Origin of the sequence: Bacteroides sp. OF03-11BH, from assembly GCF_003604005.1 — a bacterium.
Classification (GTDB): Bacteria; Bacteroidota; Bacteroidia; order Bacteroidales; family Bacteroidaceae; genus Bacteroides; species Bacteroides ovatus.
Map to the genome: position 1 here is coordinate 1 of NZ_QTMW01000043.1, position 50,236 is coordinate 50,236.

General features: G+C 43.0%; 38 protein-coding genes, 1 tRNA gene, 1 pseudogene and 1 riboswitch. Of the genes and pseudogenes, 29 read left to right on the plus strand and 11 right to left on the minus strand.

All coding sequences use genetic code 11. The features are described from left to right. The 3 genes from DXA54_RS22090 to DXA54_RS22100 all read left to right on the plus strand — a co-directional run. Positions 1–870, plus strand: an 870-nt coding sequence (locus DXA54_RS22090; protein WP_243647673.1) for a hypothetical protein, incomplete at its 5' end; no start/stop codon positions are given. 337 nt (positions 871–1,207) lie between these two features. Further along, complete coding sequence (locus tag DXA54_RS22095) at positions 1,208–2,176, plus strand: M23 family metallopeptidase (protein ID WP_004305395.1); 969 nt, start codon at positions 1,208–1,210, stop codon at positions 2,174–2,176. Positions 2,177–2,196: 20 nt separating this feature from the next. Next, on the plus strand, positions 2,197–2,541 hold the full coding sequence (locus tag DXA54_RS22100) for a MerR family transcriptional regulator (protein ID WP_004301384.1): 345 nt from the start codon (positions 2,197–2,199) through the stop codon (positions 2,539–2,541). A 123-nt stretch (positions 2,542–2,664) separates the two neighbouring features. On the opposite strand, the gene DXA54_RS22105 is transcribed toward DXA54_RS22100, so the two are convergent. The 5 genes from DXA54_RS22105 to DXA54_RS22125 all read right to left on the minus strand — a co-directional run bounded on the left by DXA54_RS22105 (position 2,665) and on the right by DXA54_RS22125 (position 8,866). Next, positions 2,665–4,905 carry a RelA/SpoT family protein gene (locus DXA54_RS22105; RefSeq protein ID WP_008776780.1) on the minus strand — a complete coding sequence of 747 codons (2,241 nt, stop codon included), beginning with the start codon at positions 4,903–4,905 and terminating at the stop codon, positions 2,665–2,667. Positions 4,906–4,977: 72 nt separating this feature from the next. Continuing rightward, positions 4,978–6,273 (minus strand): lytic transglycosylase domain-containing protein, encoded by a 1,296-nt coding sequence (locus DXA54_RS22110; RefSeq protein WP_004301388.1) that lies wholly within the window; start codon positions 6,271–6,273, stop codon positions 4,978–4,980. A 34-nt stretch (positions 6,274–6,307) separates the two neighbouring features. Next, positions 6,308–7,195, minus strand: a complete 888-nt coding sequence (locus tag DXA54_RS22115) for a DUF5683 domain-containing protein (protein WP_004301390.1) — start codon at positions 7,193–7,195, stop codon at positions 6,308–6,310. Beyond that, complete coding sequence (locus DXA54_RS22120) at positions 7,196–8,086, minus strand: ParB/RepB/Spo0J family partition protein (protein ID WP_004301392.1); 891 nt, start codon at positions 8,084–8,086, stop codon at positions 7,196–7,198. It abuts the gene before it with no gap. Between the two features lie 15 nt (positions 8,087–8,101). Further along, a complete protein-coding gene (locus DXA54_RS22125; RefSeq protein WP_004301394.1) occupies positions 8,102–8,866 on the minus strand; it encodes a ParA family protein in 765 nt (254 codons plus the stop codon). Positions 8,867–9,222: 356 nt separating this feature from the next. On the opposite strand from DXA54_RS22125, the gene surE reads away from it, so the two are divergent. From surE to DXA54_RS22140, 3 genes are all read left to right on the plus strand, one after another. Continuing rightward, entirely contained in the window at positions 9,223–9,990 is a 768-nt protein-coding gene (gene surE, locus DXA54_RS22130) for a 5'/3'-nucleotidase SurE (RefSeq protein ID WP_004305393.1), read from the plus strand. A 12-nt stretch (positions 9,991–10,002) separates the two neighbouring features. Next, complete coding sequence (gene lpxB / locus DXA54_RS22135; RefSeq protein WP_120080684.1) at positions 10,003–11,139, plus strand: lipid-A-disaccharide synthase; 1,137 nt, start codon at positions 10,003–10,005, stop codon at positions 11,137–11,139. 93 nt (positions 11,140–11,232) lie between these two features. Continuing rightward, complete coding sequence (locus DXA54_RS22140) at positions 11,233–12,015, plus strand: NigD-like protein (RefSeq protein ID WP_120080686.1); 783 nt, start codon at positions 11,233–11,235, stop codon at positions 12,013–12,015. A gap of 102 nt (positions 12,016–12,117) precedes the next feature. Here DXA54_RS22140 and DXA54_RS22145 read toward each other — a convergent pair whose 3' ends face one another. The 3 genes from DXA54_RS22145 to rsfS are packed head-to-tail and all read right to left on the minus strand — an operon-like array spanning position 12,118 to position 15,496. Beyond that, a complete protein-coding gene (locus tag DXA54_RS22145) occupies positions 12,118–12,966 on the minus strand; it encodes a phosphatidate cytidylyltransferase (protein WP_008650610.1) in 849 nt (282 codons plus the stop codon). A gap of 16 nt (positions 12,967–12,982) precedes the next feature. After that, positions 12,983–15,127, minus strand: a complete 2,145-nt coding sequence (gene ftsH, locus DXA54_RS22150) for an ATP-dependent zinc metalloprotease FtsH (protein ID WP_008650613.1) — start codon at positions 15,125–15,127, stop codon at positions 12,983–12,985. A gap of 9 nt (positions 15,128–15,136) precedes the next feature. Then, on the minus strand, positions 15,137–15,496 hold the full coding sequence (gene rsfS / locus DXA54_RS22155; protein ID WP_008650615.1) for a ribosome silencing factor: 360 nt from the start codon (positions 15,494–15,496) through the stop codon (positions 15,137–15,139). Between the two features lie 264 nt (positions 15,497–15,760). Between rsfS and DXA54_RS22160 the strand changes: the two genes are divergently transcribed. From DXA54_RS22160 to DXA54_RS22225, 13 genes are all read left to right on the plus strand, one after another. After that, a tRNA-Gln gene (locus DXA54_RS22160) sits at positions 15,761–15,831 on the plus strand. A gap of 174 nt (positions 15,832–16,005) precedes the next feature. Continuing rightward, entirely contained in the window at positions 16,006–17,082 is a 1,077-nt protein-coding gene (locus DXA54_RS22165; RefSeq protein WP_120080688.1) for a site-specific integrase, read from the plus strand. 429 nt (positions 17,083–17,511) lie between these two features. Next, positions 17,512–18,405 carry a phage integrase SAM-like domain-containing protein gene (locus tag DXA54_RS22175; RefSeq protein WP_004289225.1) on the plus strand — a complete coding sequence of 298 codons (894 nt, stop codon included), beginning with the start codon at positions 17,512–17,514 and terminating at the stop codon, positions 18,403–18,405. 46 nt (positions 18,406–18,451) lie between these two features. Beyond that, entirely contained in the window at positions 18,452–18,781 is a 330-nt protein-coding gene (locus DXA54_RS28615; RefSeq protein ID WP_004289226.1) for a hypothetical protein, read from the plus strand. A gap of 386 nt (positions 18,782–19,167) precedes the next feature. Beyond that, positions 19,168–19,360: riboswitch (cobalamin riboswitch) on the plus strand. A gap of 154 nt (positions 19,361–19,514) precedes the next feature. Further along, positions 19,515–20,432 carry a DUF4465 domain-containing protein gene (locus tag DXA54_RS22185; RefSeq protein ID WP_004289228.1) on the plus strand — a complete coding sequence of 306 codons (918 nt, stop codon included), beginning with the start codon at positions 19,515–19,517 and terminating at the stop codon, positions 20,430–20,432. Positions 20,433–20,496: 64 nt separating this feature from the next. After that, positions 20,497–22,278, plus strand: coding sequence for a PKD-like domain-containing protein (locus DXA54_RS22190; protein ID WP_004293827.1), 1,782 nt, complete (start codon positions 20,497–20,499; stop codon positions 22,276–22,278). A 14-nt stretch (positions 22,279–22,292) separates the two neighbouring features. Continuing rightward, complete coding sequence (locus tag DXA54_RS22195; protein WP_004311297.1) at positions 22,293–24,383, plus strand: lipoprotein; 2,091 nt, start codon at positions 22,293–22,295, stop codon at positions 24,381–24,383. 28 nt (positions 24,384–24,411) lie between these two features. Further along, positions 24,412–25,512, plus strand: coding sequence for a YncE family protein (locus tag DXA54_RS22200; protein ID WP_004293828.1), 1,101 nt, complete (start codon positions 24,412–24,414; stop codon positions 25,510–25,512). An 18-nt stretch (positions 25,513–25,530) separates the two neighbouring features. Then, positions 25,531–27,609 carry a TonB-dependent receptor plug domain-containing protein gene (locus DXA54_RS22205; RefSeq protein WP_004311295.1) on the plus strand — a complete coding sequence of 693 codons (2,079 nt, stop codon included), beginning with the start codon at positions 25,531–25,533 and terminating at the stop codon, positions 27,607–27,609. An 11-nt stretch (positions 27,610–27,620) separates the two neighbouring features. After that, complete coding sequence (locus DXA54_RS22210) at positions 27,621–28,760, plus strand: ABC transporter substrate-binding protein (RefSeq protein WP_004289233.1); 1,140 nt, start codon at positions 27,621–27,623, stop codon at positions 28,758–28,760. Next, positions 28,761–29,741: a FecCD family ABC transporter permease gene (locus DXA54_RS22215; RefSeq protein ID WP_004311292.1), complete on the plus strand. Its 981-nt coding sequence runs from the start codon at positions 28,761–28,763 to the stop codon at positions 29,739–29,741. Beyond that, positions 29,738–30,496, plus strand: a complete 759-nt coding sequence (locus DXA54_RS22220) for an ABC transporter ATP-binding protein (RefSeq protein ID WP_007748724.1) — start codon at positions 29,738–29,740, stop codon at positions 30,494–30,496. The genes DXA54_RS22215 and DXA54_RS22220 overlap by 4 nt, the downstream gene beginning before the upstream one ends. After that, complete coding sequence (locus DXA54_RS22225) at positions 30,493–31,059, plus strand: DUF2284 domain-containing protein (RefSeq protein ID WP_004289236.1); 567 nt, start codon at positions 30,493–30,495, stop codon at positions 31,057–31,059. The genes DXA54_RS22220 and DXA54_RS22225 overlap by 4 nt, the downstream gene beginning before the upstream one ends. Positions 31,060–31,642: 583 nt before the next feature. Here the strand turns inward: DXA54_RS22225 and DXA54_RS22235 are convergent. Further along, complete coding sequence (locus tag DXA54_RS22235) at positions 31,643–31,852, minus strand: hypothetical protein (RefSeq protein ID WP_005829337.1); 210 nt, start codon at positions 31,850–31,852, stop codon at positions 31,643–31,645. A 121-nt stretch (positions 31,853–31,973) separates the two neighbouring features. Between DXA54_RS22235 and DXA54_RS22240 the strand changes: the two genes are divergently transcribed. From DXA54_RS22240 to DXA54_RS22250, 3 genes are all read left to right on the plus strand, one after another. After that, entirely contained in the window at positions 31,974–32,228 is a 255-nt protein-coding gene (locus DXA54_RS22240) for a hypothetical protein (RefSeq protein WP_120080690.1), read from the plus strand. 29 nt (positions 32,229–32,257) lie between these two features. Continuing rightward, positions 32,258–32,662: a DUF3408 domain-containing protein gene (locus DXA54_RS22245; protein WP_004315818.1), complete on the plus strand. Its 405-nt coding sequence runs from the start codon at positions 32,258–32,260 to the stop codon at positions 32,660–32,662. A gap of 75 nt (positions 32,663–32,737) precedes the next feature. Beyond that, positions 32,738–33,526: a ParA family protein gene (locus DXA54_RS22250; RefSeq protein ID WP_004311277.1), complete on the plus strand. Its 789-nt coding sequence runs from the start codon at positions 32,738–32,740 to the stop codon at positions 33,524–33,526. 108 nt (positions 33,527–33,634) lie between these two features. On the opposite strand, the gene DXA54_RS28270 is transcribed toward DXA54_RS22250, so the two are convergent. Beyond that, positions 33,635–33,796: a hypothetical protein gene (locus tag DXA54_RS28270; protein WP_153862836.1), complete on the minus strand. Its 162-nt coding sequence runs from the start codon at positions 33,794–33,796 to the stop codon at positions 33,635–33,637. 987 nt (positions 33,797–34,783) lie between these two features. On the opposite strand from DXA54_RS28270, the gene DXA54_RS22255 reads away from it, so the two are divergent. The 7 genes from DXA54_RS22255 (at position 34,784) to DXA54_RS22290 (ending at position 49,924) form a co-directional block, all read left to right on the plus strand. Then, a complete protein-coding gene (locus tag DXA54_RS22255) occupies positions 34,784–36,664 on the plus strand; it encodes a carboxypeptidase-like regulatory domain-containing protein (protein ID WP_004327093.1) in 1,881 nt (626 codons plus the stop codon). A gap of 910 nt (positions 36,665–37,574) precedes the next feature. Next, positions 37,575–40,445, plus strand: coding sequence for a TonB-dependent receptor (locus DXA54_RS22265; RefSeq protein ID WP_004311273.1), 2,871 nt, complete (start codon positions 37,575–37,577; stop codon positions 40,443–40,445). A gap of 13 nt (positions 40,446–40,458) precedes the next feature. After that, entirely contained in the window at positions 40,459–41,730 is a 1,272-nt protein-coding gene (locus DXA54_RS22270) for a DUF4876 domain-containing protein (RefSeq protein ID WP_004312956.1), read from the plus strand. 23 nt (positions 41,731–41,753) lie between these two features. Beyond that, positions 41,754–43,316: a DUF6850 family outer membrane beta-barrel protein gene (locus DXA54_RS22275; RefSeq protein WP_008768947.1), complete on the plus strand. Its 1,563-nt coding sequence runs from the start codon at positions 41,754–41,756 to the stop codon at positions 43,314–43,316. 30 nt (positions 43,317–43,346) lie between these two features. Next, the gene (locus DXA54_RS22280) at positions 43,347–45,521 is read left to right on the plus strand and encodes a HEAT repeat domain-containing protein (protein WP_005651733.1); all 2,175 of its coding nucleotides are present in this window, start codon (positions 43,347–43,349) and stop codon (positions 45,519–45,521) included. Positions 45,522–45,527: 6 nt separating this feature from the next. Continuing rightward, positions 45,528–47,729 (plus strand): HEAT repeat domain-containing protein, encoded by a 2,202-nt coding sequence (locus DXA54_RS22285; RefSeq protein WP_004311266.1) that lies wholly within the window; start codon positions 45,528–45,530, stop codon positions 47,727–47,729. A gap of 2 nt (positions 47,730–47,731) precedes the next feature. Then, entirely contained in the window at positions 47,732–49,924 is a 2,193-nt protein-coding gene (locus DXA54_RS22290; protein ID WP_004311265.1) for a hypothetical protein, read from the plus strand. Between the two features lie 3 nt (positions 49,925–49,927). On the opposite strand, the pseudogene DXA54_RS22295 reads toward DXA54_RS22290, so the two are convergent. Continuing rightward, positions 49,928–50,101 (minus strand): annotated as a pseudogene (locus tag DXA54_RS22295) (transposase); the annotation flags it as partial. Between the last annotated feature and the right edge of the window lie 135 nt (positions 50,102–50,236).

Consider the following 50,236-nt stretch of genomic DNA (forward strand, 5'->3'; position numbering starts at 1 on the left):
GAAACCTACCATAGAAATATGATAAGGCGCTGGGTGCTTAGCCTACAGATAATGAATAAAAATATTATTTCAGTAAAAGACCTCTATATTGGAGGCAAAATGATTGCTTTTATTAAAGGCAATCGTAGTGTTAATTCAAAGAACATTTCAAGAAAGAAAAAGTCCTTTGAGAAATTTGGAATGAATCTTGTCCCTTTAATGTATGTAGACGGACAAAAAGCGGTAAATGACGGCTGTACTTTGGTGCATCCTATTACGAAAGAGGATATACCGGATGAAGAAGCAAGTAAGTATGTTGCCATTGTTGAGGGACAACATAGATATACGGCAGCCGAAGAAACAGGTTTAGATGAAGAAAAGCTGTTCTTGTATGAATGTTACAGCAATGAGAACACTAAAGAGATTCTCTCTGAAACAAACACAATTACTGACCCGTGGAGTGGTGCAGATTATGCTAATGGCGCGGCACTATTTAATCCCCAAAATGAGTTGGCAAAATTTACAAAAGAACTTGCCGATTTAGGTTATCCAACCACTACGATAGGTTATATTGCTTGTTTTGCTCCTGGTAAGTTGGGAAAGACAGCATACTGTAATTTGATTGCAGGTAAAGAAATAAAAACAGATTATAATCTGGAGCGTGCTAAATACTTTTTGGATGCAGCACGAACTAAATTTGACAATTCCTTTATCGCTAAAAGATACTTGATTACTGTAGTTGCCGACCTGTCTACAGAACATGGGTATAAACTTGTTTGTGACGCTTTAAAACAAATGCCAGATGCTATAGTAAAAAGAGTCCTAGAAGCTAAAAGTGAAGAGAAACAAAGTATATTGAAAATGACCTTAGAAAGTCTACTCAATAAATAATTAGAATATAGCCAGTTGTCAGTGATGATAGCTGGCTTTTTTATCTCTATTACAAGTGATGCCAAGAAATTATAATAGTGAATTACCTAGTCACTGTTGTGTTGGAAAAATGTCGTATAGAATATTCTGATAGGATAAATGTTTTATTTTAATTGCTTTCTTTTCTTAAATAATTGGTTGTTATGGCTAGAAGATGTATTTTTGTAGTGGTTGAAATGAGATGTTGTCACAGAATTTAATAACCGATTATGTAATTGCTTGATAATCAATATAGGTAATAAAGATAGCTTGTTTTTATTACTTTTGCCGTATTAACAAGCGAAATATTTCCAAAAAGATGCGCAAAGTATACTACATCTATAATCCACAGACCCAGACTTATGATCGAATTTACCCTACCGTACGGCAGCGTGCGCTTAGTATCCTGCGTCGGCTTTTCTATGGAATGGGGTTGGGAGCAGGTTGCTTTATTGTATTGCTTTTGATTTTTGGTTCTCCGTCGGAGAAGGAATTAAGAATTGAAAACAGCCGTCTTTTGGCGCAGTACAATGTGCTTTCCCGGCGTTTGGACGACGCTATGGGGGTGCTTCAGGATATTCAGCAACGTGACGATAATCTGTATCGAGTGATTTTACAGGCAGATCCTGTTTCTCCGGCTATTCGTCAGGCAGGTTATGGCGGGACGAACCGTTACGAAGAACTGATGGATTTGGCGAATGCCAAGCTGGTGGTGAACACGACTCAAAAATTGGACGTGCTTTCCAAAAGGCTTTATATCCAGTCGAAATCTTTCGATGATGTGATTGATATGTGTAAGAACCATGATGAGATGCTGAAATGTATTCCGGCCATACAGCCTATTTCGAATAAGGATCTTCGTCAGACAGCATCCGGTTATGGTACACGTATCGATCCTATTTATGGTACGACAAAGTTCCATGCAGGCATGGACTTCTCTGCTCATCCGGGAACGGATGTATATGCTACCGGAAACGGAACAGTGGTGAAAGTGGGATGGGAAACCGGATATGGTAATACCATTGAGATAGATCATGGCTTCGGGTATCTCACTCGGTATGCTCACTTGCAGGGATTTAATACGAAAGTCGGAAAGAAAGTGGTACGTGGTGAGATTATCGGAAAAGTGGGTAGTACAGGAAAAAGTACCGGTCCGCATCTGCATTATGAAGTGCACGTGAAAGGGCAGGTAGTGAATCCGGTCAATTATTATTTCATGGATTTGAGTGCCGAAGATTATGAAAAGATGATTCAGTTGGCAGCCAATCATGGTAAAGTATTCGATTAAAATCTTAAAACAGGAGTGTTATGCTTAATACAGACAAAGAATTGAAGCTATATTATTCAATAGGGGAGGTTGCCGACATGTTCGGAGTCAATCCGTCATTGCTCCGTTTTTGGGAAAAGGAATTTCCGCAAATCTCTCCTAAGACAGCGGGAAGAGGAATACGTCAGTACCGCAAAGAAGACGTAGAAACGATCGGTCTTATCTATCATTTGGTAAAAGAAAAGGGCATGACACTTCCCGGTGCCCGGCAACGTTTGAAGGATAATAAAGAAGCTACGGTTCGTAATTATGAGATTGTAAATAAGCTGAAAGCGATAAAAGAAGAGCTTTTGGCTATTAAACGCGAATTGGATGGACGGGAATAAATAAATGCTAATCGATCATGGATTCGATAGGCAAGAAACCTCATAACAAAATGAACGGTGAACAATTTGCATGATACTGCAACTTATTCACCGTTCATCGTTTTCTTATTTACCGTTTGAAAGCTATTCTTCTACACGGCTCACCTGTTTGATATTCTGTATTTTCTTCAGATTGTTGCAGATGGTTTTTACATCATCCACATCATGTACCCATAACTGAATTTTTCCTTCAAAGATACCATCTTCGGTTTCGATGGTTAGCTTACGGATATTTACATTGAGCTGCCTGGAGATAACCTGGGTGACTTCATTCAAAAGTCCCATATTGTCTATACCTTTTATATATATATATACCAGGAAAGATAATTCTTTGTGTGTATCCCATTCTGTTGCTAATATACGGTTGCCATAACTGCTCTTCAGTTTGGCGGCAACAGGGCATTGGCGTTTGTGGATAATGATCCGGTCGTTTTCATCCACATATCCCAATACATCATCACCGGGAATAGGATGGCAACATTCGGCCATGATATATTTCTTCTGCAAACTTTCTTCCGTCAGTTTGAGCACCTCTTTCGGGTTGATTTTTTCTTTTTCCTGCGGTTCTTTCTCTTCCTGCTTCTCTTTGCTATTGCCGAAAGAGAAAGTCAGATATTTCTTCCAGTTACTGGTTTGCTTTTCTTTCAGTTCATTCTTGTCCGCTTCTCCCAAAACGATTGCTTTACTGCCAATGGCAGCCAGCAGTTCTTCCTCATTCTTGGCATTATGCAGTTTGCGTAGCTTTTCGATAACAGCTTCTTCCGGACGGACTTCCTCCTTTTTCAGAAACTCACTAAGGATTTCTTCTCCTATCTTCTGGTTTGCTTTACGCTCTTTGCGGAGAATGGCTGCTATCTTGGCGCGGGCACGGGCAGTGGTTGCAAAAACTTCCCATTGCGGTTGTACGCGTTGCGATTTTGAAGTAAGGATTTCAACTTGGTCACCACTTTGCAATTTGTGGCTCAACGGCACTAATTTATGATTGACTTTGGCGCCAATACAATGGCTACCAATATCCGTGTGCAGGGAAAATGCAAAGTCGAGAGCCGTAGAGTTCTGCGGCATAGTCTTCAGTTCGCCTTTAGGAGTGAACACGAATATTTCAGAAGCAAATAAATTTAGCTTAATGGTATCCAGAAAGTCAATGGCATCCGGTTGCGGATCATCTAATATCTCCTTAATCGTTCTTAACCATTTTTCCAATTCACCTTCATCCTCGCTGCCTCCTCCTTCTTTGTATTTCCAGTGGGCTGCGAAACCTTGTTCGGCAACGTCATTCATCCGTTCACTACGAATCTGGACTTCAATCCATTGTCCGTTGTTACCCATCAGAGTGACGTGCAATGCCTGATAACCATTAGCTTTAGGATGGCTAACCCAATCGCGCAAACGGTCCGGGTGGGGTTTGTATATCTTGGAGATAGAAACGTAGATATCGAAACAGTCATTGAGCTCTTCTTCTTCATTACGTGGTTCGAAGATGATTCGAACAGCCAGTAAATCGTATATTTCTTCGAAAGGAACATGTTTGGTCTGCATCTTGTTCCAGATGGAATAGATTGATTTTACACGGGCAAGTATCCGGTATTTCAATCCCATCTTATCCAGTTGGGTACGAATCGGGGCCGTGAAGTCGTTGAAAACCTTGTCACGTTCAGCGGCAGTAGCATTCAACTTCTCCTCTATTTCCGCATATTCTTCGGGATGTTCATATTTGAAGCTTAGATTCTCAAGCTCCGTTTTTATCTTATAAAGCCCCAAGCGGTTGGCAAGTGGAGCATAGATGTAAAGCGTTTCGCCTGCAATCTTATATTGCTTGTTGGGTAACATGGAACCAAGGGTACGCATGTTGTGCAAGCGGTCTGCTATCTTGATAAGAATGACCCGGATGTCGTTCGACATGGTGAGCAGCAACTTCTTGAAGTTCTCTGCCTGTGCCGAAGCGCGGTCACCGAAGATTCCACCGGATATTTTAGTCAGTCCGTCCACAATCTGGGCGATCTTCGGACCAAAGATATTCTCGATGTCTTCCACTGTGTAATCAGTGTCCTCTACCACATCATGCAGCAAGGCTGCACATATAGAAGTGGAACCGAGACCTATTTCATTGCATACAATGCTGGCAACGGCAATCGGGTGCATAATATAAGGTTCGCCCGAACGGCGTTTGATACCTTTATGCGCCTGATTGGCAAAGTTGAAAGCCTTCGTAATGATTTCAACTTTTTTGCGATGCTTAGTATTGAGATAATCATTCAGTAGTTCGTGGAACGCCTGATTAATCATCTCTTCGTCAGCTATTTCTTTGGGGGCCAGATTATCCATAATTGTTATCCTTTCACTTGCTTAGTTCTGCAAAAATAAGCAAATTTCCGAACGATGCAAGCAGGAAGTTATTTATTTGTATATTTTCAATCGTTTTCCTGCTGCAATTTTAGTGCTAGACATTCCATTCCACCTTTGTATATCCTTAATTGTGACACCATACTTTCTGGCAATAGTGGATAAAGTGTCTCCACTTTTTATTGTATAATAGGTCAGATTTCCCTTACCGGCAACTGCTGATGTCGTTTTGCGGGTTGCAGGTGTAATATCCTTTACAGCAACAGTTTTCCGGTTGCGGAACAACTCATCGGCACGATGCGTATAAATCGTATCTTGCTTATCGATAAAAGTACTGATCGCGTCAATAGGCAGTCTTAACGTATAAGGTTTGCTGTCACCCGGAATCATTTGCTTCTTATATTGCGGATTCAGACTCTTGATCTGATCCAGAGGTACATTACAAAGGTCAGCGATTTGTTCGAAGTGCAGATTTTTGTTTACTTGCACTGTGTCAGTACTTGCCGGAATATTAGTTTCCATCGGGCAGATATTGTGATCGCAGTAGTAAGTCATCACATAGTTGGCAGCGATAAAGGCAGGCACATAGCCACGTGTTTCTTTAGGCAGATAATTGTAGATTTTCCAATAATCAGTTTCGCCATTGGCACGGCGGATTGCCTTATTGATTGTACCGGGGCCACAGTTATAAGCAGCAATTACCAGGTTCCAGTCTCCATAGATATCATACATTTCTTTGAGGTAACGTGCGGCAGCCCAAGTCGCTTTAATCGGGTCACGGCGTTCATCTACCAGGCTGTTTGATTCCAAACCATAGATCTTACCTGTACCAATCATAAATTGCCACAGACCGGAAGCACCTGCACGTGATACGGCTGATGGGTTCAACGCAGATTCGATAATCGGCAGATATCTTAGTTCCAGTGGAAGTCCGTATGCATCCAGTGCTTCTTCAAAGATCGGCATATAGAAGTTGCAGGCACTTAGCATGAAAGAAACCTGATTGCGCAAGCGTCCTGCATACATATCGATGAATTTGCGGATAATATCATTATAAGGCATTTCCATGATGGCCGGGATGCGTGACAAGCGGTCGATATAGACAGAGTCACTGAATAAAGGATTGATTTCAGCCGTACTGCAATCCTTGCCTAAATCAATATAATTTTTAGCTTTCCAGTCATTCAATAGACTGTCAAGTGGATAAGTCATACTTTTAGGCAGGTCGATGCTTTCTTTGCGTTCAGTTCCATTTTCACGAATCACTACATCTACACTTTGCGCTTTTACCTGCGACGTGGCCACTAGTAAAAGAAAAATAATCGAACAATAGTTAACTAATTTCTTCATGCTTCAATAATAAGATCAATCTAAATTGTGTTTTTTAAAATCGTAATACGCATTGCAGACCAACCGACTTGTTTTTAAAACTGTTGGAGCGGAACTGGTTGTTATTATCAATAACGGCCGGCTCTACTTTCATACTCAAGTCGGGGGTTATATCGAAGTTGGATAACTCCGCATCTACATAAGCGTCGATGATAGAGATCAGGTAAACTCCGATAAATGCAAATATACTAAGGTCCCGATAACGACGGAACATATCTTTTCTTCTTTTTAGTGTGTTTTTTAGCTGCTCCTCATTATAAGTGGAGTTCGGGGGCAACAAATCTTCGTAACTTTTGGTATTCGGATTGCTGTCCATGATGTCCAGATAGGCTTGCGAATAGTCTTTGTACATCTTGCCGTTCCAGCTTAAAGCGTAGGCACAACCTGCAAACCCTCCATATATAATAGGTAGTTTCCAGTATTTACGATTGTAAATCTGTCCTCCACCGGGGAATACGACTGCCAGCCACGTTGCTTTGGTCGGATTCGGGATAAATATTTTCTTGTTAATATCTTGAGCAGGTGGCGGCACAGTGTCGGTCTTTACAACAATGGAGGCAGGTTGCTCTATCTTTTTCAGCTCTTTCTTGTTGGCTGCATCCAAGCTGTCCGCTATCTGTATTTTAGCAGCTGACAAACTGTCGATGGCCGGAAGTTCTTTGGATGGTATGATTTGGATAGAATCCTTCTTCACCGAGTCCTGTATAATCGGATCACGATGCCTTCGTGCACGGGCTTTCGGCGCTTCGCGCTGTATGATTGTTGTATCTTTCCGTGCCGGAGTAACAGTGGATTGTGCATACACATCAATCCCTGCCACCTGTAAAAAACAGAGAAGCAGGGCGCTGACTAGTAACTGATATTTCTTACTTTTTCTTGTCATTTACTTCTTTAGCGTATCGAAGATTTCCATGATACGTTCCAGTTCCTCCTCGTTACCGAAAGGAATACTGATCTTGCCTTTTCCCTTTTCAGAGCAGGTGAGTTGTACCTTGGTGTTGAAAAAGCCGGAGAGTTGTTGCTTCAATAAGTTGAATTCTTCAGGAAGTTTGCCACGTTTGGGTGTTATTTTCCGTGTGCCGCTTTTCACAGCTTCTCCTTCGCTTAATGATTTAACAATTTCTTCTACTTTGCGGACTGAATATCCGTGTTCTTGTATTTCTTCGAATATTTTAACTTGTAGTTTAGGGTCGCCTAATGAAATCAGCGCACGGGCATGTCCCATGTCCAGCTGCTTGTTTTGCAGGGCCATCTGTATTGGAGCCGGCAATTTCAGTAAGCGCAGGTAGTTGGCGATCGTCGTTCGTTTCTTTCCGATACGTTCGCTAAGACGTTCCTGTGTCAGTTCGTACTGATCGAGCAGATGCTGGTAGGCAAGTGCGATTTCTACGGCATTCAGGTCTTCACGCTGGATATTTTCAATCAGCGCCATTTCCATCATGTTTTCGTCGTCGGCAGTGCGTATATAAGCAGGGATTGTTTTCAGTCCTGCTCTTTGTGATGCACGATAACGACGCTCTCCCGCGATGATCTGATACTCATCGTCCGAGAGTTTGCGTAAAGTGATAGGTTGGATGATACCGATTTCCGCAATGGAATCAGCCAGTTCCTGCAATGCTGTTTCGTCAAACTCACGGCGGGGCTGGTTGGGATTGACAGTAATCTTTGCCAGCTCTATTTCATTAATGGAAGAAGACCCTTCGGTTTTCACATCATCCATTGAGAGCAAGGCGTCGAGACCACGTCCTAATGCATTTCTTTTTTGTGTTGCCATATCTTCTTCTTTCTTTTATTTATTTCGGTTGATAATCTCTTTAGCAAGGGCCAGGTGATTTTTGGCGCCGGTAGATTCCGCATCGTAAAGGATGGTCGGGACACCGTAGCTGGGAGCCTCGCTCAATTTCACATTTCGTTGAATAACGGTGTTGAATACCAGTTCCTGGAAATGACGTTTCACTTCATCGTAAATCTGATTAGCCTGACGCAGACGAGAATCATACATTGTCAGTAAGAAACCTTCGATTTCTAAAGCCGGATTCAGTTTCGACTTGATGATTTTGATGGTATTCAACAATTTGCTGATACCTTCAAGAGCAAAATATTCAGCTTGAACGGGGATAATCACGGAGTCGGCTGCCGTTAGGGCGTTGATCGTGATTAGTCCTAATGAAGGAGAACAGTCTATCAGAATATAGTCATATTCTTTCTTCAAAGGCGTGAGTACTTCTTTTAGTATCTTTTCTCGGTTTGGGAGGTTCAGCATTTCAATCTCTGCTCCTACGAGATTGATGTGCGAAGAGATTACTTTCAAAGAATCAATCTCCGTATCAAGGATAGCGTCCTGCACGTTGGCTCTGTCAATAATACATTCATAGATAGTGCATTCCGACTGCTTGATGTCTACTCCCAAACCGGAAGAGGCATTAGCTTGCGGGTCGGCATCTACTACGAGTACCTTTTTTTCCAGTGTAGCAAGTGAAGCTGCGAGATTAATCGTAGTCGTTGTCTTTCCTACACCGCCTTTTTGATTGGCCAAAGCAATAATTTTTCCCATATTCTCTAAATTTATTGGCAGCGAAATAAGTGATAAATCCTTAGAGCGCCTACGAAAAAAGAGAAACTTTGCAATTTCTGTTGATAAGTCGCCTGTTTTGTTAATAACTGTCGGACGAAACAGTTACAAAACTTCAACAGGTTCATCATCTTCTTTTCTCTTTAACGAGCTTGCAAATATACATATTTATATTGGATATCTATTTCTTTTTTTGCTCGCTTGCAGAAGATTAAGATTTGTAAACGGGTAGGAGTGGGGCGGAAAGAGACTTTTCGATCTGATGTAGGGAGGTGTTTGGCGGTACGGCTTCTTTTTGTTACTTTTGTGCGAATATAAAAAAGGAAAGGATTGAAGATATGGAAAATGAAAAGCCGTTGATACTTGTTTCAAATGACGATGGCGTGATGGCTAAAGGGATTAATGAACTGGTGAAGTTTCTTCGCCCTTTGGGAGATATTGTGGTAATGGCACCTGATGCTCCGCGCTCGGGCAGTGGTTGTGCGCTGACGGTGACGCAGCCTGTTCATTACCAGTTAGTAAAGAAAGAAGTAGGTTTAACTGTTTATAAATGTTCGGGAACACCGACCGATTGTATCAAATTGGCACGGAACACAGTGCTCGACCGGACACCGGACTTGGTAGTCGGCGGTATCAATCATGGAGACAACTCTGCCACTAACGTGCATTATTCCGGCACAATGGGAGTGGTATTCGAAGGCTGTTTGAATGGAATCCCTTCTATAGGCTTCTCTTTGTGCAATCATGCACCCGATGCCGATTTTGAAGCTACCGGACCTTATATTCGCAGTATTGCCGCCATGGTACTGGAAAAAGGACTTCCTCCTTTAACCTGTCTGAACGTAAACTTCCCGGATACGACCGATATCAAAGGAATCAAAATCTGTGAACAGGCAAAAGGTCGTTGGACGAACGAATGGGCTGCCTGTCCCCGTCTGAACGATCCGAATTATTTCTGGTTGACCGGTGAATTTACCGATCACGAACTTGAAAATGAGAGGAACGATCATTGGGCTTTGGCAAATGGCTATGTTGCTATCACTCCGACCACGGTTGATGTGACAGCTTATCACTTTATGGATGAACTTAACAAATGGTTTAGTTAACTATCAACTATCATGAAGTATTATCTGATTGTCGGCGAAGCTTCCGGCGACTTGCACGCTTCTCATCTGATGGCTGCCTTAAAGGCAGAAGATCCGCAGGCTGATTTCCGGTTTTTCGGAGGTGATTTGATGGCTGCCGTCGGAGGAACGATGGTGAAGCATTATAAAGAACTGGCATACATGGGTTTTATTCCCGTGTTGCTCCATCTGCGCGCTATCTTTGCAAATATGAAGCGTTGTAAAGGAGATATTGTTTCCTGGCAACCGGATGTTGTTATTCTGGTGGACTATCCGGGATTCAATCTGGATATAGCCAAGTTTGTTCATGCAAAGACACAGATTCCGGTTTATTATTATATTTCTCCGAAGATATGGGCGTGGAAGGAGTATCGTATCAAGAATATAAAACGAGATGTAGACGAACTTTTCTCCATTCTTCCTTTTGAAGTAGAGTTCTTCGAAGGAAAGCATCAATACCCCATCCACTATGTTGGTAATCCTACCGTGGATGAGGTGGCGGCTTATCAGAAAGCTCATCCGAAAAATAAGGATCAGTTTATTGCGGAGAATCAACTGGAAGATAAACCGGTAATAGCTCTTCTTGCAGGTAGCCGGAAACAGGAAATCAAAGATAATCTGCCGGATATGTTGAAGGCTGCTTCTGCTTTTTCCGATTATCAGCTTGTTCTGGCGGGTGCTCCTGCCATTGCTCCCGACTATTATAAAAAATATGTAGGAGAAGCGAAAGTGAAAATCATTTTCGATCAAACCTATCGTTTGTTGCAGCACGCAGATGTGGCTTTGGTCACTTCAGGCACGGCTACTCTTGAGACGGCATTGTTCCGTGTTCCCCAAGTCGTTTGTTATTACACTCCGATAGGGAAAGTGGTTTCCTTCTTGCGGCGTCATATCTTGACCGTGAAATTTATTTCGTTAGTTAATCTGATTGCCGACCGTGAAGTGGTAAAAGAGTTGGTGGCGGATACGATGACCGTGAAGAATATGCAAAATGAATTGAAAAATATCATTGAAAATGAAGCATATAGAAATGAAATGCTTTTGGGATATGAATATGTGGCGGAACGGTTGGGACCTGCCGGTGCTCCCCGTCATGCAGCTCGTGAAATGCTGCGCTTGTTGAAAAAATAACTTTCTTTTTCTGAATAAACGTAAAGCCGATGCAGTAATTGCACGGCTTTTTTATTTATTAAGCAGAAGACTAAAAAAAGAAAGGAAAAAGATATGAAAAAATTTAAGTGGCTTTTAGGAATGTTGTTATTGGTATTAGTGCCAATGTTGCAATCATGTGATGATGATGGTTATTCTATCGGAGATTTCAGTTGGGATTGGGCGACCGTTCGGGCAACCGGTGGAGGAGGTTATTATTTGGAAGGTGATCGTTGGGGATTGATTGATCCGGTTGCTACTTCCATACCTTGGTTTAAACCGGTGGACGGTGAACGTGTAGTGGCCTTTTTCAATCCTTTGTATGACATGGAAGGAGGAAAAGGAGTTCAGGTGAAAATGGAAGGTGTACAGGAATTGTTGACAAAGGAAGTGGAAGATATGACCACAGAGGAAGAAGCGGTGGAATTCGGCAATGATCCTATCCTGATTTATCAGGGTGACATGTGGTTGGGAGGAAAATTCCTGAATGTTATTTTCCGTCAGGAGCTGCCTCGCTCGGAGAAACATCGTATCAGCCTTGTGCAAAATAAGATAGAAACGGGAGAACCATCAGAACCGGGAACATTGAATGTAGCTGAAGATGGTTACGTACATTTGGAACTGCGTTATAATACGTATGAGGATGTGACTGACTATTGGGGATGGGGACGAGTTTCTTATAATCTGGAAAAGTTCTTCCCAACGGAAAAAGATGCCGAATCAACAATGAAAGGTTTTAAAGTGACTATAAATTCAAGAGAACATGGAGAAGGAAGAGTGATCGTTCTTGATCTGGAACATCCGGTAGGTGTGCCGGAAGCTGCGAAGGATGTACACTCCACTTCTTCGATCCGATAACCTAACTATGATTTACTGTGTGTGAAAAAGGTCGGGATACTTCTATCGAAGTTCCCGACCTTTTGTATTGTGTGCAATTCTAATCGATGAGAAAAACTCCTGTTAGGACCACGTTAATGCATATAGGTAAACGACTGCTGCCGGTATGGCCATCAAAGAACTATCAAACCGATCGAGCATCCCTCCATGTCCCGGAAGAATATTTCCCGAATCCTTTACGTGCAATTGGCGTTTTAGCAATGACTCCGTCAGGTCGCCCCATGTACCGAATATAACCACAGCTAATGCCAGTCCTGCCCATTCCATCATTGACATAAATGGGAAGTAGTGAGCAAGTATAAAAGACACTCCGATTGCTACAACTCCGCCGCCGATAGAACCTTCCCATGATTTCTTGGGAGAGATGCGTTCAAAGAGTCGGTGTTTGCCTATCAGTGACCCGATGCAATAAGCACCCGTATCATTCAGCCAAAGGAAAATAAAGATGGATAACGGTAGAATCGGATTATAGCTTATGCTACTGAATTCCGATGCCGGATCATTATGGAAAGCCAATACATTCAGCAAAGCAAAAGGCAGACCGATATAAAGTTGGCTAAGCATCGAATAAGCCCAGTTAAGTACCGGGTTCTCCTTTTTCAGATACAACTCGCTAATCATCATGTAAAGCAATAAAAGCACATACGGGATGAATATTTTCGAATCGGCTGCATCAATGCAGAATCCCATGATTGCGAGGAATAAATAAGCCCCGCCGAGCATATTAATGGTCTTGTTTATCTTGACTCCTTCTGCGCGCATATTTACCAACTGTGCAAACTCATAAATAGTCAGTGCACTGATAACGGTGAACAGAATGCCAAAACTGAATGCGTCATAAAGGATGCACCCTACCAAGATGGCAACGAAGAGTACACCCGTAATAGCTCGTTTTATGAAATTGTTAATCAAAATCTATTCGTTTTAATTAGTTGGACCCGTTAGCTTGTTCTTCTCCATTGGACTTACCCTCTACGGTAACTTTGCCTTCCACTGTAACCTTGTTACCTGCTGCGGCAACTTTGGTGTCAATGGGGGCTTGCTCCTCTGCAGTATTTTCAGCTTCTTCTTTGATTTCTTTTTCTTCTTTTAACTTTTGGGCAAGTTCCCTTTCAGCTCTTGCGGCATCCAGGCTTTCTTTAGCAGCCATGATTTCTTCCGAACGCGAAGCCCAGGGGCGTTTGCCGAAGATACGTTCAACGTCTTCCGCAAAGATTACCTCTTTGTCAATCAGTAATTGCGTCAGTTCGTTGTGACCTTCTTTGTGCTCTGACAGAATTCTCTTGGCGCGGTCATACTGCTCGTTCACCATTCTCTTGACTTCTTCGTCAATTAGTTCGGCTGTCTTTTCGCTGTATGGACGGTTGAAAGAATATTCATCGTTGTTGTAATAACATAAATTCGGCAGCTTGTCGCTCATACCTAAATAAGCAATCATACCGTATGCCTGTTTAGTCACTCTTTCCAAGTCGTTCATGGCACCAGTTGAAATGCGGCCGAGGAATAAATCTTCAGCGGCGCGTCCTCCTAAAGTAGCACACATTTCATCCAACATTTGCTCCTTAGTAGTAATCTGACGTTCTTCCGGCAGATACCAGGCAGCTCCTAATGCACGTCCGCGGGGAACGATAGTTACCTTAATCAACGGATTGGCATATTCCAATAACCAGGAGATAGAGGCGTGTCCTGCTTCATGCAAAGCGATGGAACGTCTTTCAGCTTCCGTAGTAATCTTGGTTTTCTTTTCCAGACCACCGATGATGCGGTCTACCGCATCCAGAAAGTCTTGCTTGCCTACAAATTTCTTTCCGTGGCGGGCAGCGATCAATGCAGCTTCATTGCAGACATTGGCGATATCCGCACCCGAGAATCCCGGAGTTTGGCGAGCCAGCAAGTCTACATCAACACTATCGTCTATTTTGATCGGGCGCAAATGCACACCAAATACTTCTTTACGTTCATTCAAGTCGGGCAGATCCACATGTATCTGACGGTCAAAACGTCCTGCACGGAGCAATGCTTTATCAAGTACGTCTACACGGTTAGTAGCAGCAAGGATAATTACACCGCTGTTGGAACCGAAACCGTCCATCTCTGTCAATAACTGGTTCAAGGTGTTTTCGCGTTCGTCATTTCCTCCCATTGCAGGATTTTTGCCACGAGCACGTCCTACGGCATCAATCTCATCAATAAAGACGATACAAGGAGCTTTCTCTTTGGCCTGTTTAAACAAGTCGCGAACACGGGATGCACCTACACCCACAAACATTTCCACGAAGTCAGAACCTGCCAGTGAGAAGAAAGGAACATTAGCTTCACCCGCCACAGCTTTGGCAAGCAAAGTTTTACCGGTTCCCGGAGGGCCTACCAGCAATGCTCCTTTGGGTATCTTACCTCCCAAATCCGTATATTTCTGCGGTTCCTTCAAGAACTCTACAATTTCCTCTACCTCTTGTTTCGCTTCTGCCAAACCCGCTACATCCTTAAATGTAATCTTGATGGCTCCACCTTTTTCAAAAAGCTGGGCTTTTGATTTTCCTACGTTAAATACACCGCCGGGGCCACCACTGCCACCTCCGCTCATACGGCGCATGAAGAAGATCCATAACGCTACAAGCAAGACAAGCGGGAGTATCTGGATCAGGATTGCGGGAAAAATATCCGATTTGGGCGGATAGTCGGAAGAACCGTCAAAATGACCGGCTTCCTTTTCTGCCTGCAAAAACTCTTCCAGTTTATCGGTAGATGGCGTTCTACTTGTAATGATAGGGTTACGTCCCACTTTGGTAGAGTCCGCTCCAAAAACAGCCCCTACAGCAGTCGGTTTAAGAAAAGCTTCTATTGACTTATCTTCATAACCCAATACTTTGCTTACATAGCCCTTTTTTACGTAGTCCTGAAACTCACTGTAAGTTACAGCTTTGCTTCCAGCTCCCTTTGAATCACTGCCCCACCAGAGGCCGAGAAGCATAAGGGCAATAATCATATACATCCAGTTCAGGTTGAACTTAGGCATATTAACCTTATTGTTAGGTTTATTGCTATTGTTATTATTGCTATTATTATTGTCCATAATCATTAATTAGTCTAAATCGGGGATTTGAGTAAGTTTGGCATCTGCCCAAAGGTGTTCAAGATTATAAAAATCTCTTGTCTCCGGTAAAAAGATGTGTACCAGTACATCGGCATAGTCCATTGCCACCCATTCAGCATTCCGGAGTCCATCGATTGCATAAGGTTTGCTATCCGCACCTTTGCGTGTAAATTCCTTGATTGAATCTACAATGGCACTCACTTGACTGGGAGAATTTCCCTGACAGATAACGAAATATTTACAGATGGTATCTTCTATGCTGGTTAAATCGGCAACGATTATCTTTTTACCTTTTTTCTCTTGAATTCCTTCTTTTATTTTTTCAATTAATACTTTAGTATCGTTCATTCCTGTAATTGGGATTAATAATTCATGTTCTCTATTTGTTTATAACAAAAAAAGGTGACCCTTTGTTTCTGATAATAAACGTGATATTTTTGACAAATATACGCTGATTTATTGGATACAAGAAAGTTATCCCTCAATTTTTGTGTTTTTTAGTGGAGATACTTTTGTTTGGAAAGCTTATTTGGACATTTTTGCAAAAAAAATATCGGATTTGTTTTGAATTCCCAAAATATTTGTATCTTTGCACCCGCAAACGAAAATCATTGGGCTATGGTGTAATGGTAACACTACAGATTCTGGTCCTGTCATTCCTGGTTCGAATCCAGGTAGCCCAACAAAACACCAGCTTTTTACTGACAAAAACCCGCTAAAAATGCAATTTTAGCGGGTTTTTTTGTGCTTTGACAAATACCATCCGAAAAAAGTTGACGCTAATTCGGTGGCTAATTCGGTGACACGAATGCTCTTTTTTGATATTTTTTTGAGCGGTTCTCAAAAAAAAAGCAATGATGAGCCAAAAAAAGCAAACTTTCAATGTTCTTTTCTGGATAAGGAAAGGAAGAACGAATGAAAAACTGTCACCTCTTTCATGTCGGGTTACGATTTCGGGACAAAGATACGAAATTCCCACGAAACTATACCTACGGTCTGAATCATGGTCGGCAGTTGCGCAAAAGTCACTTGGTAAGACCGCCAATGACAAAGAAGCCAACCGGTATATCGAAGATTTGAAAATCACGATCGAAGATACCGTTACCAAAATCAGACAGAAAAACTACCCTCTCAACATTGAGAACTTCAAACTCATGTTTCAGACACAGGATAATGAGTTCTCTACCATCAGCACACTGTTTGATTACCATGAAATCATGGAGAAGAAAAATCTCCGTGCCAGTACATTTGTCGGCTATCACGTAACGAAGAAACACCTGCTCAACTTTATACGTATCAAATACCATGTCTCTGACTATGATTTGACCGCCATTGACAAAGCTTTCGTTTATGAGTTTTACGCCTATCTGCAAGGCTATAAGAGGGAAGGGGAGACCGTATGCGCTGTCAATGGTGCATTGAAGCATATCCAGCGTTTCAAAAAGGTGATGAATGTCGCCCTGCAAAACGAATGGATAAGCCGGAACCCTGTCTGCCTGCTCAACGCCAAGAAAACGAAAGTAGAAAGAGGATTCCTGTCCGAAAAGGAACTGAAGAGCATCGAGGAAGTCCCTTTGCCCGTCAACCTCTCCATCGTGAGGGACGTGTTTGTATTTGCTGTCTACACCGGACTGTCATTTGTCGACATCAGTAACCTGACGAATGAAAATATAAATGTCGGTATCGACAAAAGCTTGTGGCTGAACTACTATCGTCAGAAAACGGACATACACGCCATGCTGCCTTTATTGCAACCTGCTGTCTGTATATTAAAGAGGTATGAAGCATACCACAAAGGAAAACGGACTAATCATGTATTCCCGGTACCGCCCAACCAGGTGGCAAACCGATACCTGAAAAAAGTGGCCAAGGAAGCGGGAGTAGAGAAAAATATTACCTTCCATGTGGCGAAACATCATACAATCTCTATCTAATTGAAAATTAAACAGTTATTTCTGTTTAATTAATATCAGGTAACGATTTAGAAACGAGCGAATTACAATATTCTGTTTTCTTTTGCCTCTGTCAAAGAACGATTCTTTCAATGCAAATATACACTTTACTTGTGACAAAAGCAATCTTTTTCTACATTTAATCGACTTACAGTCAGCCTTAAAGAGGGTATCTGGTCTCATTCCATCTTCTTCCTCAAAAATAACATAGCAGTCTAAATTGGTTTATGTATGGGATAGGTCTTGTTCATTCGATCCGGTAGACTACTATACATAAAAGTATAAAGGCGAGATACGACAAGGAGATGCCATGCTTTTGTGTAAGGGGAATCTCTCTTAGCTTATCGCAGACCATGTATAGCTAAGTGTTTTGAGAATAAACAGTCTGTAAAAAACGGAAAGACACCGATTATGGGCCGTATCACCATCAATGGAACCCAAGCCGGTTTCAGTTGTAAGAAAGAAGTGTCCCTCGCTTTGTGGGACGTCAAAACCAACCGGGCCAAAGGCAAGTCCGAGGAGGCCCGTACACTCAATCAGGAGCTTGACAATATCAAGGCGCAAATCACCAGGCACTACCAGTACATCTGCGACCACGACAGTTTTGTTACAGCCAAGAAAGTCTATAACCGCTATGTCGGCTTCTCAGAGGAATGCCACACCCTTATGAACCTTTTCAGGGAACAGCTGGAACCGTATAAAAAGAAAATCGGCATAGAGAAAGCCGAAAGCACCTACTGCGGTCTGGTTGCCGATTACAAGAGTCTCCTGCTTTTCATGAAAAGCAAGAAGAATGCAGAGGATATTGTCATCGAAGAACTTGAGAAATCATTCATCGAGGATTACTACAACTGGATGCTCGGTACATGCGCTTTGGCAAACTCCACTGTCTTCGGGCGTGTCAATACCTTGAAGTGGCTGATGTATATCGCGCAGGAAAAAGGCTGGATACGGGTTCATCCGTTCGCATCATTCGAGTGTATGCCCGAATACAAGAGGCGTTCTTTCCTTTCCGAAGAGGAACTGCAAAGGATAATCCATATAGAACCGAGATACAAACGCCAGCGTGCCATGCGCGACATGTTCCTGTTCATGTGCTTCACCGGTCTTTCCTATGTGGACTTGAAAGCCATAACATACGATAATATCCATACCGACTCCGACGGCGGTACATGGCTGATGGGCAACCGTATAAAAACGGGAGTGGCGTATGTCGTAAAATTATTGCCCATTGCTATCGAACTGATTGAAAAATATAGGGGTACGGATGAAAAGAAAGACTCCCCGAATGTGTCTTTCCGGTAGGTGAATACAATGCCATGCGGCTCAGTCTTGGAATCATAGGCAGGAAATGCAACTCCGGGGCGAGGTCACCCCGCACATCGGACGCCACGCATTTGCCGTTCTGGCCATACTCAAGGGGATGCTGCTGGAAACTCTTCAGAAAGTGTTTGGGCATAAGTCCATCACATACGTCCTGCGCATCCATTCACTTGTCCGGCGCAGGCGGGGCAATCTTTTTCTGGAAGTCGCCCATCTGTACGACCAGCGTGCTGACCAGCTTTCTCAACTCCTAATACGCGCTTGTTTCAATAATTGTCAGTTCCATACTAAAATTCTTTTTAAGATTCTGAATATGCGACAAAGTAACGCACATCCTATATCCTTTCCAAACAGATAATATCAGAGTCTTCCGTTGGCGTGCATTGGCGTATCCAACGTTAAAAGAGAAGGTCCTTCACCTGCATCCATGCGGCAACGGAACTTCCATTCCCTTACTTGTTTTCCATAAATTTATAGGATTAATTTCTGGTGCATGATATTAATAGTCATTATTCTGTCTGCTTTTTTTGCTTGCATAATTGCAGCTAACAGTTATCTATTCCAGAACGCATTGTTATGGAAAATGGCAAGCTGTTTTGTTGGTTTATGGATATTGTGTATGATAATTACCGTCTTCGTTTGTCGTAAACTTGAATGCTCTAATTAAAACAGTACGGTTGTCATGCTTTGTGTGTTTTATTATAAATATTATGAATTATTTGGAATTGATATGTAATATAGATAATTTTGCAGTCGGGAAATGGTTTCGGGAGGTTTACGCCTTCCGAATGAAAAGGGAACCCGGTGAAAATCCGGGACAGTACCCGCTGCTGTGAGTCCACAAAAACGGACATCGAACTTTTGCCACTGGTGTAATACCGGGAAGGCACGATGACCGGGACGAGTCAGAAGACCTGCCATGACCGGAATGAGATTTACACCTGCGGGATATACGGGTCGTAATCAAATAGGGAATAGCTCATCGGCCATTCAATATTTGAAGACAGACATATTCCCGTTCGTGTAAGTCCGCACGAACGGGAATTTTTTGTGTTTGTTAATAATATGTTTTACATTAAAATGAGTGACCTATGAAAAGAAAATTACGCTTTCTGGCAGGTGCCTGTCTATTTACCGCAACCGCCTTGTTCTCTGGCTGTAGCTCGGACGATGACTTTTTGATGGACCCGGTTGATTCCGGAACTTCGCAAACCCGTGCTGTGACAAATTCGGACGGTACTTTAACTATCACTTTCGATGATTTCGATCCCGGCATGTTAGCAGGACCTACCTCGGCCGGAGAAAATCTTTATTCGTACCAAGGGTATCCTCAAGTAACCACCATTTACGACAATACTCCGGAAGAATATCTCTTCCTTTCAATGTTTAATACTGTAGGTGGAAGCACAGAGTATTCCAGCGGCGGCATCGCACTTTCCAACTGGAACATCCGCTCCAATCAGTCGGGAAATACCGGAGACTGGTGGTATTCTTATCTAAACCAATGTTCTGTCTATAACACTGCGGTGGAAGCGGAAGGACAGAATAAGGAAGCCGGGCACAGCGGTTCCAATTTCGGTGTCGTTTACGGATATGTGGATGCTTACAATCAGGCATGGATGGCTAAACCAGAATTTTATTTCAATGTTCCCCGGAAATTGGTCGGCCTGTGGATCTGCAACACCTCATACACTTATGGTGTCATTACTTATGGTAATCAGTTCGGTTCTACGGGGGTAGCGACTCCTCTGAAAGAGATGAAAGGGTATTTCCAAGTGAATCTGGAATGTTATGATGCGAATGGCGGTCTGATCCGCACTTACAAACGTCTTTTAGCCGATTATCGTAACGGCCAACAACAGGTTGATCCTATCACGACATGGGATTATTGGGAAATCAATGCCGAAGGGGTGCAAAGTGTGAAATTCAACTTCGAGGGTTCGGATTCGGGAGCATACGGTTTGAATACTCCGGCTTATATCTGTATTGATGATATCACCATACAATAAAAAGAATACAAGGATATCCCTTCTGTCGGGGGTATCCCTGTTATTTTTCTAAAATCCACACATCATGCATCGTTTTCACTATTTTATTATTTCTGCCTGTATGCTGTTCACCTCCTGCAACAAGGATGAAGTCATTACCGAAGAAGTAGGAGGACAACCTATAATAGAACTTGACAGCGAGACCGGTATTTACACGGTCAAGGTCGATCACGAATTGACTATCGCCCCGACATACCAGAATGTTGAAGATGCTCTTTTTGCTTGGACGATAGACGGTACGCTGGTTTCTTCGGGTCCGTCTCTTCAACGTACATGGAATGAATGCGGGGATTTTTATGTCAAACTAAGAGTAGACAATGCGGAAGGCTATGCCGAAGAGGAACTGAAAGTAGAAGTGAAAGAACTCACCCCTCCGGTCATCTCACTGGCACTACCTTCGCAGGGGCTAAAAGTCGTCCGGAATACCGATTACACATTTACTCCCGATATTCAGCATTCGGATGTCGAAGGGTTCAAAATCGAATGGGTACGGGAAGGAAAAATCGTTTCCACCGAGAATACTTATACTTTCAATGAAAAAGAACTCGGTGTTTATACGGTGACAATCAACGCTTCCAATATAGATGGGACAACAACGAAAGACGTAAGCGTAGAGGTCGTGGAAACGATGCCCTACGTTGTCAAATTCCCGACCCCGTCTTACCTGCAAACATCCACGGACAGGTACACTTTTGCCGACCGTCCTGTTTTCCTGCGTCCGTTGTTGGAGTATTTCGACAATCCCCGTTTTGAGTGGAGTGTGGACGGTCAGGTCATGGAAGGAGAAGTGGAACGCATGTTCAAGTTCACGCCGTCCGCACCCGGAGAATACACCGTCTCCTGTACTGTGTCGGAAGACACACCGACGGAAAAAATAAGCAGGAATATCGACAAAGGGAAAACGGCTGTCACTGCCACCGTAAAAGTCGTTTGTGTGGACAAAAAGGAACAAGACGGCTTCCGGGCTTCGGGAAGTTCCAAGCTCTGGAATAAAGTCTATGAATATACCCCAGCTCCCGGCCAATTTATCAACGAGACGAGCACGATAGGCGGTATGACCGGCAACGAAACATCCCCTGAAGCGGCTGTCGCATGGGCAACACAGCGTTTGAAAGACAAACTGCACGTCTCTTTAGGTTCTTTCGGGGGTTATATCATCGTCGGCTTCGACCACAGTATTCCCAATTCGGGTAACCAATATGATTTCTGTGTTCAGGGGAACGCCTTTGACGGCAGTTCCGAACCGGGTATCGTATGGGTCATGCAAGATATAAACGGAAACGGATTGCCGGATGACGAGTGGTACGAACTGAAAGGATCTGAAGCAGGCAAGGAAGAAACAATACAGAATTTTGAAGTGACCTATTACCGTCCGGAAGGCAAAAAAATGGATGTCCAATGGATCAGTTCCGACGGTAGAAACGGCTGGGTAGACTATCTGTCCGCTTATCATACACAAGACTATTATTATCCGGCTTGGATTTCGGAAAACAGTTATACCCTGACAGGCACTTGTCTGGCCGCCCGCAACACCCAAGATTCTCAAACCGGTTATTGGGATAATCAGAGTTATGACTGGGGGTACGTGGATAATTTCGGAAACGACCAGATAGAAGGCGGCAGTACGGTGGATGGAAGCGGACAAAGGAACGGTTTCAAAATTTCCAATGCCATCCATGCCGATGGAACGGAAGCCAATCTGCAATATATTGACTTTATCAAAATACAATGCGGTGTTCTGGCCAAAAGCGGCTGGCTGGGCGAAGTTTCTACGGAGGTATTTTCTTTTGAGGATCTAACCAAATAATAAAAATTACAAGTATGAAAATTTATTTTCTTCCCATGCTCCTATCCTTGTTCTTTTTGGGAGCGTGTGACAAAAACGATGAAATTATACCTGAAGATGCAGATGAAAATTTCATCACATCGGTCGTGATGACCGTGGACGGGAAATCGTACACGGCCGACATTACGGACAATACAGTAACAATAACCGTTCCCTATACGGTATCGCTGAACAACGCCGAAGTGGAATTCAAGTACACAACTTCTGCAACAATCATACCTGATCCTGAAACGGTAACGGACTGGGATAACGAACGAACCTTCCGGGTGACATCCTATAACGGAGATGCCCGCGAATATACCTATAAGGTCGTGAAAAGCGAGATAGAATCTGACGGAGATGTGGAGTTGAAGACCACCGAGGAGGTAGCTTCTTTTGCCGCAACCAAAACAACCGTTGTCAAAGGGAACCTGATTATCGGCTCTGATGCGGAAGAGGCAGAAAAAATCACTGACATATCTGCATTGGCATCTTTGAAAGAGGTTACTGGCAACATTGTCATTCGTAACAGTTACAACGGTGCAGACTTGACAGGGTTGGATAATATCGTTTCTGCCGGAGGTTTACAGGTAGGTTCGACCGATGTCGCCTCGAAAGCTACGGAACTTCACATGATTTCCATGAAAGCATTGGAAACGCTCTCCGGAGACATATCGGTATATAACGACCAAGTGACGTATGTCCTATTCGAGAAACTGGCAACTATTGAAGGAAGCGTGATGTTCAATGCGTCGTCGTTACAGAGTTTTGAGTTTCCGGTTCTGACTACTGTAGGTCAGGATCTGAATCTTCAAGGACTCAATGAAGAGAACACAGCAGCCGGTTCGATTGCGTCTTTGGAAATACCGGAACTGACAAGTGTCGGAGGGGTCTTGTCCGTAAACAATCTTGCCAAGCTGACTTCCATGAGCTTCCTTAAGCTGAAAGAGACCGGTGGCCTTGATTTCCATACCGTCCCCGTGATGTTGGAAACCATCAACCTTCCGGAAATCGAAACAGTAAACGGAAGTATTATTATGGAAGCCAATATGGAAGCTCCTCCTACCGGTAGTTTTGTTCCCCAACGAAATGACGTGCTTCAGGCTTTCGGTGGAATGGACAAACTGACAACGATAAAGGGACAGATAAAGATAAAGAATTTCACGGCACTCAAACAACTTCCCGACTGGAGCAAGATCACCACACTTGGAAGCATCACGCTGGATTATCTTGAAGATGTGAGCGGAACACTGCTGTTGCCGAACGCCCGATTTGAAACCTTCGGAGAAACAGCGCCCCAGATTGAAATTATAAACAAGGTGCAGCTCTCCAAAATTGAAACAGCCGAAGATTTGTCAAATGTAAATTTTGTCATCACCAGTCTCACGAATAATAAGTTCCCTGAAATCACGTTCAAGAATATCAAAGACTTCACTTGTAAGCCAACCACCAACAATACCGATTATACCATATCGACAATTCAACATGTATATGGAAATCTAAATGTGACAGGCCAAATGCGAAGCAATGCCAAATTTCCCGACTTGGAAATCATAGATGGATATGGATATATCCAAATACCCATGTTTGCTTCAATCACAATGCCAGTCTTGAAAGAAGTGGGAGGACAGTTCTATTTATCTGGAAATTTTACCAGTTGTAACTTGCCCTTACTATCCAAAGTTTGTTGTTCAGCTTCTCCTGTATATTATAAAGAGGGAGAGGGTTCGTTAGCAATATCTTTACAAAGTAAATCGCTGGATATTCCGGAATTGCTTCACGTAGGAGGTGAAGGGTTGTTCGTTAATAAAGCAACAGGCATTACTTGTGATAAATTACAGACTATAGATGGTACGCTACAGATAAAAAGTGCGACTTCTCTTTCTCAGGAAACACTTTCCATGGAGAAGTTGGAGACCTTGCATGGGGTTGTTTTTGACGGTTTGACGAAATTTACCGACTACACTTTCTTCGGCAAGTTTATAGAAAACGGAATGATTACGGGGGAAAGTTGGAGCGTGACGAAATGTGGGTATAACCCAACCTTCCAAAATATGAAGGACAAACAATATACGCAGCAGGATTAAACCTTATACCTTAACCAGAGTACCCGTAATGATTCGGGTACTCTTTTTTATCCGAATGACAATGAGCAGAACAATACAACGGATTTGCCTTTTTCTTTTCTGCCTGCCAGTTTTCGGCAGTTGCATGAAATGGGATTACGGAGAGATGGAAGATTTCTCTGTATCGGCCTCTGGTCTTTTCATTACCAACGAGGGGAATTTCCAGTACAGCAATGCCACGCTTTCCTACTACGATCCCGCCACGTGCGAAGTGGAGAATGAAGTGTTTTACCGTGCCAACGGGTTCAAGTTGGGCGATGTGGCCCAGTCTATGGTTATCCGGGACGGTATAGGCTGGATCGTGGTGAACAACTCGCATGTGATTTTCGCCATCGACATCAATACTTTCAAGGAAGTGGGCCGTATCACAGGTTTCACCTCACCCCGGTATATCCATTTTCTGTCGGATGAGAAAGCCTATGTGACGCAGATATGGGACTACCGTATCTTCATCATCAACCCCAAGACATACGAGATTACCGGCTATATCGAATGTCCAGACATGGACATGGAATCGGGTTCCACCGAACAAATGGTACAATACGGCAAGTACGTCTATGTGAACTGCTGGTCGTACCAGAACCGCATCCTGAAAATCGACACGGAGACGGACAAGGTCGTGGACGAACTGACCATCGGCATACAACCTACTTCGCTGGTCATGGACAAATACAACAAGATGTGGACCATCACGGATGGCGGTTACGAGGGCAGCCCATACGGTTACGAGGCACCGTCTCTCTATCGTATAGACGCCGAGACTTTCACCGTAGAGAAACAGTTCAAGTTTAAGCTGGGCGACTGGCCTTCGGAAGTCCAGCTCAACGGTACACGGGATACACTTTACTGGATCAACAACGATATTTGGCGAATGCCGGTGGAAGCCGACCGTGTTCCCGTCCGGCCTTTTCTGGAGTTTCGGGACACCAAATACTACGGCCTTACGGTCAATCCCAACAACGGGGAGGTATATGTGGCCGACGCTATTGATTACCAGCAACAAGGTATCGTGTATCGCTATTCGCCGCAAGGCAAGCTGATCGATGAATTTTACGTGGGAATCATTCCGGGAGCTTTCTGCTGGAAATAACGAGGAAGGAGGACAAAAATGAAAAGACATCTTATTCTATTGTTCGTGGGGGTAAGCCTGCCCTTTCTGCTTGCCGCCCAGCAGAAAAATTCCGTCAGCATTACCAAAAGGGTACTACGTATTCCGGAGGTTACGGTGGTGGGCAAACGACCTATGAAGGATATAGGCGTGCAACGAACCCGTTTCGATTCCATCGCCATGAAAGAGAACATCGCCTTGTCTATGGCCGATGTGCTGACATTCAACTCATCCGTTTTTGTCAAGAACTACGGACGCGCCACGTTATCCACCGTGGCTTTCCGGGGTACCTCTCCCTCGCATACCCAAGTGACGTGGAATGGTATGCGCATTAACAACCCGATGCTGGGCATGACGGATTTTTCCACCATCCCTTCTTACTTTATCGATGATGCCTCGCTGCTGCACGGAACGTCATCGGTAAACGAAACGGGCGGCGGCTTGGGTGGTCTGGTCAGGCTCTCCACTTCTCCGGCCAACCATGAAGGGTTCGGGTTGCAGTACGTGCAGGGAGTGGGGTCGTTCAGCACGTTCGACGAGTTTCTCCGCCTGACCTACGGTGACAAACACTGGCAGTCCTCCACCCGTGTGGTGTATTCCTCTTCCCCCAACGACTACAAATACCGAAACCGGGACAAGAAGGAAAACATCTATGACGAGGACAAGAACATCATCGGTTCCTATTACCCGACGGAACGCAACCGCAGCGGGGCTTATAAGGATCTGCACGTCTTGCAGGAAATTTATTATAACACGGGCGAAGGCGACAAGTTCGGGCTAAACGCCTGGTATATCAATTCCAACCGGGAACTGGCGATGCTCAGCACGGATTACGGGAACGACATGGACTTCGAGAACCGCCAAAGGGAGCAGACGTTTCGCGGCGTCCTCTCGTGGGATCGCGTGCGGGAGAAATGGAAGGTCGGTGTAAAAGGCGGCTATATACACACATGGATGGCCTATGATTACAAGCGGGACAAGGGAAACGGCGAAATGGCTTCGATGACCCGCTCACGCAGTAAGATTAACACGTTCTACGGAAGTGCGGACGGGGATTATGCTCCTTCAGAGAAATGGCTGTTCACGGCCGGTGTTTCCGTACACCAGCATTTGGTGGAAAGCGCGGACAAAAATATCATCTCGCAGGAAGGTAACAAGGCTGTTGTCGGGTATGACAAGGGACGTGTCGAGTTTTCCGGTTCCGTTTCTGCGAAATGGCGGCCTGTCGATCGTTTTGCCGCCTCGCTTGTCCTTCGCGAGGATATGTTCGGTACGGAATGGGCCCCGGTTATCCCGGCTTTCTTCATCGACGGGGTACTGTCGAAAAAAGGCAATATCGTGGCGAAAGCATCCATCTCCCGGAACTACCGTTTTCCCACGCTGAACGACCTCTATTTTCTGCCGGGCGGTAATCCCGACCTGAAAAGCGAGCACGGCTTCACATACGACGTGGGGTTGTCGTTCTCGGTGGGGAAAGAAAATGTATATGCTTTGAGCGGTGGTATCAACTGGTTCGATTCGCACATCGACGACTGGATCATCTGGCTACCCACAACCAAGGGATTCTTCTCCCCCAGAAACCTCAAAAAGGTACATGCTTACGGGGCAGAGACCAACGCCCACCTTGATATAATGCTCGGAAAGGACTGGAAACTGGATATGAACGGAACTTTCTCGTGGACTCCCTCGATCAACGAGAGCGAACCGATGAGTCCGGCAGACCAATCCGTCGGCAAACAGTTGCCATACGTGCCGGAGTTTTCCGCAACGGTGACCGGACGTCTGTCATGGCGGACATGGAGCCTGCTTTACAAATGGTGTTATTACAGCCAGCGTTATACCATGTCGAGTAATGACTATACCCTGACGGGCTATCTGCCCCCTTACTTCATGAATAACGTGACACTGGAAAAACAGCTCTCTTTCCGATGGGCCGATCTGTCGCTAAAGGGCAGCATCAACAACCTGTTCGATGAAGAATACCTTTCCGTATTGTCCCGTCCCATGCCGGGCATCAATTTCGAGATATTCATCGGCATAACACCCAAGTTCGGAAAAAACAAAAATAGTAAACGATAATCTGCATCAATATGAACGCATTAAAGAATTTAAGCCTGATTTTGTTGCTTTCTCTGGCATTTACAGGCTGCCACAACAAAAGCTCAAAAATCAATGATTTCAACCTGCTGCTTTATGCTCCCGAATATGCCTCCGGCTTCGACATCAAAGGGGCGGGCGGGAAGGAAAGCGTACTGATAACCGTCAGGAATCCCTGGCAGGGAGCGGACAGTGTAACCACATGGCTGTTTATCGTCCGCAACGGTGAAGAGGTTCCCGAAGGGTTTGCAGGACAGGTACTCAAAGGAGACGCCAAACGTATCGTGGCGATGTCTTCCACTCATATCGCCATGCTTGACGCAATCGGTGAAGTCCGGTGTATAACCGGCGTTTCGGGAATCGACTACATTTCCAACCCAGACATCCAAGCCCGCCGCGACAGTATTGGCGATGTCGGCTATGAAGGGAACATCAACTACGAGTTGCTGCTCTCGCTCGATCCCGACCTCGTTCTGCTCTATGGGGTGAACGGCGCAAGCGCAATGGAAAGCAAACTCGAAGAACTCGACATACCGTTCATGTATGTCGGCGATTATCTTGAAGAGTCGCCTCTCGGCAAGGCCGAATGGATGGTAGTGCTTTCAGAAGTCACAGGAAAACGTGAGAAGGGTGAAAAAGCCTTTGCCGCAATCCCGGTCAGATACAACGCCTTGAAAAAGAAAGTGGCCGACAGTACCCTCGGCACTCCTTCGGTTATGCTTAATGTTCCCTATGGCGACTCGTGGTTCATGCCTTCAACCCAAAGTTATGTAGCCCGCTTGATTACTGATGCGGGAGGCCGCTATATCTACCAGAAGAACACGGGAAACGCTTCTATCCCCATTGACTTAGAAGAAGCATATCTGCTCGCGTCGGATGCGGACATGTGGTTGAACGTGGGAATGGCGAACTCCCTTGACGACTTGAAGGCATCATGTCCGAAATTCACCGATACCCGATGTTTCAAAAATGGAGAGGTGTATAACAACAACGCCCGTACCAACACAGCCGGGGGTAACGACTATTACGAGTCTGCCGTCGTGAATCCTGACATCGTGCTCCGCGACCTCGTGAAGATATTCCATCCTGAACTGGTGCAGGAAGAGTGTGTGTATTACAAGCAACTGAAATAGATGCGTTCCCGTTCGACTATATTATTCTCCATATTGATTACGCTCACGGTCGGTCTTTTTTTACTGGACTTGGCCGTGGGAGCTGTCAACATTCCGATCCGCGATGTATGGGCAGCACTGACCGGGGGAAATTGTTCCCGTGCCACGGAAAAAATCGTACTCAACATACGCCTCATAAAAGCTATAGTGGCACTGTTGGCCGGGGCTGCCTTATCGGTCAGCGGTCTTCAGATGCAGACCCTCTTCCGTAATCCTCTTGCCGGTCCCTATGTCCTTGGCATCAGTTCCGGTGCAAGTCTCGGTGTGGCACTTGTGGTACTTGCCGGGATCGGTTCATCAATAGGCATTGCCGGAGCAGCGTGGGTGGGTGCGGCTGTCGTGTTGCTCGTGATAACTGCCGTCGGACAGCGAATAAAAGACATCATGGTAATCCTGATTCTGGGCATGATGTTCTCATCGGGCGTAGGTGCTGTCGTGCAGATATTGCAGTACCTCAGCAAAGAGGAATCGCTGAAAGCCTTTGTCATTTGGACGATGGGGGCTTTGGGTGACGTCACCTCCGGACAACTTCTGATTCTTGTTCCATCGGTGTTTGCCGGACTGCTGTTGGCTGTACTGACCATCAAACCGCTTAACCTCCTGCTGTTCGGAGAGGAATATGCCGTAACAATGGGACTGAATATTCGGCGTTCACGCAGCCTGTTGTTTCTCTCGACAACGCTGCTCGCCGGAACGATAACCGCTTTTTGCGGTCCGATAGGTTTCATAGGTCTCGCTATGCCTCATGTCACAAGAATGCTTTTCCAAAATAGCGATCATCATGTCCTTCTGCCTGGAACAATTCTTTCGGGAGCATCGATATTGCTTCTTTGCGACATCATTTCTAAAATATTCACCTTGCCGATCAACGCCATTACAGCTCTATTGGGAATCCCAATCGTCGTATGGGTGGTTTTACGCAACAAATCCATCACCGCATGATAGAATTACAGCATTTTTCCATAGGTTACAAAGAAAACTCGTTGCTCCACGAGGTAAATGCCACGATAAAAAAAGGTCAACTGACAGCCCTTATCGGAAGAAACGGGACAGGAAAATCGACGTTGCTCCGCGCCATAGCCGGTCTGAACCGGTGTTATTCCGGAAAAATCATTCTCGACGGGCACGACATCGCCTGCATGAAAACCGAAGATATGGCAAAAACGCTGGCTATCGTCACGACCGAGCGCACGCGCATCGCCAACCTGCGGTGCAAGGATGTCGTAGCCATAGGCCGTGCTCCTTATACCAACTGGATAGGTAGGATGCAAGAAACAGATAAGGAGATAGTCATGCAATCGCTCATTTCGGTGGGAATGGAGGCTTATGCAAACCGCACGATGGATAAAATGTCGGATGGCGAATGCCAGCGTGTGATGATTGCTCGTGCATTGGCACAGGATACTCCTATCATTCTCCTTGATGAACCGACTTCCTTTCTTGACATGCCTAATCGCTACGAACTTGTGGCGTTGCTTCGTAGGCTTGTCCACGACGAGAAAAAATGTATCATGTTCTCGACACATGAACTTGACATCGCGTTGTCCATGTGCGATTCGATAGCATTGTTAGATACCCCGAATTTAAGTTGCTTGACCGCGTCTGAAATGCAGAAAAGCGGATACATTGACAGACTTTTCCAAAATGAAAACATCCGTTTCGACTCCTTATGCGGTACAATGATTTTGAAACAATGAGTATATACACTGTAGAAAATTTTACTTCAGACATCACTGTTGAAGGATACATCGCCGAATTCCGTGACGAACCACATTTTCTTGAACTTTGCAAACAATGTACCAATTACGGTAAAAGTTGGGGGTGTCCTCCATTTGATTTTGATACGGAATCGTTTCTCCGACAATACAAGTATGCACATCTTATGGCAACGAAGATAATCCCTGAAGACAAAGATATTCCGATTGAATATACACAAAAACTCATTTTACCGGAACGGATACGAATCGAGAGCGAATTATTGGATATGGAACGGAAATATGGAGGGCGTTCATTTGCCTATATAGGTAAATGTCTTCACTGCTCAGATAACGAGTGTACGCGTAACTGCGGCACACCATGCCGACACCCGGAAAAAGTGCGTCCGTCACTCGAAGCCTTCGGATTTGACATAGCCAAAACGCTTTCTGAACTTTTTAACATCGAACTTCTTTGGGGAAAGGATGGCAAATTACCTGAATATCTTGTTCTCGTAAGCGGATTTTTTCATAATGAATACGAACTTTGCAACATAGCATACTAATGATTCGGACATGAAATAAACAGACAAACTAACCACATTCGGTTCAATCTGTTTTGTGATTTCAAATGAATTATAGTTAGATATGTAAAAAGCGACGCTGGAGCTTGAAATAAGTAACGGTTTATCGGTGTATTCTCCGTTAAACCGTCCTGTTTTCGTTAAACGAAAACACAACTTGCTGTCCGCAGGAGCGGACCACATTTATCCAATAATTATTGTGTATTAGCCCATTGTATGGCTATTCTCCTGTGATTTACGAGGCATTTCCATCAGGTGTTTGCCGGCTGCTCTCCCCATAAAAGGGTGGATATCTCTCCATAATCATATGACTTACGTCCATAATTCGGGAATAAGGAGGCGAATATACGGGAAATCTGCCCTTTACATGCCCTATTGTCCATTAATGGATTGTTACTTCTACACATCTACAAATGGAGAGCGGCAGTGAGCCGTATATGGTTTATGGTTTTTCTGCATTATCTTCATTAATGGATTACTACTTCTACACTTCTGCAAATGGAGAATGTAGCCGTGTACACCTTATGGTCTTCCTTCATAATTCTCCATTAACGGATTAATACTTTTACACTCCCATAGACCGATAATTTAAGAATCCGTATCCGGACGGATGCGCGCTCTCACGCCTGCCCATAAGGATTAAAAAGGAACGGTGGACAAGGAAACGGAATCCCGCTCGCTTTTCCACACCACTACGGGCCTCTGATGTCGCCTCCGCATAGGAAGAACCGTCCGAACGGAACGGCATCTCCGTCCCCCCCGTCATGTGTATCATGACAATAACTGACTTTGGATGACTATAAGTGACAGGTGGTTTCATCCTGTTCTCTTCTTCCTTTATTTTGTATTCCGAGACAATACCAGTTGTGTAATTTAATAATTTAAGATTTTAAAATATGGATTCAGAAAAGGAAAAGAACCGGCTTTCCGATATCGTTCTCGAGAGGGTCGGACTCACGGGGAACCTTCTGTCAGCTCCCGTTTCCCCATCCCTGGAACCAGTGGTGGAGATACCAAGTCATGGAAGTCAGGTCCGGGCAGGGAAAGTGACAGGTCCGGAGGAACACAGGGAGGACATCGCCTCCCTGCTCGGTGAGGTCTACCGTCCCTGGGATGAGGACGGACAGCCGGGAGGAACACCTCGCCGATAAAACGTTGTCATTGTCCAAGAAGGCATATCATGACAGGAAAGAACGTAAAAGAGCGGATTGGTCTTGGCGGGATGGACGCGGACCGCATCCGTGAGATCATGGGGGAAGCGCCTGCCTGTCCCCGGAAGAGACGTGGAACGTCCGGTAACGACATTATACGTCCCGCAAGGAAAAATGGCCCCATGCAACCATCCGTCTACGGGGAGGAATACCTGCATGGCATTGCGGGCGTGCAGCGTCGGTCGCTGCATATTCCCGCCGCCCTGCACCGGAAACTGTCCATCCTGGCGGGAGCCTCGAGAAACGGAAAGGTCACTCTGGAGGGGTTCATCAACCACCTTGTCTCGCGGCATCTGGAAGAATACAGGGAAACGACGGACATGATTCTGGAGGAGTCCCTGCCCGGCCCGGTCATAAAGGCTCGTCCCCCATGACAGGGGATCTCCCCCGATGGGAGCATTATTTTTGTTTCTGAAACAATAGTGTTTAACTTTTAATGAAAAAGAAGTATGATGAAAAAAGAAAAAGAGTTGTTGGTTGCCATCGCCAGCCAGAAGGGTGGCGTGGGAAAATCCGTCTTTACGGTACTGCTGGCCAGTGTCCTGCATTACCGCAAAGACGTGCGTGTGGCGGTTGTGGACTGTGACTCCCCGCAGCACAGCATCGCCCTGATGCGTGAGAGGGACATGGAGAATGTCATGAAAAATGACGACCTGAAGGTGAACCTGTACCGGCAGTACGAAAGAATCCGTAAGCCTGCCTATCCGGTCATCAAAAGCGACCCGGAAAAGGGGGTGGAAGACCTGCGGCGTTATATGGACGAAAAAGGGGAGACTTTCGATATCGTGCTCTTCGACCTTCCCGGAACGCTCCGCAGCGAGGGGGTGGTTCATACCGTTGCCGCGATGGACTATATCTTTGTCCCGCTCAAGGCGGACAATATCGTCATGCAGAGTTCCCTGCAGTTTACCAAGGTGCTGGAAGAGGAGCTGATCGCCAAGGGGAACTGCAACTTGAAAGGAATCCGGCTGTTCTGGAACATGGTGGATAGAAGGGGACGGAAGAATTTGTATGATGCCTGGAACCGGGTCATCCACAGGATGGGGCTGCGGCTGCTGTCCTCACACATTCCGAACACCCTCCGCTACAACAAGGAGGCGGACCCTGTCTGTAAGGGTGTCTTTCGTTCCACGCTGTTTCCACCCGATCCCCGTCAGGAGAAAGACTCCGGCCTTCCTGAACTGGTGGAGGAGATATGCCATGCCATCGGTCTGGAGGAATCCGATACCGAGCGGTAGCGGATGATAGGATACAGACACCTTGAATAAGGGCTTTTAGCCTAAGATAAAGTAAGATAATTGCATGATAATAAGTTTTTTACAGATGTGACTTCTCCTATAAAAGCATTACCTTAGTAGTGTAATGTGCGCCAAGAGGTCACACAAGTAATTGTTCAGCATCGTGTCTGAACCTATTGTTCCATCAATAGTAGCCTGAAGAGGCGTACGTGACTGGCAACGGTCGGGTGCGAAGCCCTCTTGACAACGACGTTCCAACCTAAGCATCATAGGCGAAGAATGTCAAAGCTGACTGATATGAGTAACCTAAGTGAATCGCCGTACCATCGTGACTATGAATTAGCTCACGGATATTTATGGGCCATTCCAAAAGGCAAGCAGTCAGGATAGTACGCTGTTACATCGTGCTACACGGATGTCGCACTGCTGGTGGATAGGCGGAGTCTAAGTCGGTCGTCAGTTATTTGTGCGAAACTTGGTAAGCCCGTATCTCTCCCGTCAGCCAATAACCGATGGGTGGCCAATTGTAAGAGCGGCCGAATGAGGTGCGGGTAAAGGATTGTGGAGAAAGCGAATGCCATGGTGTAATGCCCTGGATAAAGGTTTCAACGTCACCCTACGCGAAAGCGGGCAGACTTCCACAGGGTAATTCTTTGTGAAACGAATTGTAGAACTTCAAGTATAAAGAAACAGCAAAGGAACAAGGCGCAAGCCGAGTGTGCATCTTCAGCCGGACGCAAAACCGTGTGGAAAGGAATAGACTTCGCACGATGCGAACGTAAGGTATCAATCGTTCACTGACTGCTATGTTCGGTATTAATGCAGACTGAATCCTTAATCATTTATCCAAACTCTTGAAATATCAAAGCCTGATTTAAGTGCAGATAACTGATAGAGTTTGGATAAATGGAAAGTTTGAATAAAATACATTATTATCAATTTCTACAGATATTTTTCCTTGCGCTCACACCCCACTGCATATTTGAGAAAACAGAATGATTTAACATACTATTTTTCATATCCAATCTTTTTTAATACTCCCCATGATAATACTCACTATAAAAAGTCCAATCGAATAATTTTACGCGGTGATAAATGAAATTAATAGAAAGCGATTACCTTTGAAGAAAAAGTCTGTAATTTGGTCAAGAGAAAAGTACAATAGGTCAAAACATGGATATTATAATTCGCTTTATTTGCACTACCATTTTAAATCTAATTGTATTAATCCTTATTATAAACTTTAATATCTGCACTATGAAGAGAAAAGTACTATTAAGCACATTGTTTCTAATACTACATTTCACTGTAGCATTAGCACAGCAAGTAACTATTTCAGGGCAAGTGTTGGATGAGAAGAGTGAACCTCTTATCGGTGCCACGATAAATATCGAAGGTACCACCAATGCAGTAATCACCGATTTAGAAGGAAAGTTCACGATAAAAGTACTTCCTTCTGAAAAACTGGTCATCAGTTATCTGGGATATAAGCCCAAAACTATCACTATCGGAAAGAACCGAAGATTTGATATCATTCTAGACCCTTCAGTCACAGAGATGGATGAGGTGGTTGTTGTAGGCTATGGTAGCCAGCGAAAAAGTGATATTGCAACCGCCGTTGCTTCTGTGAATATAAAAGATATTGTAAACAGTAGTTCTACGCAGACGTTGCAAGCACTACAAGGCAAAATCAGCGGAGTACAGATTATCCCCACAGACGGTTCATTGTCAAGCGGAATGACTTTCAGAATCAGAGGTGTCAACTCCGTCACAGGAGGAACCCAGCCTCTCTTCGTCATTGATGGTGTACCAATGCCTACTCAACAGATCACCAATGAAGATACCGAAACGGTAAACAATCCTCTGCTGGGACTGAATCCAAATGATATTGAATCCAATTTGAATTATTGGAATCCTCGTCCTATCAAAAAGGATAATCCATATTTGACCGTCCAAAGGAAGCTCTCTCCACAGACTGTGGAGGATTTCGCCAATAGACTGTTCATCTACCAGGTAGGAAAAAACAATCATATCGGCTTTCCATTCCGCAAACCCTCCCAGATGGAAATCCTTAACTTTGAAATGAGGAACTATTTTGCAGAGACCAATACCAATTATAAAGCCTTTGCCACGGGTGGTGACAAGGCACAAAGCTGTTGGATGGCCAATTTTGTTCCTTTTGACAAGGTTACAGACATATATCTCTTTGAATCCGCTATTGACGCAATGAGTTTCTACGAAATAAACCATTATACTAAAGAAACCACATGCGCATTCATAAGCACGGGGGGATATGTCACCAAATCCCAAATAGAGAATATAAGCCGTATATTCCCATCTGATAAGGTAAAGTGGAATTGTTGCTATGACAATGATGCCAGCGGTAATGGTTTTGACATCACCACAGCATATTATCTCAAAGGTGAGGAATGTAAAGCTTTTGCAAGGACCAACACTGGAGACACATATAAGACCATCTATTTAAGTTTCCCGGATGGAAACACACAGACCTTCAAAGAAGATGCATTTTCCTCCGGCGAGTATCTTAAACAACATGGTATAGACAATGTAAATATCATCAAACCTTCACGGTACAAAGATTGGAATGAGCTTCTTGTCTATTACAAAAGATTTGATTTGAACCTGGGTCCAGGAATGAAATTCATCCCGGCTATCGAAAAGACCATATCCCAACTGAATCTAAGAGGATATGAACAATTGGCCAATAGTATCAGTTCTTCCACAAAAGAACTGGTGGATTCTCTGCTTGAGCAAGCCAATTACTGCATTTCCGCACCTCTTGCCGAGAGCGGCGCTTATACTCTTATGGTAGACTGTAATATCTTCATGGGGCTGGACACGATGGTACCGGTACCAAGCAACTTATATGTTATAGAAAAGTGCACGCAAAAAAAGATATCGGCACATGCCATAAATGAATTTCTTAAAAAAGAATATATAAACATTTTTAGAGACATGAGTTCATCTGATTTCAAAAATTTTCTAGAGAAAGACATCCTAACTTATACAAAGGGTGCTGTAGAAAAGAATTTTGAGAAAGTGATATTGACTTTCGGATGGAGCCTTAAACCTTCAATTCTAAAAAAAAAGAGTTTTGACTTAGAACATGGTATATAGCATAACAATACAGCATGATACCATAATAGTAGCTGTTTCAAGCAGACATGTTGTCACAATTCCTGCCAGGTTTAATGGAATGATTCTCGGGCTTTGGAACTTGATACAGATTTTCGTTGCCTACTGTAATGAGAATCCGAATTGGGTGAGTAATGTCCGGTCACTGTGGGGTGACCGATTCAAATAGGGACAGGTATGGAACGGATGCCTATTCATGCCCCTATTATAGCTGACACATGGACTTTTATACATTCTTGCACTTTTTAAGTGGGTAAAAAAGTACTATTTGTATTTTATACAAAAAATTGTTTGCTTAATGAAATGGAACATACATTGCCAATGATATTTAATACCTATATATAGGTATTAGATGCGTTTTTATACCCAAAAAATGGTATTTTTATAATCTTTTGTAATATCTAATTTTGCATCCTAAAATAGATCTTTTATCGAAGAGAGATACAGTTTCCTTATATTTGAACTGGGGCTTCTGTAAAGTGCGATAAATATGAGGCTGGAACGGAGCTATCAGAAGAATTTTGGAGAAAATCCGTTTTTTAACTTAGTTAGATCTATCAATGAAAATATAAGTATTTATCTGCGTTGTATTAAGATATAGCATATCAGAACTACAACCATCCCGTTTTTTATTTAGATTTGCAGTTTGCTTTTAATCACTCAAGATCCGTATTACTATGTATGGAACTTAAATAAAGTACTAATATATATTGGATTTTCCTAAATATAATGCAGTTGCTATATTGTTAGACAACAGACGGTTGAGGTCTGTGAGATTATGCAACGGCACCAACAAAAACAACATGTATTTTTAATAATTTTAGTTTTGTTACACACAATGGTTTGTTTTAATTTAAAATTTACATATAATTTTGCATTATTAATAAATATGATGTTACTTATGAAAAAAGGTATTTTGGGGTGTAATATTATATACTTGTTTATACTTATTTGCATAGGAATTGCCCTCCCTATCAAATCGCAAAACAATTACAAAGTAAAACTTACAGGCACTGTTTATGAGTACGACCACAACAACAAGCGTTTGCCTTTAGAATTTGCAGCTGTGTCTATTCCTGAAATTGCACTAGGGACAACCTCTGATGAAAATGGTAGATACATACTGGAAAACGTACCTACTGGTAAAATTCGTATGCAAATTCAATATTTGGGCAAAGTCTCCATTGACACCTTAATAAATGTAAATAAGGATTTGGTTCTTAATTTTACAATGAGGAATGAGGATTTTAAGTTGAAAGAAGTTACAGTAACTGCAACCAACAGCCGTTCAGGCAAATCCACATCTTCTCACATTTCCCGCTCTGCTATGGACCATATGCAAGCGACCAGTTTATATGATGTAATGTCATTGATGCCAGGTGGAATTTCACAGAATCAAGATATGAGTTCGGCACAACAGATTAACATCCGTCAAGTTTCCAGTTCCAGTGGTCCGGAAGCTCCGATGAATGCTATGGGCACCGCAATAATTCGTGATGGTGCCCCCATCTCAAATAATGCTAATCTATCTGCGATGAGCCCTACGGTATTAAGTGGTACGGAAACACCCGCTTCATTGGCCGGAGGTGCCTCGCCGGCTGGTGGAACCGATGTTCGTAGTATTTCTACTGAAAATATAGAGTCTATACAAATCGTTCGTGGTATCCCTTCTGTTGAATATGGTGATCTGACCTCAGGAGCAGTAATTATTAATACAAAAGCTGGTCGTGAGCCGCTACGTGTCAAAGCAAAAGCCAATCCCAATATCTATCAGGTGTCTATGGGAACCGGTTTTGAACTTGGAAAAAAGAAAGGCGCTTTAAATGTAAGTGCAGATTATGCTTATAATACGAATAATCCAATATCCAGTTACCAGCACTATCAGCGTGCCACAACAAAGTTGCTCTATTCAAATACTTTCTTTAATAATAAGTTACGTACCAATTCCAGCTTTGATTTTATTTATGGTAAGGATCAACGTGAACGTAATCCTGATGATGAACAAACTAAAACAGCTTCGGAAGGCCGCGATATAGGTTTTACTTTGAATACCAATGGTACATGGAATATAAATAAGGGCTGGTTAAAAACACTACGCTATGTATTGTCAGGTACGTATATGGATAAAGACAGTTATTATGAAACCGTATACAGTTCTGCTACATCTCCTTATTCCATGACCACTACAAACGGTGCGGTACTTAGTAACTTTGCAGGTCAGCATATCTATGATGCCAATGGTAATCAAATTACTAATTTTGGACCGGAAGACATAAATCATTATGCTGTTTATCTACCAAGCAGCTATTTGGGACACTATGAGATCGATAGTCGTGAAGTTAATTTGTTTGCTAAAGTGACGAGTTCTCTATTCAAGGCGAGCGGTCATGTAAACAACCGCATCTTGATTGGTGCGGATTTCCGGAGTGACGGTAACGTTGGTAAAGGAAAAACTTATGACCCAAGTACTCCTCCTTATCGTAGTCAATACGGTCATAATTCATCTTTCCGTCCACGTAACTATAAGGATATTCCTTTCATTAACCAATTTGGTGCATATGTGGAAGATAATTTCAAATGGTCCATAAGCGGTACGCATGATTTGAACATTCAGGCTGGTGTGCGTTATGATCATACCTCAGTAGTAGGAGGCATTTTCTCGCCACGTGTAAATGCATCCATTGATTTGATTCCGAATCTATTAAGTCTTCAGGGAGGTTACGGTATTGCTGCAAAGATGCCTTCTCTTCTCTATTTATATCCAGAAAATGCATATTTTGAATATATCAATATAAATGAGCTTACCAATGAAAATATTCCGGAAAGCCAGCGCTTGTTTATGACTACCACAGAAGTTCGGCAAGTAGATAACTCAGATTTGAAGATTGCCCAAAATCATAAAGCAGAAGTCGGTTTTAATTTACGAGTGGGTAAAACCAATCTGAATGTAATAGCTTATAAGGAGCGTCTGAAGGATGGTTATGTAATGAGCCAAACCTTCAACACCTTCAATACATTTATCTACAATGAATACCAGCGCACAGAAAACGGGATAGAGCTTAGTAGTAGCCTACCGGTATTGTCTACTTATGCAAAACCAACTAATAATTTAAATATAGAAACTAAAGGTTTAGAATTTGATTTGAATATCGGACGTATTGATGCTATCCGTACGGCCTTCCAAATAAATGGCTCATGGATGCGTACTAAGAGTTGGCGTCAGGGTTATAGCTTCTATGACAATAGCGAAGATGCTGCTTCAGCCCGTAAACCGGTGGCCATTTATTCTCAAGAAGGCAATGCAAGTTACAAACAACAATTTGTAACGACTTTACGTGCCACTCACAATATCCCGCGTATCGGTTTTGTTGTTACGATGACAGCACAAGCTATTTGGCAGCAGTCTAATTGGAATACATTTGGAAACGATTCTATACCTGTGGGCTATTTAGCATTGGAAGATGCGTCTGTAAATATGTTTCCCAAGGGGAAATATACCACTACCCAGCAAGTAAAGGATGCAGGATATGGATATATGTTGAATAATGTAAGTCATAATAATGCTATAAAAGAATCATACAGTCCTTATTTTTGTTTTAACTTGAATGTAACTAAAGAAATTAGCAATATGCTACGTGTTTCTTTCTTTGCCAACAATATGTTCAGAAGTTATCCGCGCAGAGAATCCAAACGTAATCCGGGTTCATATATTCAATTGAATAACCGATTTTTCTTTGGGCTGGAATTATCACTCACTTTATAATGTTTAGGAAGTTATGAAAAAATATTTAATATATTTGTTTACATTGGCAAGTACCCTTTTGATAGGATGCGATTCGTTCAGGGACATGTCTGGCACAGCAGAAGTGAATCCTATCACAGTGGATGTATATTTGGATATTACCGTTGAAAATATATCCACACTGAAAGATCTGACTGTAAAGTTCGACAATTACGATGAAGATTTACATTATGTAAAAGAAGTAACTGATAATAGTGTGAAAGTTGACGGAATTATCCCCGGAATTTATTCGGTAACAGTATCCGGTACAGCGATCGATACAGAAAACAATGAATACTACATCAATGGCAATTCTGTAAATGCGGCATTATTTAAGCATGGTAGCGCATTGAATATTGAAGTACAAGGGCTTAAAGTGAGCCCATTAATATTCAAGGAGATTTATTATTGCGGTAGCCGTCCGGAAAAAGGAGGAGTCTATTTCCGAGACCAGTTCTATGAGATATACAATAACTCTGCTGACATTTTGTATTTGGACGGTATTTATTTCGCAAATTTAACTCCGGGTACAGCTACCACTAAATTACCTATTTGGCCGGAAGCGGACGGTAATAATTATGCATATGGAGAACGTGTGTGGAAATTTCCAGGAAATGGAACCGAATATCCGTTAGCGCCAGGTGAATCTTGCATCATTTCTCAATTTGCCGCTAACCATCAGTTGGACATCTATAACCCTCAAAGTCCTATAGACGGCAGTAGTTCTGAGTTTGAGTTTAATATGAATAATCCAAACTTCCCTGACCAGGCAGCTTATGATATGCAACATGTTTTCTACCAAGGAAAAGCAGAGATGGGAAGTATACCACAATATTTGACATCCGTATTCGGAGGTGCTTATGTGATTTTTCGTGTTCCTGAAGGAGAAGCTTGGGATCCGGTCAACGATGAAAATATGAAGACAACAGATCTTAGCAAACCGAACAGCAATGTTTATTATGCAAAAATACCTATTAAATATGTATTGGATGCTGTTGAAGCAGTAAACAATGAGTCAAAGATGAATGCAAAACGTGTCCCCGGTGTACTTGATGCAGGTATTACTTGGGTAGGAGCTACTTATTGCGGTTTAGGTATTGCTCGCAAATTGTCCACAGACGAAGAAGGTAATCCTATTATTCGCGAAGAAACAGGTACATATATATATCAGGATACAAACAACAGTACGGATGACTTTGAACGTGGCGTTGTTCCTGTAATGCGTCGTAATGGAGCAAAAATGCCTTCATGGAATCACACATTGTAATAATTAACTAAAAAGACAGAACAATGAAAAAACAATATATGAACTATATGAAAAGCTGCCTGCTGGTAATGATAGCCTGCCTTGTAAGTATGGTGGGAGCGGCACAGGGCTTCTCTCCCGCCGCTATGGAACAATTGAAAACAAGACGACTATGGTCTCATTCACAGAATGCTGCCGGTATGCCATTCGATGATATTCAGAATTATTCGAATGTTATATTGGGATATGACTTACAGGACGGAAACTATTGCCGTCCGCAAGAGGGGCAGAAAGAGGCTATCGTAGGTGTATCCAGTGAAGGCTTTATCAATCTGAAAAATGCATATGTGTGGGGAGCATTTAATTTTGCACAAAAAAATCTGACAGATGCCGGATATAACGCCTCCATTGCCGATCCATTCAGGGGAATGCCTTACTATGTCGCAGACCAGCACTTAAGCAAATGGAGAAATCAATATTACGATCTGAAGTTTCGTGCAGCTACTCCTTTACTTGGTAATCATTGGGCATTGGGGTTGGAAGGTAATTATGTAGCTACATTAGCTGCCAAACAGCGCGACCCGCGTGTGGATACCCGTTTTTATACGCTGGGACTGACGCCGGGGATTACTTACAAGTTGAATAATTCACACAAGTTTGGTGCAAGTTTCAAGTATAGTTCTATCAAGGAAGACTCAAGAATGAGTAATGTCAACTCTTATGTGGATCAGGACTATTATATATTATACGGTTTGGGAACAGCCATAAAAGGAATAGGCAGCGGTGTAACCAGCAATTATATTGGAGACCATTTCGGTGGAGCTCTCCAGTACAACTTCAGTATGCCCTCTTTCAATTTACTGCTTGAGGGCAGTTACGATGTAAAAGCGGAAACTGTTCAGCAGAGCTATACGACTCCTAAAAAAATAGCCGGTGTAAAAGATAAAACTGCTCATGTTTCTTTAACGATGATTCAGGAAGGAAAGGACTATACCAATTATATGAGAACCACATATACAAATCGTAACATCGATGGTATTCAGTATATTTCTCAACGCGATAACTCTGAATCACAAAGTGGCTGGGTGGAATTATATAATAACATCCGTTCTACGTACAAGGCACAAACCGCTTCTCTTAATTATGCATTAAGCAGAAACCGCGGGAATGAATATAGTTGGAAAGCAGAATTAAATGTGAATTATACCAAGCAAGACGATGAATATTTAATGCCTAATTCTGTACAGAATGCAGAAAATTTATCTTTAGGCTTAGGTGGCAAAAAAAATTTTGTTTTAGGCAATAGTTTGAATCGCAGGCTTTTAATAGATGTTCATGTTGCGTATAACAATAATCTGGGAGGTGAATATGTATATGGTGGCAGCCATGCAGACTATCCAACTGTAACCGAATTACAACAAGGGCTGACTAATTATTATACCTGTGATTACTATCGTATTGGCGGGTCGATAACGTATTCGCAACAAGTCAGAGAAAACAGACGTATGAACTTATTTGCAAAAGTTGTATTCGATCGTGTAAATACCTCTGACTATGATTATGATGGGCGTACTCATTTATCGATAAGTTTAGGATGTAATTTTTAATGCTACATAACGAAATCTATATTACAAAACATGCGTAAATTAATAACTGGAAGTTTGATGCTCTGCAGCATATTATCTCTGCGGGCACAGACATTTGTTAAACCGGCTGTGAAAGTAAAGGACACCTCTTTTGCTGTAATTACAGATAAAGGGACATTTCAGGCTTGTGAAGCCGAGCTTAAAGCCTATCAGGAGATTCTAGGAATGGAAGGGTTGCCTACGTTCATCGTATACAATGAATGGAATAAACCGGAAGATGTAAAGAAAGTTATTGTTAAGCTCTACAAAAAGGATAAATTGGAAGGAGTGGTATTTGTCGGTGATATCCCTATTCCAATGCTCCGCAAAGCCCAGCATATGACTTCCGCTTTTAAAATGGATGAGAAAAACAATGACTGGAGAGATTCTTCAGTGCCCAGCGACCGTTTCTACGATGATTTCGACCTACAATTCGATTTTTTGAAACAGGACAGTGTCGAAAATAATTTCTTCTATTATAATTTGGCTATAAAATCTCCACAGCAAATTCGGTGTGACATATATTCTGCACGTGTCAAAGCTGTTGATAACGGCGAAGAACCGCATGCGCAAATCAGCCGCTATTTTAAAAAAGTGGTGGCTGAGCACCAGATAAACAATAAATTAGACCAATTCTTCTCCTATACAGGTGATGGCTCTTACTCTAACTCATTGACTGCATGGACACCGGAAACCTTTACTATTCGCGAACAAATGCCGGGCGTATTCGATAAAGAGGGACGGGCCCGTTTCATCCGTTATAATTTCAGCGATTATCCCAAGGACGATGTCATTAATATGCTGAAACGCACAGATCTGGACTTGTCTATTTTTCATGAGCATGGTATGCCCGAACGTCAATATCTTTCCGGTAGTCCCGCTACTAATAGGTGGAATGCTCATGTAGATGCAATGAAGTACTATTATCGTGGTTTAGCGCGTAGAAAGCAAAACAACAAAAAGTCTTTCGACGAAATGCTGGATATGATGAAAAACACATACGGTTTGGACACTACTTGGATTGCAGGCTATGATGATCCCAAAGTAATTGCAGAAGATTCTTTACTAGACCTGCGCACCGGTATTATCCTGTCGGAAGTTACAGAGTTTAAGCCTAATAGCCGTATGGTAATTTTCGATGCATGCTATAATGGTGATTTCCGAGAAAAAGATTACATTGCCGGACGTTATATCATGTCGGAAGGAAAATGCGTAACTACTTTTGCCAATTCAGTCAATGTACTGCAAGATAAAATGGCAAACGAGATGCTCGGCCTGTTAGGTATGGGAGCACGAGTGGGGCAATGGGCTAAATTGACGAATATTCTCGAATCGCACATTACCGGTGACCCTACTCTACGTTTTCAATCTATCAATGAGGTAGATGCCAATGCTTTGTTCAAAGAACCATATAGCGAGTCCCGCATGTTGGAGTTATTACAGTCGCCCTATGCCGACATACAGAATTTTGCTTTGCACAACCTTTATCGCAATGACTATCCGGGTATTTCTGATTTATTAAGAAAAACTTTTGAAACTTCCTCGTTCATGATGGTACGTTTCACCTGCTTGGCATTGCTTGAGAAGATTAGTGACAAAAACTTCCGGGAAGTCTTACACTTGGCCATTACGGATTCCTATGAATTTATTCGTCGCACCTCTGTTCGTATGATGCAACATGTGGGACTGAACGAGTATGTTTATCCGCAAATCAAAGCCTATGTAGAAGACAACCTATCCGAGCGTGTGGCATTTAATGTGAGTTTGGGGCTTCAAGTCTTTGATCAGGCAGCCGTACAGGCGGCAATTGATAAAGTAATGGCTGAGACCTATGTGTTGCAAGACAAGGAGGAGATGCGTAAGGTTTTGGAGAATGCCAATAATAGTCGTAGCATGCAAAAAGAGTTATTAAGCAAAGAAACTTCCGAACGTTGGCGCATCCTTTATTGCAATTCTCTGAAAAATCATATGGCACATGCCTGTGTAGACGGCCTCTTGGCTTTACTTACCGACTCCAGTGAAAGTGAAAAGCTAAAAACCTGTTTATTGGAGGCTTTTGCTTGGTTCACTCATTCTTATCGGAAGCCTGACATCCTTCGGGTATGCGATCAACTGAGAAAAGATAAGAGCTTATCCGAGAACCTTCGTGAAGAAGCCGACCGTACATATTACAGACTTAAAAATTAATTGGCCATGATTAAAAAAATAATATATCTGGCATTTCTTTTGCCATTGGCAGGAAATGCACAAACAACAGTCATAAAGCCATTGGTCAAACAACCTACCGCTTTTGCTATCATAACAGATAACCAAACTTATGCAAATACCAAAGATGCCATGCATCAGTACAAAACTGCGGTTGAAGATGATGGTTTGGCAACTTATCTGATCAGCGGTGACTGGCAAAATCCAGATCAAGTCAAACAGATAATCATCAAAACATATCAAGAATGCCCTTCATTGGAAGGTCTGGTTTTAATCGGCGATGTGCCTGTCGCATTGGTACGTAATGCGCAACACATGACTACTGCATTCAAAATGAATGAGAAAGCCTTTCCTTGGGATCAGTCTTCCGTACCTACCGACCGCTTTTATGATGATCTGAACTTAAAGTTTGAGTTCATCAGGCAAGACTCAGTAAATCATCAGCATTTCTACTACAAATTGACAGAAGACAGTCCCCAGCGGCTAAATCCTACTTTCTATTCAGCTCGTATCAAGTATCCGGAAAAAAAGGAAGGGGATAAATATGCGGCCATTGCCTCATATCTGAAGAAAGCTGCTGCTGCCAAGGCAGATAAGCATAATCAATTAGATCGGGTATTCTCATTCAATGGTGCTTCTTACAATTCCGATTGCCTGATTGTATGGATGGATGACGAAAAAGCTTATATGGAGAACTTTCCATTAGCTTTTGGTCGTCAAATGGGATTCAAACATTGGAACTTCCGAATGAAACACCCTATGAAATATAAGTTATTCAGCGAATTGCAACGAAAGGACCTTGACTTATTTATGTTTCATGAACATGGAATGCCAACAGGGCAGCTTATTAATGATGAATTGGCATGCACTGATTTCAATAATCGTTATAAAATGTTGAAGAGTACACTTTATAATGCAGTCATGTCCCATGTTGGAAAACGTGACAAAGACACCTTACGTATTCAGATGCAGGAAAAACGACAAGTGAATGAGGTGTTTTTTAAAGACCTGGACAATCCTAAGTTCTGGGAAGCAGACTCTCTTCACTACGCTGATGAACGTATCGTAACGGAAGATTTAATGAAGAGAAATCTTTCCACTAATCCGAAGATGATAATGTTTGATGCGTGCTACAACGGTTCTTTTCACGAAAACGACTATATAGCAGGACAATATATCTTTAATGACGGTCAGACATTAGTAGCACAAGGAAATACCCGTAACGTATTGCAAGACCGCTGGACTATTGAAATGATTGGTTTGTTGTCCCATGGTGTACGAGCCGGGCAATACAATAAGCTAATCGTATCACTTGAAGGTCATTTGTTTGGTGATCCCACTTTCCGTTTTGCTCCTATCGAAGCCAATACTTTAAGTACCGATATAACAATACACAAAGATGACAAAGCCTATTGGAAGAATTTGTTAAACAGCCCATACGCTGATGTACAAAGTTTGGCCATGCGTATGCTGGCTGACGCCGATACCCAAAAGGAATTATCTCCGTTGCTCCTGAAGAAGTACCGGGAAAGTGGCTTCAATACGGTTCGTATGGAAGCTATCAAGTTGTTGAGCCGTTATCAGGACGACAACTTCATCGAAGCATTACGCGAAGGTTTGAACGATACTTATGAAATGGTAGCTCGCCAAAGTGCCATTTATGCTGGATTTGTAGGTGACGATTCCTTATTGCCCGCTATTGTGGAAGCATTGGTCGAACATAATGAACGCTTACGCGTACAAATGAGTGCCAACAAGGCTTTAAGCCTTTATCCGAAAGAGAAAGTAGAAAAGACAATAGAAGACTTTTATGCAAAAGTTGACCGTTTGAATGAAAACGAAGAGAAAAAACGATTACTAAGAAGCCTGGAAAGAATGTTTGTACAAGAGGCAAAAGTCCATCAGACCTTGATGGATGTAGCTGCACCGGAAGCAAAACGTATCAGTGCAATCCGCAATGTGCGTAACTATACATTCCATTTCCACGTGGATGATTATTTGAATGTAATTCGTGATGCCGGTAATCCACAGGAAGTACGTGTAGTAATGGCCGAAGCATTAGGTTGGTTTACTAATTCTGTACAACGGCCACACATTCTTGAAGAAATAAAGAAGATGCAACAAACAGCCAATCTTCCGGAAGATTTAAAAGCAGAGCTTGAACAGACAATCAAAAGATTAAGTTTATAAATATGAATAAATACATCCTTTTGGCAATTACCGCTTTGTGCTTACAGGATATGCAGGCGCAAACAGTTGTACATCCTAGTATAAAAACAAAGACTACTTTTGCAATTGTAGTCGATCAGAAAAGTTATGATGAAGCGAAAAGTGAAATTGATGCTTATCGTACCAGTATAGAAAAAGAAGGTTTAGGTACTTACTTGCTAATTGATGATTGGAAAAGGCCCGAACCTATTCGTGAGCAACTTGTCAAATTGCATGAGAATGAGAAAACGCCTTTGGAGGGTTGCGTATTTATAGGTGACATCCCTATTCCAATGATTCGTGATGCACATCATCTATCTTCGGCTTTCAAAAGGTCTCCCAAAGCCAATTGGCAGAAATCAAGCGTTCCTTCCGACCGTTATTATGATGACTTCGGATTAAAATTTGATTATATTAAACAAGACAGTTTGATACCTGACTATCATTATATGACATTGCGTGCTGATTCTAAACAGTATATTTCACCGGATATTTATTCGGCCCGTATCCGTCCATTACATTTAGAAGGTGAGAACCGTTATCAGATGCTACGCGATTACTTAAAAAAGGCAGTTGCCGAAAAAGCAAAGCAAAATGCATTTGACCAACTGACTATGGCCCGTGGCCATGGTTACAATTCTGAAGATCCTTTGGCATGGAGCGGTGAGCAAATAGCCTTACGTGAGCAATTGCCGCAAATATTCAAATCGGGTAATACAGTGAAGTTCTATGATTTTAACATGCGCTATCCGATGAAACCATTATACTTGAACGAGATTCAGCGCGAAGGATTAGATGTCATGCTATTCCATCACCACGGTGGCCCCACCATGCAGTATATCAATGGCTATGAAAATGGTTCCGGTATTAATTTGAGTATTGAGAATGCCAAAATATTCTTGCGAAGCAAAGTGCCTTCATACGCCAAGAAACATGGGCGTGAAGCTGCTATCAAAGAATATGCCAAGCAGTATGGGGTGCCTGAAAGTTGGTGTGCGGAAGCTTTCGATGAGGAGAAAATAAAATCGGATTCCATTGTAAACCGTAATATGGATATCTATACTGAAGATATTCGTCTTTTGACTCCTAATGCGCGTTTTATATTGTTCGATGCTTGTTTCAACGGTTCTTTCCATTTGGATGACAACATTGTAGGCTCTTATATATTCAATAAGGGTAAGACCATTGCTACTATGGGATGTACGGTTAACACCATTCAAGATAAATGGCCGGATGAATTTCTCGGCTTGTTAGCTGCCGGTATGCGCATCGGGCAGTTCACTCGTTTTACCTGCTTCTTGGAAAATCATCTGATCGGTGACCCGACTTTTCACTTCACCAATAATGCCGGGCTGGATATGGACATCAACCAAGCTTTAGTTGCGCAGGAAGGAAATGTTACATTCTGGAAAAAACAGCTGAATTCCCCTATGGCTGACATGCAGGCAATGGCGCTCCGTCAATTGTCAATGGCAAATTATAGTGGTCTCGTTGAGTTGCTGAAGAAAAGTTACCACGAATCGAACTATTTCGTTGTGCGGTTGGAAGCATTACGCCTATTAGCTTTGAACTATCCGACAGAGGTTGCCGATGTATTGCAGACAGCCATGAACGACAGTTATGAACTGATCCGTCGTTATGCGGTGGAATACGTTGAAAAGAATTGCAATCCGGAATTGTTGCCGGCATGGATAGAAAGCTATTTATTACGCGGACATGAAAACCGCCATCGTTTCAGAATTTTTAGTGCTATCAACACGTTCGACCATGATATGGCTTTGAATGAATTGAAGAAACAGGCTGCCGATTGGTCTTTCTACGATTCTTCCTATGTGAATGAATTGTTAGAATACCTTCCTCGCCAAAAGAAAGGACTTGAAAGAGATTTTGCACTTATTGACAGTCCGGAAAGTACTACCAAACAGATACAAAGCGAAATAAGTAGGTTCCGAAATAAACCTATTGCTAAAGCTATTGAGCCATTACTGAACATTATAAAAAATGAAAGCCAAGAAGAAGAACTTCGCATATTGGCTGCTGAAACATTAGGCTGGTATAATTTATACTATAATAAAGCAGATATAATCAAAGAACTTAACACATTTAGAACTTCCAATCAAAAGCTAATGAACGAAGTTACCAAAACAATTAATAGGCTGAAAAGTCAAAATAGGTAGAATCATCCAAACGATGAGATAGACCGGATCCAAAGGGCGGTTCTGCCATTCCTGAGCAGCCTGGTTGACTTTGTTCGTGATGATGGAAATAGCTGATGTGGACAGTTCTATCTCATAGATTTCACGCATCTCCTCTTCTATGTCTGACACGCTCATTCCTTTGGCATATAGGGAGATAACAAGTTTTTCTTTAATATTATCGACACTATACAGGGACATTCAGTAAATGTCTATAGTATAACTCCTCAACCAGTTCCAGACACCAATCGTAAGTATTCGGCCAACTACAGGTATTAAACCTTTATATACAAC

What these genes read in the sequence shown, in the direction of transcription:
- DXA54_RS22245 (WP_004315818.1), top strand. Translation starts at nt 32,258, where the DNA reads ATGACAGGAAAGAACGTAAAAGAGCGGATTGGTCTTGGCGGGATGGAC.
- DXA54_RS22265 (WP_004311273.1), top strand. Translation starts at nt 37,575, where the DNA reads ATGTTACTTATGAAAAAAGGTATTTTGGGGTGTAATATTATATACTTG.
- DXA54_RS22225 (WP_004289236.1), top strand. Translation starts at nt 30,493, where the DNA reads ATGAGTATATACACTGTAGAAAATTTTACTTCAGACATCACTGTTGAA.
- DXA54_RS22190 (WP_004293827.1), top strand. Translation starts at nt 20,497, where the DNA reads ATGCATCGTTTTCACTATTTTATTATTTCTGCCTGTATGCTGTTCACC.
- DXA54_RS22240 (WP_120080690.1), top strand. Translation starts at nt 31,974, where the DNA reads ATGGATTCAGAAAAGGAAAAGAACCGGCTTTCCGATATCGTTCTCGAG.
- DXA54_RS22115 (WP_004301390.1), bottom strand. Translation starts at nt 7,195, where the DNA reads ATGACAAGAAAAAGTAAGAAATATCAGTTACTAGTCAGCGCCCTGCTT.
- DXA54_RS22280 (WP_005651733.1), top strand. Translation starts at nt 43,347, where the DNA reads ATGCGTAAATTAATAACTGGAAGTTTGATGCTCTGCAGCATATTATCT.
- DXA54_RS22195 (WP_004311297.1), top strand. Translation starts at nt 22,293, where the DNA reads ATGAAAATTTATTTTCTTCCCATGCTCCTATCCTTGTTCTTTTTGGGA.
- DXA54_RS22205 (WP_004311295.1), top strand. Translation starts at nt 25,531, where the DNA reads ATGAAAAGACATCTTATTCTATTGTTCGTGGGGGTAAGCCTGCCCTTT.
- lpxB (WP_120080684.1), top strand. Translation starts at nt 10,003, where the DNA reads ATGAAGTATTATCTGATTGTCGGCGAAGCTTCCGGCGACTTGCACGCT.
- ftsH (WP_008650613.1), bottom strand. Translation starts at nt 15,127, where the DNA reads ATGGACAATAATAATAGCAATAATAACAATAGCAATAAACCTAACAAT.
- DXA54_RS22220 (WP_007748724.1), top strand. Translation starts at nt 29,738, where the DNA reads ATGATAGAATTACAGCATTTTTCCATAGGTTACAAAGAAAACTCGTTG.
- DXA54_RS22270 (WP_004312956.1), top strand. Translation starts at nt 40,459, where the DNA reads ATGAAAAAATATTTAATATATTTGTTTACATTGGCAAGTACCCTTTTG.
- DXA54_RS22290 (WP_004311265.1), top strand. Translation starts at nt 47,732, where the DNA reads ATGAATAAATACATCCTTTTGGCAATTACCGCTTTGTGCTTACAGGAT.
- DXA54_RS22185 (WP_004289228.1), top strand. Translation starts at nt 19,515, where the DNA reads ATGAAAAGAAAATTACGCTTTCTGGCAGGTGCCTGTCTATTTACCGCA.
- DXA54_RS28615 (WP_004289226.1), top strand. Translation starts at nt 18,452, where the DNA reads ATGCAACTCCGGGGCGAGGTCACCCCGCACATCGGACGCCACGCATTT.
- rsfS (WP_008650615.1), bottom strand. Translation starts at nt 15,496, where the DNA reads ATGAACGATACTAAAGTATTAATTGAAAAAATAAAAGAAGGAATTCAA.
- DXA54_RS22285 (WP_004311266.1), top strand. Translation starts at nt 45,528, where the DNA reads ATGATTAAAAAAATAATATATCTGGCATTTCTTTTGCCATTGGCAGGA.
- DXA54_RS22250 (WP_004311277.1), top strand. Translation starts at nt 32,738, where the DNA reads ATGATGAAAAAAGAAAAAGAGTTGTTGGTTGCCATCGCCAGCCAGAAG.
- DXA54_RS22215 (WP_004311292.1), top strand. Translation starts at nt 28,761, where the DNA reads ATGCGTTCCCGTTCGACTATATTATTCTCCATATTGATTACGCTCACG.
- DXA54_RS22200 (WP_004293828.1), top strand. Translation starts at nt 24,412, where the DNA reads ATGATTCGGGTACTCTTTTTTATCCGAATGACAATGAGCAGAACAATA.
- DXA54_RS22235 (WP_005829337.1), bottom strand. Translation starts at nt 31,852, where the DNA reads ATGATACACATGACGGGGGGGACGGAGATGCCGTTCCGTTCGGACGGT.
- DXA54_RS22255 (WP_004327093.1), top strand. Translation starts at nt 34,784, where the DNA reads ATGAAGAGAAAAGTACTATTAAGCACATTGTTTCTAATACTACATTTC.
- DXA54_RS22165 (WP_120080688.1), top strand. Translation starts at nt 16,006, where the DNA reads ATGAGCCAAAAAAAGCAAACTTTCAATGTTCTTTTCTGGATAAGGAAA.
- DXA54_RS22105 (WP_008776780.1), bottom strand. Translation starts at nt 4,905, where the DNA reads ATGGATAATCTGGCCCCCAAAGAAATAGCTGACGAAGAGATGATTAAT.
- DXA54_RS22140 (WP_120080686.1), top strand. Translation starts at nt 11,233, where the DNA reads ATGAAAAAATTTAAGTGGCTTTTAGGAATGTTGTTATTGGTATTAGTG.
- DXA54_RS22120 (WP_004301392.1), bottom strand. Translation starts at nt 8,086, where the DNA reads ATGGCAACACAAAAAAGAAATGCATTAGGACGTGGTCTCGACGCCTTG.
- DXA54_RS28270 (WP_153862836.1), bottom strand. Translation starts at nt 33,796, where the DNA reads ATGATGCTTAGGTTGGAACGTCGTTGTCAAGAGGGCTTCGCACCCGAC.
- DXA54_RS22110 (WP_004301388.1), bottom strand. Translation starts at nt 6,273, where the DNA reads ATGAAGAAATTAGTTAACTATTGTTCGATTATTTTTCTTTTACTAGTG.
- DXA54_RS22275 (WP_008768947.1), top strand. Translation starts at nt 41,754, where the DNA reads ATGAAAAAACAATATATGAACTATATGAAAAGCTGCCTGCTGGTAATG.
- DXA54_RS22100 (WP_004301384.1), top strand. Translation starts at nt 2,197, where the DNA reads ATGCTTAATACAGACAAAGAATTGAAGCTATATTATTCAATAGGGGAG.
- DXA54_RS22095 (WP_004305395.1), top strand. Translation starts at nt 1,208, where the DNA reads ATGCGCAAAGTATACTACATCTATAATCCACAGACCCAGACTTATGAT.
- DXA54_RS22210 (WP_004289233.1), top strand. Translation starts at nt 27,621, where the DNA reads ATGAACGCATTAAAGAATTTAAGCCTGATTTTGTTGCTTTCTCTGGCA.
- surE (WP_004305393.1), top strand. Translation starts at nt 9,223, where the DNA reads ATGGAAAATGAAAAGCCGTTGATACTTGTTTCAAATGACGATGGCGTG.
- DXA54_RS22125 (WP_004301394.1), bottom strand. Translation starts at nt 8,866, where the DNA reads ATGGGAAAAATTATTGCTTTGGCCAATCAAAAAGGCGGTGTAGGAAAG.
- DXA54_RS22175 (WP_004289225.1), top strand. Translation starts at nt 17,512, where the DNA reads ATGGGCCGTATCACCATCAATGGAACCCAAGCCGGTTTCAGTTGTAAG.